At 64.5% G+C, this 50,108-nt stretch carries 54 protein-coding genes and 1 riboswitch (1 of these 55 running past the window's edge); of the genes, 34 read left to right on the top strand and 20 right to left on the bottom strand.

Annotated elements, in window-relative coordinates; genetic code table 11:
- Window positions 1-249 precede the first annotated feature (249 nt).
- The 8 genes from U1R88_RS24725 (at window position 250) to U1R88_RS24690 (ending at window position 4,531) form a co-directional block, all read left to right on the top strand.
- On the top strand, window positions 250-516 hold the full coding sequence (locus U1R88_RS24725) for a hypothetical protein (RefSeq protein WP_322433641.1): 267 nt from the start codon (window positions 250-252) through the stop codon (window positions 514-516).
- 11 nt (window positions 517-527) lie between these two features.
- A complete protein-coding gene (locus tag U1R88_RS24720; protein ID WP_425545477.1) occupies window positions 528-1,109 on the top strand; it encodes a DUF924 family protein in 582 nt (193 codons plus the stop codon).
- A 244-nt stretch (window positions 1,110-1,353) separates the two neighbouring features.
- Complete coding sequence (locus U1R88_RS24715; RefSeq protein WP_068294661.1) at window positions 1,354-2,112, top strand: heme ABC transporter permease; 759 nt, start codon at window positions 1,354-1,356, stop codon at window positions 2,110-2,112.
- Window position 2,113: 1 nt separating this feature from the next.
- A complete protein-coding gene (gene ccmD, locus U1R88_RS24710; RefSeq protein ID WP_322433639.1) occupies window positions 2,114-2,317 on the top strand; it encodes a heme exporter protein CcmD in 204 nt (67 codons plus the stop codon).
- Complete coding sequence (locus tag U1R88_RS24705; protein WP_322433638.1) at window positions 2,314-2,907, top strand: DsbE family thiol:disulfide interchange protein; 594 nt, start codon at window positions 2,314-2,316, stop codon at window positions 2,905-2,907. Before ccmD ends, U1R88_RS24705 begins: the two co-directional genes overlap by 4 nt.
- 37 nt (window positions 2,908-2,944) lie before the next feature.
- A complete protein-coding gene (locus U1R88_RS24700; RefSeq protein WP_322433637.1) occupies window positions 2,945-3,448 on the top strand; it encodes an RNA pyrophosphohydrolase in 504 nt (167 codons plus the stop codon).
- On the top strand, window positions 3,448-3,945 hold the full coding sequence (locus U1R88_RS24695) for an RNA pyrophosphohydrolase (RefSeq protein ID WP_322433636.1): 498 nt from the start codon (window positions 3,448-3,450) through the stop codon (window positions 3,943-3,945). Before U1R88_RS24700 ends, U1R88_RS24695 begins: the two co-directional genes overlap by 1 nt.
- Window positions 3,946-4,120: 175 nt before the next feature.
- Window positions 4,121-4,531 (top strand): acyl-CoA thioesterase, encoded by a 411-nt coding sequence (locus U1R88_RS24690; RefSeq protein WP_322433635.1) that lies wholly within the window; start codon window positions 4,121-4,123, stop codon window positions 4,529-4,531.
- Between the two features lie 107 nt (window positions 4,532-4,638).
- On the opposite strand, the gene yddG is transcribed toward U1R88_RS24690, so the two are convergent.
- Together yddG and U1R88_RS24680 are read right to left on the bottom strand one after the other, a co-directional pair.
- Window positions 4,639-5,529, bottom strand: a complete 891-nt coding sequence (yddG, locus tag U1R88_RS24685) for an aromatic amino acid exporter YddG (RefSeq protein WP_322433634.1) — start codon at window positions 5,527-5,529, stop codon at window positions 4,639-4,641.
- A gap of 206 nt (window positions 5,530-5,735) precedes the next feature.
- Entirely contained in the window at window positions 5,736-6,170 is a 435-nt protein-coding gene (locus tag U1R88_RS24680; protein WP_322433633.1) for a group III truncated hemoglobin, read from the bottom strand.
- Window positions 6,171-6,311: 141 nt separating this feature from the next.
- On the opposite strand from U1R88_RS24680, the gene U1R88_RS24675 reads away from it, so the two are divergent.
- The 3 genes from U1R88_RS24675 (at window position 6,312) to U1R88_RS24665 (ending at window position 10,439) form a co-directional block, all read left to right on the top strand.
- Window positions 6,312-7,622 carry a S41 family peptidase gene (locus U1R88_RS24675; RefSeq protein WP_425545476.1) on the top strand — a complete coding sequence of 437 codons (1,311 nt, stop codon included), beginning with the start codon at window positions 6,312-6,314 and terminating at the stop codon, window positions 7,620-7,622.
- A gap of 246 nt (window positions 7,623-7,868) precedes the next feature.
- Complete coding sequence (locus tag U1R88_RS24670; protein WP_322433631.1) at window positions 7,869-9,533, top strand: GSCFA domain-containing protein; 1,665 nt, start codon at window positions 7,869-7,871, stop codon at window positions 9,531-9,533.
- 30 nt (window positions 9,534-9,563) lie between these two features.
- Window positions 9,564-10,439, top strand: a complete 876-nt coding sequence (locus U1R88_RS24665) for a phytanoyl-CoA dioxygenase family protein (protein ID WP_322433630.1) — start codon at window positions 9,564-9,566, stop codon at window positions 10,437-10,439.
- A 264-nt stretch (window positions 10,440-10,703) separates the two neighbouring features.
- Here U1R88_RS24665 and U1R88_RS24660 read toward each other — a convergent pair whose 3' ends face one another.
- Complete coding sequence (locus U1R88_RS24660; protein ID WP_068294685.1) at window positions 10,704-11,054, bottom strand: GFA family protein; 351 nt, start codon at window positions 11,052-11,054, stop codon at window positions 10,704-10,706.
- 208 nt (window positions 11,055-11,262) lie between these two features.
- On the opposite strand from U1R88_RS24660, the gene U1R88_RS24655 reads away from it, so the two are divergent.
- Window positions 11,263-12,582 (top strand): LLM class flavin-dependent oxidoreductase, encoded by a 1,320-nt coding sequence (locus tag U1R88_RS24655; RefSeq protein ID WP_322433629.1) that lies wholly within the window; start codon window positions 11,263-11,265, stop codon window positions 12,580-12,582.
- Between the two features lie 163 nt (window positions 12,583-12,745).
- On the opposite strand, the gene U1R88_RS24650 is transcribed toward U1R88_RS24655, so the two are convergent.
- From U1R88_RS24650 to U1R88_RS24620, 7 genes are all read right to left on the bottom strand, one after another.
- Window positions 12,746-13,573, bottom strand: a complete 828-nt coding sequence (locus U1R88_RS24650) for an aldo/keto reductase (protein ID WP_322433628.1) — start codon at window positions 13,571-13,573, stop codon at window positions 12,746-12,748.
- Between the two features lie 152 nt (window positions 13,574-13,725).
- Window positions 13,726-14,706, bottom strand: coding sequence for an aldo/keto reductase (locus U1R88_RS24645; RefSeq protein ID WP_322433627.1), 981 nt, complete (start codon window positions 14,704-14,706; stop codon window positions 13,726-13,728).
- Window positions 14,707-15,051: 345 nt separating this feature from the next.
- On the bottom strand, window positions 15,052-16,017 hold the full coding sequence (locus tag U1R88_RS24640; protein WP_322433626.1) for an ROK family protein: 966 nt from the start codon (window positions 16,015-16,017) through the stop codon (window positions 15,052-15,054).
- A 3-nt stretch (window positions 16,018-16,020) separates the two neighbouring features.
- Window positions 16,021-16,725, bottom strand: coding sequence for a ribulose-phosphate 3-epimerase (locus U1R88_RS24635; protein WP_322433625.1), 705 nt, complete (start codon window positions 16,723-16,725; stop codon window positions 16,021-16,023).
- Complete coding sequence (locus tag U1R88_RS24630; protein WP_322433624.1) at window positions 16,722-17,528, bottom strand: alpha/beta fold hydrolase; 807 nt, start codon at window positions 17,526-17,528, stop codon at window positions 16,722-16,724. Before U1R88_RS24630 ends, U1R88_RS24635 begins: the two co-directional genes overlap by 4 nt.
- Window positions 17,529-17,622: 94 nt before the next feature.
- Window positions 17,623-18,456 (bottom strand): sugar phosphate isomerase/epimerase family protein, encoded by an 834-nt coding sequence (locus U1R88_RS24625; RefSeq protein WP_322433623.1) that lies wholly within the window; start codon window positions 18,454-18,456, stop codon window positions 17,623-17,625.
- Window positions 18,456-19,532, bottom strand: coding sequence for a Gfo/Idh/MocA family protein (locus tag U1R88_RS24620; RefSeq protein WP_322433622.1), 1,077 nt, complete (start codon window positions 19,530-19,532; stop codon window positions 18,456-18,458). Before U1R88_RS24620 ends, U1R88_RS24625 begins: the two co-directional genes overlap by 1 nt.
- A 358-nt stretch (window positions 19,533-19,890) precedes the next feature.
- Between U1R88_RS24620 and U1R88_RS24615 the strand changes: the two genes are divergently transcribed.
- Window positions 19,891-21,063: an ROK family transcriptional regulator gene (locus U1R88_RS24615; RefSeq protein WP_322433621.1), complete on the top strand. Its 1,173-nt coding sequence runs from the start codon at window positions 19,891-19,893 to the stop codon at window positions 21,061-21,063.
- 33 nt (window positions 21,064-21,096) lie between these two features.
- Here U1R88_RS24615 and crcB read toward each other — a convergent pair whose 3' ends face one another.
- The 3 genes from crcB to U1R88_RS24600 form a co-directional block, all read right to left on the bottom strand.
- A complete protein-coding gene (crcB, locus tag U1R88_RS24610) occupies window positions 21,097-21,534 on the bottom strand; it encodes a fluoride efflux transporter CrcB (RefSeq protein WP_322433620.1) in 438 nt (145 codons plus the stop codon).
- 395 nt (window positions 21,535-21,929) lie between these two features.
- Window positions 21,930-21,989: riboswitch (Fluoride riboswitch) on the bottom strand.
- 29 nt (window positions 21,990-22,018) lie between these two features.
- Window positions 22,019-23,608, bottom strand: a complete 1,590-nt coding sequence (locus tag U1R88_RS24605; protein WP_322433619.1) for an ABC-F family ATP-binding cassette domain-containing protein — start codon at window positions 23,606-23,608, stop codon at window positions 22,019-22,021.
- Between the two features lie 93 nt (window positions 23,609-23,701).
- Window positions 23,702-24,625, bottom strand: a complete 924-nt coding sequence (locus U1R88_RS24600) for a LysR family transcriptional regulator (protein WP_322433618.1) — start codon at window positions 24,623-24,625, stop codon at window positions 23,702-23,704.
- A gap of 124 nt (window positions 24,626-24,749) precedes the next feature.
- Here U1R88_RS24600 and U1R88_RS24595 point away from each other — a divergent pair, with 124 nt between their 5' ends.
- Together U1R88_RS24595 and U1R88_RS24590 are read left to right on the top strand one after the other, a co-directional pair.
- The gene (locus tag U1R88_RS24595; RefSeq protein ID WP_322433617.1) at window positions 24,750-25,361 is read left to right on the top strand and encodes a glutathione S-transferase family protein; all 612 of its coding nucleotides are present in this window, start codon (window positions 24,750-24,752) and stop codon (window positions 25,359-25,361) included.
- A gap of 135 nt (window positions 25,362-25,496) precedes the next feature.
- On the top strand, window positions 25,497-26,504 hold the full coding sequence (locus U1R88_RS24590; protein WP_322433616.1) for a pyridoxamine 5'-phosphate oxidase family protein: 1,008 nt from the start codon (window positions 25,497-25,499) through the stop codon (window positions 26,502-26,504).
- Here U1R88_RS24590 and U1R88_RS24585 read toward each other — a convergent pair.
- Window positions 26,491-27,558 (bottom strand): YeiH family protein, encoded by a 1,068-nt coding sequence (locus U1R88_RS24585; RefSeq protein ID WP_322433615.1) that lies wholly within the window; start codon window positions 27,556-27,558, stop codon window positions 26,491-26,493. The two genes, U1R88_RS24590 and U1R88_RS24585, sit on opposite strands and share 14 nt — an antisense overlap.
- A gap of 100 nt (window positions 27,559-27,658) precedes the next feature.
- Here U1R88_RS24585 and U1R88_RS24580 point away from each other — a divergent pair, with 100 nt between their 5' ends.
- Window positions 27,659-28,546, top strand: a complete 888-nt coding sequence (locus U1R88_RS24580) for a LysR family transcriptional regulator (RefSeq protein ID WP_322433614.1) — start codon at window positions 27,659-27,661, stop codon at window positions 28,544-28,546.
- A gap of 9 nt (window positions 28,547-28,555) precedes the next feature.
- On the opposite strand, the gene U1R88_RS24575 is transcribed toward U1R88_RS24580, so the two are convergent.
- Window positions 28,556-29,434, bottom strand: coding sequence for a DMT family transporter (locus U1R88_RS24575; protein WP_322433613.1), 879 nt, complete (start codon window positions 29,432-29,434; stop codon window positions 28,556-28,558).
- 114 nt (window positions 29,435-29,548) lie between these two features.
- Here U1R88_RS24575 and U1R88_RS24570 point away from each other — a divergent pair, with 114 nt between their 5' ends.
- Complete coding sequence (locus U1R88_RS24570; RefSeq protein WP_322433612.1) at window positions 29,549-30,433, top strand: LysR substrate-binding domain-containing protein; 885 nt, start codon at window positions 29,549-29,551, stop codon at window positions 30,431-30,433.
- Window positions 30,434-30,545: 112 nt separating this feature from the next.
- A complete protein-coding gene (locus U1R88_RS24565; protein ID WP_322433611.1) occupies window positions 30,546-30,971 on the top strand; it encodes a cupin domain-containing protein in 426 nt (141 codons plus the stop codon).
- Window positions 30,972-30,977: 6 nt separating this feature from the next.
- On the opposite strand, the gene U1R88_RS24560 is transcribed toward U1R88_RS24565, so the two are convergent.
- Window positions 30,978-31,847, bottom strand: a complete 870-nt coding sequence (locus U1R88_RS24560) for a LysR family transcriptional regulator (RefSeq protein WP_322433610.1) — start codon at window positions 31,845-31,847, stop codon at window positions 30,978-30,980.
- 169 nt (window positions 31,848-32,016) lie between these two features.
- Between U1R88_RS24560 and U1R88_RS24555 the strand changes: the two genes are divergently transcribed.
- The 8 genes from U1R88_RS24555 to U1R88_RS24520 all read left to right on the top strand — a co-directional run bounded on the left by U1R88_RS24555 (window position 32,017) and on the right by U1R88_RS24520 (window position 39,005).
- Complete coding sequence (locus U1R88_RS24555; RefSeq protein ID WP_322433609.1) at window positions 32,017-32,748, top strand: transglycosylase domain-containing protein; 732 nt, start codon at window positions 32,017-32,019, stop codon at window positions 32,746-32,748.
- A 262-nt stretch (window positions 32,749-33,010) separates the two neighbouring features.
- A complete protein-coding gene (rpmF, locus tag U1R88_RS24550; protein ID WP_068294749.1) occupies window positions 33,011-33,196 on the top strand; it encodes a 50S ribosomal protein L32 in 186 nt (61 codons plus the stop codon).
- A 446-nt stretch (window positions 33,197-33,642) separates the two neighbouring features.
- Complete coding sequence (locus U1R88_RS24545) at window positions 33,643-34,203, top strand: F0F1 ATP synthase subunit delta (RefSeq protein ID WP_322433608.1); 561 nt, start codon at window positions 33,643-33,645, stop codon at window positions 34,201-34,203.
- Entirely contained in the window at window positions 34,203-35,729 is a 1,527-nt protein-coding gene (gene atpA / locus U1R88_RS24540; protein WP_322433607.1) for a F0F1 ATP synthase subunit alpha, read from the top strand. The genes U1R88_RS24545 and atpA overlap by 1 nt, the downstream gene beginning before the upstream one ends.
- Window positions 35,730-35,758: 29 nt before the next feature.
- Window positions 35,759-36,634 carry a F0F1 ATP synthase subunit gamma gene (locus U1R88_RS24535; protein ID WP_322433606.1) on the top strand — a complete coding sequence of 292 codons (876 nt, stop codon included), beginning with the start codon at window positions 35,759-35,761 and terminating at the stop codon, window positions 36,632-36,634.
- A 39-nt stretch (window positions 36,635-36,673) separates the two neighbouring features.
- Window positions 36,674-37,078: an organic hydroperoxide resistance protein gene (locus tag U1R88_RS24530; RefSeq protein WP_068294760.1), complete on the top strand. Its 405-nt coding sequence runs from the start codon at window positions 36,674-36,676 to the stop codon at window positions 37,076-37,078.
- Window positions 37,079-37,115: 37 nt separating this feature from the next.
- The gene (gene atpD, locus U1R88_RS24525) at window positions 37,116-38,546 is read left to right on the top strand and encodes a F0F1 ATP synthase subunit beta (protein WP_068294763.1); all 1,431 of its coding nucleotides are present in this window, start codon (window positions 37,116-37,118) and stop codon (window positions 38,544-38,546) included.
- Window positions 38,547-38,603: 57 nt separating this feature from the next.
- A complete protein-coding gene (locus tag U1R88_RS24520) occupies window positions 38,604-39,005 on the top strand; it encodes a F0F1 ATP synthase subunit epsilon (RefSeq protein ID WP_311934623.1) in 402 nt (133 codons plus the stop codon).
- A 131-nt stretch (window positions 39,006-39,136) separates the two neighbouring features.
- Here the strand turns inward: U1R88_RS24520 and U1R88_RS24515 are convergent, their stop codons facing one another.
- On the bottom strand, window positions 39,137-39,349 hold the full coding sequence (locus U1R88_RS24515) for a hypothetical protein (protein ID WP_322433605.1): 213 nt from the start codon (window positions 39,347-39,349) through the stop codon (window positions 39,137-39,139).
- Window positions 39,350-39,642: 293 nt separating this feature from the next.
- Here U1R88_RS24515 and betI point away from each other — a divergent pair, with 293 nt between their 5' ends.
- The 4 genes from betI (at window position 39,643) to U1R88_RS24495 (ending at window position 44,958) form a co-directional block, all read left to right on the top strand.
- On the top strand, window positions 39,643-40,275 hold the full coding sequence (betI, locus tag U1R88_RS24510; protein WP_322433604.1) for a choline-binding transcriptional repressor BetI: 633 nt from the start codon (window positions 39,643-39,645) through the stop codon (window positions 40,273-40,275).
- Window positions 40,276-40,426: 151 nt separating this feature from the next.
- Window positions 40,427-41,890 (top strand): betaine-aldehyde dehydrogenase, encoded by a 1,464-nt coding sequence (gene betB / locus U1R88_RS24505; RefSeq protein WP_322433603.1) that lies wholly within the window; start codon window positions 40,427-40,429, stop codon window positions 41,888-41,890.
- Window positions 41,891-42,010: 120 nt separating this feature from the next.
- Window positions 42,011-43,669, top strand: a complete 1,659-nt coding sequence (gene betA / locus U1R88_RS24500) for a choline dehydrogenase (RefSeq protein ID WP_322433602.1) — start codon at window positions 42,011-42,013, stop codon at window positions 43,667-43,669.
- A 113-nt stretch (window positions 43,670-43,782) separates the two neighbouring features.
- A complete protein-coding gene (locus tag U1R88_RS24495) occupies window positions 43,783-44,958 on the top strand; it encodes a TIGR02281 family clan AA aspartic protease (protein WP_322433601.1) in 1,176 nt (391 codons plus the stop codon).
- Window positions 44,959-45,145: 187 nt separating this feature from the next.
- Here U1R88_RS24495 and U1R88_RS24490 read toward each other — a convergent pair whose 3' ends face one another.
- Window positions 45,146-46,168 (bottom strand): Tim44 domain-containing protein, encoded by a 1,023-nt coding sequence (locus U1R88_RS24490; protein ID WP_322433600.1) that lies wholly within the window; start codon window positions 46,166-46,168, stop codon window positions 45,146-45,148.
- Between the two features lie 426 nt (window positions 46,169-46,594).
- Here U1R88_RS24490 and obgE point away from each other — a divergent pair, with 426 nt between their 5' ends.
- Together obgE and U1R88_RS24480 are read left to right on the top strand one after the other, a co-directional pair.
- On the top strand, window positions 46,595-47,644 hold the full coding sequence (gene obgE / locus U1R88_RS24485) for a GTPase ObgE (RefSeq protein ID WP_322433599.1): 1,050 nt from the start codon (window positions 46,595-46,597) through the stop codon (window positions 47,642-47,644).
- Between the two features lie 69 nt (window positions 47,645-47,713).
- On the top strand, window positions 47,714-48,196 hold the full coding sequence (locus tag U1R88_RS24480; protein WP_068294783.1) for a hypothetical protein: 483 nt from the start codon (window positions 47,714-47,716) through the stop codon (window positions 48,194-48,196).
- 69 nt (window positions 48,197-48,265) lie between these two features.
- Here the strand turns inward: U1R88_RS24480 and U1R88_RS24475 are convergent, their stop codons facing one another.
- Entirely contained in the window at window positions 48,266-48,727 is a 462-nt protein-coding gene (locus tag U1R88_RS24475; RefSeq protein WP_068294786.1) for an Hsp20 family protein, read from the bottom strand.
- A gap of 209 nt (window positions 48,728-48,936) precedes the next feature.
- Between U1R88_RS24475 and U1R88_RS24470 the strand changes: the two genes are divergently transcribed.
- Window positions 48,937-49,194 carry a DUF1272 domain-containing protein gene (locus tag U1R88_RS24470; protein WP_322433598.1) on the top strand — a complete coding sequence of 86 codons (258 nt, stop codon included), beginning with the start codon at window positions 48,937-48,939 and terminating at the stop codon, window positions 49,192-49,194.
- A gap of 99 nt (window positions 49,195-49,293) precedes the next feature.
- Window positions 49,294-49,908 carry an urease accessory protein UreE gene (locus tag U1R88_RS24465; RefSeq protein WP_322433597.1) on the top strand — a complete coding sequence of 205 codons (615 nt, stop codon included), beginning with the start codon at window positions 49,294-49,296 and terminating at the stop codon, window positions 49,906-49,908.
- A gap of 93 nt (window positions 49,909-50,001) precedes the next feature.
- Here U1R88_RS24465 and U1R88_RS24460 read toward each other — a convergent pair whose 3' ends face one another.
- On the bottom strand, window positions 50,002-50,108 hold the final stretch of the coding sequence (locus tag U1R88_RS24460; RefSeq protein WP_322433596.1) for a GCG_CRPN prefix-to-repeats domain-containing protein. Its footprint extends 202 nt past the window's final position; 107 of the gene's 309 nt are visible here — the last part of the coding sequence; the start codon falls outside the window, past its right edge; the stop codon is at window positions 50,002-50,004.

The raw sequence follows: 50,108 nt of genomic DNA, 5'->3' as shown, positions 1-50,108 counted from the left end.
TATCCGCTTCCTCGTCTCCGACGGCTGGTGGATGACCGGACAGACCATCCTGGTGAATGGCGGCTACACCACCAAGTGAGACGAAGCCAGCGGCGGGTCGGTGGCCCGCTGCTGCCGGGTTCGATGCCTTCGGCAGCACAAGGCCATGCTGATCGGCAACCCCGACGGGCTTCTCGATGTCTTTTCGCCCATGCGGGCAAGGATATCGCCAAGAATCCGAGCGTATTTTCATGAGATGGAGAGCCGTACATGCATATGGCGATGGTGATCGGCGGTGGCCTTGTTCTGCTCGGCCTGTTCTGCCTCTTCGGTAGGCTCTGGGGCGGCTCGATGCCCGATCTCGCCCTTGCCGCCAAGGCGTTCATTCCGGTCTGGCTGATCGTCTCGCTCGTCAACATGTGGGTCGGCGTCACGAAGGCGGGATATTCGGTGCGGGACGAATTGCCGATTCTCGTCATCGTCTTCCTCGTGCCGGCGTTGGTCGCCGGCCTGGCGATCTGGCGCCTGGCTCGCTGAGCACCGGCGCAATGAAACGTCCCGGCATTTTGCGGTCGCTGCATCGGAGCGGCAATGATCCACGGGGACCGGAGGGCGTGGTGGCCTTCTGGCGGGCCTCAGCAGGCCAATGGTTCGCCAAGGATCCCGCCTTCGACACAGATTTTCGCAGGCGCTTTCTCGATCTTCACATGGCGGTCGCGGCGCGTCGGCACGATGATTGGGGGACGACGGCGCAAGGATCTCTGGCCCTGCTGATCCTGACCGACCAGTTTCCCCGCAACGCCTTTCGCGGCACCGGGCATATGTATGCGACCGATCCCCTCGCCCGCCACTATGCCCGCGCTGCGCTCGATGCTGGCCATATGGAGCAGGTCGAGCCCGCGTTGAGGCTGTTTTTCTGCCTGCCCTTCGCCCATTCGGAAGCGCTCACCGACCAGGACCTGTCGGTGGTGCTCAATGCCAGGCTCGGTCGATCCTGGCTCGATCATGCCGAGGGACATCGGGACATCATCCACCGCTTCGGCCGGTTTCCGCATCGAAACGCCATCCTTGCCCGCACCACGACGGCAGAGGAAGCTGCCTTCCTCGAAGACGGAGGCTTCCGGGGTTGAGGGGGGCAACGCGGCCGGGGATTGGTCGGTTGCCGAGTTGCATCGAATTTCGTCACGGATTGGGGGAAGTCCTTCGGGCTAGAGCAAAGCGTTCAGGTGTGAACGCTAATTTACTCTAACTCTTTGGTTCGACGCGTCTTTGCGATTTGAAATGATTCGTTCAAACCGCAAAACGCTTTGGCTCTCGGATATTTGTGTTCCCTTCGTCATTGTTTCGCCGCCGCTGCGAAGCTAAAACAGACGCATGTGGAAATACGCCAATCCCACCCTGTTCATGGGCCTTGCCGGCCGCCTCCTGCCTTGGCTGGCAGGGGTAACGGTGCTGTTGTTCGCCGCCGGCCTCTATGGCGCCGCCTTCGCGCCGGACGATTACCAGCAGGGCGCCACCGTGAAGATCATGTATATCCACGTGCCCTGCGCCTGGCTTGCCATGGCCGGTTGGGGTGCGATGTCGCTTTCGGCGCTCGGCGTGCTGGTCTGGCGCCATCCTCTGGCCGAAGTGGCGATGAAGGCGGCCATGCCGATCGGCGCCGCCTTCACCTTGCTGTGCCTGATCACCGGTTCGCTCTGGGGCCAGCCGATGTGGGGCACCTGGTGGGTCTGGGATGCACGCCTGACTTCCGTGCTGGTGCTGTTCCTGATGTATCTGGCACTGATGGCGCTGTGGCACGCCATCGAGGATCCGGGCAAGGCGGCGCGGATCTCGGCCGTGCTGGTGCTGGTCGGGGCCGTCAACATTCCCATCATCAAATTCTCGGTCGAGTGGTGGAACACCCTGCATCAGGGCGCCTCGGTGTTCCGCATCGGCGGCTCCACCATCTATTCCTGGAACATGCTCTGGCCGCTGCTCGACATGGCGCTGGCCTTCACCCTGCTGTTCGTCACGCTGCATCTGGCGGCGATGCGCAACGAAATCCTGCGCCGCCGCATCCGCACCATGCGCCTGATGGCCGCGGCCGGCGTCACCCCGGCCATGACCGCTTCGCTGCCGGTGGAGGCCTGAGATGATAGTGCTCGGCATGGATCTCGGGCCACACTGGGCCTTCATCGTTTGGGCCTACGGCCTGGCGGCGGCGGTGATCGCAGCGCTGATCACTTGGGTGGTGCTGGATCACAAGGCCCAGCACCGAACCTTAGCTGAATTGGAAGCCCAGGGCCTGCGCCGCCGTTCGCGCCGGGACGCCAGGCCGGACGGACAATTGCCATGAGCGACAGCCAGACCCTGCCGCCGGCACCGCGCCGCCGCGCGCTGGTGTTCCTGCCCCTGATCGTGTTCGCGGCGCTTGCCGGCTTGTTCTTCTACCAGCTTCGCTCCGGCGGCGACCCCTCGGCGCTGCCCTCCACCCTGATCGGCAAGCCGGTGCCGCAGATGAGCCTGCCGCCGCTCGCCGAGCTCGCGCGGGACGGCAAGGCGCTCCCCGGCCTTGCCACCGCCGATCTCAAATCGGGCGGCGTCAGCGTGGTCAACATCTTCGCCTCCTGGTGCGGCCCCTGCCGGGACGAGCATCCGGTGCTGATGAAGCTGGCCGGCCTCGGCAAGGGGCGCCTGGTCGCGATCAACTACAAGGATGATCCTGACAATGCCCGCCGCTATCTCGGCACCTTCGGCAACCCCTATGAAGCGGTAGGCGTCGATGTGAACGGCCGCTCCGCCATCGATTGGGGCGTCTATGGCGTGCCGGAGACCTTCGTGGTCAATGGCAAGGGTGAGATCGTCGACAAGATCGTCGGCCCGTTGAGCGAGGACAGCCTGAAGACCAGGCTGCTGCCCGCGATCGAAGCCGCCTCCAAATCCTGACCTGCGATTTCCAGATCTGCGACATTCGGGCCCCGCAATGACCGACCGCTCCACGCTTCCCTACCGCCCCTGTGCCGGCGCGGCGCTGTTCAACGCGCAAGGCAAGGTCTTCGTCGGCCGCCGCAAGTCGCGCGCCGGCAGTGCGCCCGGCAGCTTCGAATGGCAGATGCCGCAGGGCGGTATCGACGAGGGCGAGGACCCCCGCGAGGCGGCGATCCGCGAACTTCATGAGGAGACCAATGTGCGCTCGATCGCCTTTCTGGCCGAGGCGCCGGACTGGTATTCCTACGATTTGCCGGCCGAGGCGGTCGGCGGCGGCTGGACGGCGCGCTATCGCGGCCAGACCCAGAAATGGTTCGCCTTCCGCTTCACCGGTCCGGATAGCGAGATCGACGTGCTCCGGCCGGCCGGCGGCAAGCACAAGGCCGAGTTCGAGGACTGGCGTTGGGAAGACCTTGCCGCTTTGCCCGGCCTGATCGTGCCGTTCAAGCGCGGCGTTTATGCCGAGGTGGTGGCGGCCTTCCGGCATCTGGTGGCGTAATGGATGCGACGAAACCCTATCGGCCGAATGTCGGTATCGCCCTGTTCAATGCCGAGGGGCTGGTGTTCGCGGGCCGGGCCGAGACCTCCGGGCCGGAGCTGATCGTGCCGGGCTTCGAATGGCAATGCCCACAAGGCGGCATCGACGAGGGCGAGGACATCGTCGCGGCCGCCAAGCGCGAGCTCTGGGAGGAGACCAATGTCCGCAGCGCCTCCGTGCTGGCGGTGACGGAGGAATGGTGGCCCTATGACTTCCCGCCCTATGATGGGGCGCCGCACAAATTGTCGCCATTTCGCGGCCAGAAGCAACGCTGGGCGGCCTTGCGCTTCGAGGGGCAGGACAGCGAGATCGACGTCGTCAACCTGCCGACGGGCGAGCCGCAGGAATTCTTCGGATGGCGCTGGGAAAGGCTGGCGCGGCTGCCCGACCTGGTGACGCCGCACAAGCGCCCGGTCTATCTGCTGATGGCGCAGGCCTTTGCTGGATTCGGAGCCTGACGGGCCGGGAACTTTTCGCGGACCCACCTGTTCAGCGTAGATCCATTGGATGGATTGGCGCCGTGCCATGCTTGTGCCAAGCTATGCTGCTTCAATGGCACTTGGGCTGTATCGGGGGCTGCATTTCGGAGGTGGCGTCCCCATATGCCGATTTTGGCGCGGAGGCGCGGAAGCGATGTTTCGGAACGTCATGCCCTATGATTATACCGTCGGTATCGATCGCTCGGATATCGACTTCATGGGCCATGTCAACAATGCCAGCTACCTGAAATGGGTGCAGGCGGCGATCATTAGCCATTGGGAGCGCCTGGCGCCCGCCGAGGCGCTGAAGAAGCATGCCTGGGTGGCGCTCCGCCACGAGATCACCTATCGCAAGCCGGCCTTCCTCGAGGACGACGTGATCGCCACCGTCATTCTCGAGAAGGTGCATGGCGCCAAGGCCTTCTACGGCATCATCATCAAGCGCGGCGAGGAAGTGCTCGCCGAGGTGAAGTCGAGCTGGTGCTGCCTGGACGTGGCCACCAAGCGGCCGAAACGGCTTTCGGGCGCCATCATCGAGCGTTTCCTCGGCAGGCCGGCGAGCTAGAGCGTTTTGCGATTAGACGGAATCATCTCGAATCGCAAAGACGCGTCGAACCAAAGAGCGAGAGCAAAGCAGCGTTTCCGTCTAAACGTGCTTTGCTCTAGAGAACCTCAGGCCTCCACCACCGGCTTGCGTGGGGGAAAGAGTTGGTCGCGCGAGGCGATGAGCGCCCCGCCGACGATGAGCAGCACGGCGAGCGCCAGGGCCAGGCTCGGCGAAGCGATACCGACGGCGACCAGGATCAGCGTCGACAGCACCGGCGTGGCATAGGAAGCGACGCCGAGCAGGCGAATGTCGCCATGCTTGACCCCGCGATCCCAGGCATAGAAGGCCAAGCCCACCGGCCCGAGGCCAAGCCCGACAATGGCGAGCCATTCCTTGGCATCGGGCCACACCGTGGTCTCGAACAGGCCGTGGCAGATCAGCGCCAGTACGCAGGTCACCCCGCAAAAGCCCACCACCGCATCCGTCGGTACCGCCTTGAAACGGCGCGACAGCACCGAATAGCCCGACCAGATGAAGGCGCAGGCGAGTGCCAGCGCGTAGCCCGGCGCATTGGCCGTCTCGAAGCCCGACACTCCCTTTGCGAGGGCGAGCGCCAGCACGCCGGCGAAGCCGAGCAGGGCGCCGGCGACATGATACCAGCGCAGTCGCTCGCCGGGCAGCATGGCGGAGAACAGCACGATCAGGAGCGGCCAGAGATAGGCGATGAGGCTGGCCTCCGCCGGCGGTGCCCGCTTGAGCGCCTCGAAATAGACGGCGTGATAGCCGAACAGGCCGCCGACACCGAGTGCCCAGACCGGCCAGGGCTGGCGCAGGGCCGCCGTGGCGCCGGGCCGGAAGGGCCAGGAGGCCGCGCCCATCAGTGTCGCTACCGCAAAGGTCAGCCCGAGCAGTTCGAAGGACGGGATGCGGTAAGTCAGCGCGGTGGTCAGGGCCAGGACGGACCAGAGCAGGATGGCGATCAGGCCGATCAGGGTGGCGAGCAGTTTGGCGGGCATGGACGGTTCTTTCGGTTGCGCCTGCTATGCCGCAAATTCGGGAGAGGCGCCATCCGGGATTTTTGAGCGACGTGCCAGCCATGTTCGTTGGAGGCTATTCTGATGCCGTCATTGCGAGCGGAGCGAAGCAATCCAGTCCGGGCCGAGGAGCGCTCACGATATCTGGATTACTTCGCTCCGCTCGTAATGACAGTCAGCGAGGTTATTTAAGCCGGCAGCCTTCTTGCCTGGTGCCGGGGGGGCCGGATCTCGCCGCGCTGGGTGCCGATCGACATCTCGAAACTGTCGGCGATGCGGCGGGCGCGGCCGATGAACAGCAGGGCGGCATCGCGGGGCAGCACGTCGAGGCTGGTGCGCTCGAACAGATCGAGCCAGCGGTCGAAATGCTGGCCTTCCAGCGGCAGCATCAGATGGGGGCGGAGCGGGCGGCCGTCATAGCGGCCGCTGCGCAGGATGACCGATGACCAGAAGGCGCAGAGCTTGGCCAGATGGTCATCCCAATCGGCGATCTTTGCATTGAAGATCGGCCCGATCAGATCATCCTGTCGCACCCGGCCATAGAAGGCGTGGACCAGGCGCTCGATCATCGCCTCGCTGACCGCGGTGCCGTTCGGCTCGCTCATATTGATGCTGGCTGCCATGGCCGTCTCTATGCCGGAAAAGACAGGCCGGTACCAATGCGCTGGTGTCGCATCAGCTATTTTTTGGCGGTGGTACTGACATTCGAACCGCGCATCACCATGTAATCGAAAATCATTGGAAGAGTGGAGGCCGCCAGGCGCATGCGTCCACTTGCGATAGCTGTTCTTCTTCTTGGCTTGATTGCAGTTCCGGTCAGGGCTCAACAACAGCCGAACCCTGAAAACCCGGACAACGATACTCGCGAGCAACTTTACGAGCTCGGTCGTTTCATTGCGATTTATCAGCGGGTGCTCGCCACCTATGTCGACAAGCCCGCACCGGACGTACTGATCCAGGGCGCCATCGGCGGCATGCTGTCGAAGCTCGATCCCCATTCACGCTATGTCGATCCCAAGGCCATGTCCGACATGCAGCAGGAGCTTGCCGGCAAGCGCGTCGGGCTTGGCCTCGAAGTCGAGGTGCTGGGCGGCCTTGTCAAGGTGGAACATGTCCTGGACGCCACGCCAGCTGCCATGGCGGGACTGAAGGCAGGGGACATCATCCTCAAGCTGGACGGCGATGCCGTGCGGGGGCTGAGCCCGGCGGCGATGTTGCAGCGCATGGAGGGGCCGGTGGGCAGTTCCGCCATCCTGACCATCCGGCGGCGTGGCAATGCCGTGCCGCTGTCCTATACGCTCACGCGCGAGATCATCAGGGCCGAAAGCGTGCTCTTCGAAGTGATGGGCGAGGATGTCGGCTATATCCGCATCCGGGAATTCAACGAGCAGACGCCCGATAGCCTGAGGCGGATCGCCGAACGCCTGCCGACAGTCTTCCGGCCCGGTGCCTTGAAGGGCATCATTCTCGACTTGCGCAACAATCCCGGTGGTTTGCTCGATCCGGCGATCATGGTGTCGGCAGCTTTCATCGGCAAAGGGGTGCTGCTGTCGATCCGCGGGCGCGAGCCTGACCAATCGAAGGTCTATATCGCCCACGGCGAGGACATCACCGGCGGCGTGCCGCTGGTGGTGCTGATCAATGGCGGTACCGCCTCGGCGGCGGAGATCGTCGCCGGTGCCTTGCAGGACTTCAAGCGTGCCACCATCCTGGGCACGCGCTCCTTCGGCAAGGGCTCGATCCAGACGGTTACCCGCCTGCCTGACGACAGTGCCCTGGTGCTGACCACGGCACGCTACTACACTCCGCTCGGCCGCTCGATCCAGGCACAGGGCATCGAGCCGGACATCGCCGTGCGGCAGCAGGATCCGACCGGTGCCGGCCTCGGCCACGCCACGCCCGGCGAAGCAGGCCTGACGGGCCATCTCAAGGGAACGGGCGCCAGGGACGAGAGCGGCTCATCCTTCTACGTGCCGGCAGACCCTACCGACGACCTCCAGCTTCACATTGCCCTCGACATGTTGCGTAGTACGGAACGCGAGCGCAGTGAATTGTGGCGGCCGCCCGGGAACTGAGCGGCGACGATCCAGTGAAACAATGCGCTGTCTGGTTTCGGACCGGGAGCGCGTTTTGCAATCCTCGACTGCGCTCCAGGGGCGTTATGCACCGGTGGCGTGCGGGGCAGCGGCGGGAAGCTCGGGGGCGCAGCCACAAAATCGTCACAAAGCTGTCTCTTGACGCCGAGCAACATTCTATGGACTCATAGAAGTCATCGAGTCAGGAGAACATAGCTCAGTTCGAACAAAATCATCAGAGGTCCTGTGCCGCTATACAAATCGTCTGCTGTAGATGCAATCAAGCTTCGTAAGGCGAATGAATACAGCTTCTGGGGGTCGAGAAATGCTGCTAATCGAGTTGAGCCGATTGCCAGTCCGCATTTTGATTTTGAGTTAGATCTGGAGCCGGGTGACAAGATCTTCACTGTTGGATCGTGTTTCGCACGCAATGTGGAAGGTCGGCTTGCCACCGCGGGTTATCGCCTGCCGATGCGGGACTTGATGGACGATCGCAGCTTCGCGGGCGTGCATCCGCGGGCGCTCAACAATTTCAGTACGCCGTCCATCTGGAACGAATTGGGCTGGGCTACCGGGGAATTGCAGTTCGATGCCGATCAGGCCATCGTCGAATATGGCTCCGGCAAATGGCTCGATCTGCACGTCACCCACAATGTGCAGCCCGCACCGCGAGAGACGGTACTGCGCCGACGCTCGGCCATCAGCAAGGCCTATGGCAGCTTCAAAGATTGCAAGCTGATCATCGTCACGCTCGGCCTGGTCGAAGTCTGGTACGACAATGTGGCTGGCACCTATCTCAACAGCCTGCCGCCGCCGCCGCTGGTCCGTCGCCACCCGGAACGTTTCGAGCTTCATGTGCTCTCGCATGACGAGACGCTGGACTATTGCGACCGCGCCATCGGCCTGCTGCGCAAATATGGGCGGAGCGACGCGGTCATCCTGATGAGCGTGTCGCCAGTCGCGCTCGGGATCACGCATCGTCCCGAGGACGTGATGGTCGCAAACTGCTACAGCAAATCCGTCCTGCGTACGGTCACCGAGGAGATGGTCGCGCGCTATGACAATGTGCACTACTTCCCCAGCTATGAATCCGTTCTCCAAAGCGACCGGCAAATCGCCTGGATGAATGATTTTACCCATGTCACCGAAACGCTGATCGCCCACAATGTCGACCGCCTGGTCCGTCATTTCGAGCGAAGCGGTACGGACGGCGGCAGTCTCGAGGGCGTCCGGGCCAATATCGAGGCGGGCGGGGCATCGGCGGCTCACCTGCATGCCGTTGACGTCCGCAAGGGCGATCCGACCTCGGCGGCGCGTTTCTTCTCCGAATTCGGCGAGTGGTCGGAGAAGTCGCCGACCTTCGCGACCGAGCATATCGAATGGCTGGTCGAGCAGAAGCAGGCCGCCAAGGCGTTGGAGGTCGTATCGCGGACGGATGCCCGTTCCGAGCGGATCAAGATGGCGAAGGCCCGTGCCCTGCTGATGCTCAAGCGTAACCGGGAAGCGCTGGACATCCTCTACGATCCGAAGTTGGAGGAAGCGCGGTCAAGCCGCTACTGGTCGCTTCGGGTCGAAGCGGAAGGAAACAATGGCGATATCGCCGCGCTGGAGACCACGCTCAGTGGCTGGTCGCGCGCCCTGCCCAAACACGCCTCGCAGGCGCGGATCCATGTGGCGCGCGCCTTGTTGGCGCAATCGTCGGTTGGGCGCGCGCTGGAACTGCTCGAGCTTGCACTGGTCGACAATCCCAAATCGGCGCTTGGCCATATCCTTTCCGCCGAGGCGTATCTCCTGCGTGGCGACCTTGCCGCCGCCAGGCAGAGCTTCGCCCAGGCGGAGCCGGCAACGCCCAGCGAAAATCGTCGCTACAACAAACTGAAGGACAGGATCGGCGAACTGGTCGGTGCGTAATTGATTTGAAGCAGGAGCTTGCGGGCGCCTATGCTAAGCGAAGTTCAGAAAAACTCATTCGTCGACAAGGGCTATTGCACCGTCCAGATAGACCTCGACGCCAAATGGACGAACTGGGCGATCAATCTGACCTGGAGCCAGATCGACAGCCATTTCGATCGTGACGATCCCAAGACCTGGATCGGCGAGATCGAGGACGATTGCCGGTCCGCCACGCTCGCCAAACGCCGCGGCCGGCTGAAGTTCAAGGATAATGTGTTCCGGCATCCCGAACTGATCCGGATGATGTACGGCAACGGTCCGGTGATGTCGGCCGTGCGCAGCCTGATCGGCGATCGCTGCGTCGGTCGCCATGCGACGCGCGGCCTCTATCCGATCTTTCCGACCCCGCAATCGAGTGACACGATCAAGGGCGGGATGGATGCGCATCCCTTCCAGGTGAATGCCGTGCTCTATCTCGACGACGTTGCAGAGGATGGCGGCGCCTTCAGCGTCTGGGAAGGGAGCCACTACATCATGGCGAAGGCGTTTGCCGGCCGCGCATCCTACAAATTGCTCGATAATGTCGAAGCCTTGCGCCTGGAAGCGGAGGCCCGTTGCCGTCATGTGATGCTGCCCGGGGCGCGCGGCACGCTGGTGCTGTGGCACCATCGGCTCTTGCACACGCCGACGACGAACCGGACCGACAAGATTCGTTATGCCTTGCTCGCGGACTACTACCGTGACGACTGGCTCGACCAGGCCGACGAGCCCCACACGGACGATTTCTGGGAAGGGTGGCCGCTGTCTGCGTCGCCATCGTCGAGGCCCGCTTACGAGCCTGAAGAGCCTGGCTTGACCATTTCGCCGCGAAACACAAGGACGCGCCGAAACAAGGAACTGGCGCAATCAGGCGCTTCGGCCTGAAGGCGGGGCGCGCTCTCGCATGAGGGTGCCGCCTGCCGCTGCATGAGGGCGATGCGCCGGCGCTAGAGCGTTTTGCGATTTGGTGGAATCACCAAGAATCGCAAAGACGCGTCCCACCAAAGAGTGAGAGCAACGCAGCGCTTCCGTCTAAACGCGCTTTGCTCTAGAGCAAAGTGCGGTTTCTCGGAATCGCACTTTTTCTCTATCTCCTTGTTTTGACGCGTTTTCTAATCGAAAAGACCATCAACTCTTCCGGAAAACGCTCTAAGTGCTCGCGCCGTCGAATTTGTGAATCTCGAGCGCATCGAGGTCGATGGCTGGCACGCAGCGCAGATTGATCGCCACCATGGCGGCCCCGTCGGGCCGCTTTGCTTTGGCAAAGGCCTGAGTGCCGCAGGTCTCGCAGAACTGGTGTTCGATGCGGTGCTTGTTGAACTGGTAGGTCTTGAGTCTGGCCGGGTCGGCGGAGATCGTCACCGCCTCGGCCGGCAGGAAGGCCAGGAGCGAGCCCTTGCGGCGGCAATAGGAGCAATTGCAGCTCACTGCGCTGGTCGGCGCGTCGGCCTCGGCCGTAAAGGAAACCGCGCCGCAATGACAACTGCCTTCGAAGCTCATGTCTCGTCCTCCCGGGATGGTTGTATGCAGGGCGACAAATATAGTCCGGAGCGAGGGATTCGGGGATCCTGTACCGGCGCCGGGAAGAGGACTTGCTTTTGTTTGTGCAGGGCCTTGGCAGACGTCAAAACCATACACACTCTATATTCTGAGTGATTTGCTCGACCGGGCCTCGCGGACCCGGCCTGCCCTTTCATGGGAGATCTTCATGGCCCGCCAATTGCGGCTCGGCGCCTTCATGCGTCCGGCGAGCATTCATACCGGAGCCTGGCGCTATCCGGGCGCCTGGCCCGACGCCAATTTCAACTTCGCCCATCTCAAGCGCCTGGCCCAGCGCCTCGAAAGCGCCCGCTTCGACGCCTTCTTCATGGCCGATCATCTCGCCGTGCTCAACATGCCGGTGGAAGCGCTCAAGCGTAGCCATACGGTGACGTCGTTCGAGCCCTTCACCCTGCTGTCGGCCCTGTCGGCCGTCACCGAGCATATCGGCCTGGTCGCCACCGCCTCCACCACCTTCGATGCCCCCTACCATGTCGCCCGCCGCTTTGCCTCGCTCGATCATCTCAGCGGCGGCCGGGCGGGTTGGAACATCGTGACCACGTCCAATCCCGATGCGGCCCTGAATTTCGGCCTGGACGATCATATGGGGCACGACGAGCGCTACCGCCGCGCGCGGGAGTTCTATGACGTGGTCACCGGCCTGTGGGACAGCTGGGCTGACGACGCCTTCACTCGCGACGTCGAAAGCGGCCTCTATTTCGACCCGGACAAGCTGCATGTGCTCGGCCACAAAAGCGAGTACCTCTCCGTGCGCGGGCCGCTGAACATCGCCCGCCCGGTGCAGGGCTGGCCGGTGATCGTGCAGGCGGGTTCTTCCGAGCCGGGCCGGCAGCTCGCGGCCGAGACGGCGGAGGCGGTATTCACCGCCCCGCCCAATCTGGCGGAAGGGCGCCGCTTCTATGCCGACGTCAAGGGCAGGATGGCCAGGCTCGGCCGCGAAAGGGATCATATGAAGATCCTGCCGGCTGCCTTCGTGGTGGTCGGCGACAGCGTGGAGGAGGCCAGGGCCAAGCGCGCCAGGCTCGACAGCCTGGTGCATTACGACAGCGCCATCGCCTCGCTCTCCATCGCGCTCGGCCATGATGTCTCGGGTCTGGATCCCGACAGCCGGCTGCCGGCCATTCCCGAGACCAATGCCAGCAAGAGCGGCCGCGAACGGGTGCTACAACTGGCCGAAAGCGAGGGCCTCACCGTGCGCCAGCTGGCCCAGCGCCTCGGCGGCTATGCCGGCCTTGCCTTTGTGGGCACGCCCGCCAGCATCGCCGATGACATGGCGGAATGGCTCGAAAGCGAGGGCTCGGACGGCTTCAACGTGATGTTCCCCTATCTGCCCGGCGGCCTCGACGATTTCGTCGACAGGGTCGTGCCGGTGCTGCAGGAGCGTGGTCTGTTCCGGCGGGAGTATGAGGGGCGGACGCTGCGCGAGAATCTCGGCTTGCCGCGGCCGCAGAACCGGTTCTTCAAATAGGAGAAAATTTTCTGCAGAATTGGGGCGGTTGGAGTGTCAGCCTCCTGGCTGACATCTTGGAAACGCAGCCCTTGCTGGCAAGCAGAATGTCAGCCAGGAGGCTGACACTCCGCATATCCTGCGCTCTTTCATGCAAACGTAATTGTCGTCCTAAACTCGGCCTTCATACCATTGCGAAGCTGTCGGGATCCGGGCCGATCTTGCCCTTGGGGTCGTCGAGCTTCTCGATGGCGGCGATGTCCTCCGGCGCCAGCTTGAAATCGAAGACCTGGAAGTTCTCGACGATACGGGCCGGCGTCACCGATTTGGGGATGACGACATTGCCGATGTCGAGATGCCAGCGCAGGATCACCTGGGCAGAGCTCTTGCCGTATTTCTTGCCGATGGCCGTCAGCGCGGGATCGCTGAGCAGCGTGCCCTGGCCGAGCGGGCTCCAGGCCTCGGTCGCGATGCCCTCCTTGGCGTGGTAGGCGCGCAGGGCCTTCTGCTGGAAGCGTGGATGCAGCTCGACCTGGTTGATCGCCGGCACCACACCGGTTTCGGCCTTCAAGCGTTCGAGATGGGCGATCTGGAAGTTGGAGACGCCGATGGAGGCGACGAGCCCCTCCTCGCGCAGCTTGATCAGGGCCTTCCAGCTTTCGACATAGAGATCGCGTGAAGGCACCGGCCAATGGATGAGATAGAGATCGATCGTCTCCAGGCGCAGTTTTTTCAGGCTGGCCTCGAAGGCCCGCAGGGCCGTGTCATAGCCCTGGTCGCCGTTCCACAGCTTGGTGGTGACGAAGATGTCCTTGACGGGGACGCTGGAAGCGGCGAGCGCGTCGCCCACGCCGGCTTCGTTGCCATAGATGGCGGCGGTATCGATCGAGCGATAGCCCGCCTCGATCGCCGCCGTCACCGCGGCGCTCGCGCCCTCGTTGGGCACCTGCCAGACGCCGAAGCCGAGTTGCGGAATTTCCTTGCCGTCATTGAAGCGAATGGTCGGACTCATGGGATTCTTTCCTGAGGTCGTCGAAGGGAAGGGAGGGATGAAAACAAAGTGGCGGTCCGATTTCAGGGGAGGCGGATCGCCGGAAGAAGGATGCAGCCGCTGGGGCACGATCCTTCATCTAAGGTCTGGTCAGCGAAGCGCAACCATCGGTCTCACTGAAAGCCGGCGATCGCATGCGGGACATAGGGGGCTTCGAGCGCTGCGATCTCTTCACCTGTCAATCCGAGATCGAGTGCTGCGACGGCGTCACTCAGATGATGCGGCTTGGAGGCTCCGACGATCGGCGCCGTTACATCGCCTTTCTGCGCCACCCAGGCGAGGGCCACCTGCGCCCGCGGCACGCCGCGCGCCTTGGCGATGGCGGCCACGGCCTCGATGACCCTGCGGTCGGCATCCTGCGTGGCGTCATAGAGCGCCGTGCCGACATTGTCGCTCTGCTGGCGCTCACTGCTCTCGCTCCAGTCGCGCGTCAGCCGGCCGCGGGCGAGCGGGCTCCAGGGCAGGACGGCGATGCCCTGGTCGTGGCAGAGCGGCAGCATCTCGCGCTCCTCTTCCCGGTAGAGCAGGTTGAGGTGATCCTGCATGCTGACGAATTCGGTCCAGCCATGAAGGCGGGAGGTGTAGAGCGCCTTGGTGAACTGCCAGGCATGCATGGAGGAGGCGCCGATATAGCGGGCCTTGCCGGCCTTCACCACGTCATGCAGGGCCTCCAGCGTCTCCTCGATCGGCGTCGACGCGTCCCAGCGATGGATCTGGTAGAGGTCGACATAGTCGGTGCCGAGACGCCGGAGGCTGTTGTCGATCTCGGCCAGGATGGCGCGGCGCGACAAGCCCTCGCCATTGGGGCCGGGACGGGTGCGAAAGAAGATCTTGGTCGCCAGCACGATCTCCTCGCGCCGCGAAAACTCCTTGATGGCCCGGCCGACGATTTCCTCGGAGGTCCCGTCCGAATAGGTATTGGCGGTATCGAGGAAATTGATGCCGGCTTCGATGGCCCGGCGGATCAGGGGGCGGCTCTGTTCCTCGGGCAGGGTCCAGGCATGGTTGCCACGATCGGGATCGCCATAGGTCATGCAGCCAAGGCACAGGCGTGACACTTCGAGCCCCGTCGAGCCGAGCTTGACGTAATCCATGGATGAAAACTCCTCGCTGAAAATCTATTTCGAGCGCGGCGCCATCCGAAGGGCCACGCGAACCGACCAATCCCGCTGCTCGATGGATTGGATCGATTGTGAAACGGCCGAGTGTCGAAGTCCAGCTTCAAAGCAGGGCAGAATGACCCGCCGACGTTCGCGCTGTACCCGGCCCGGATGAGCTGGGCTTGGGCATTGAACCAGACGTTGCGGGCATTGAAGGGAAACGCCGTTTCCCGACCAGCGGTATGGCTCCTTCGATGGTCGACATCGATATGGCCGCTGGCGAAGAGCTCGAAGCTGCCGATCGCCTGCAGCAAGGGCTCCGGCACCCCGATCAGAGGATCAACGGGCTCGCTCGCCGAACATCACCAAGGCCGCGGCGCCGACCAAGCCGGCATTGTCGCCGAGGGCGGCTTTCACCACCGGCACGTCGCGGAAGGAGGGCAAAGCGGTGGTGCGGATGGTCCTGTGGATCGTCTCTGCCATCAGGTCGAAGCCATGCGAGACGCCACCCCCCATCACCACTTTCTCGGGGCTATAGAGATGGATGAGGCTGATAAAACCCTCGCCGAGCAAATTGGCTTCCTCGTCGAGGAGCGCGAGCGCCGTCGCATCACCGCCGCGGGCGGCTTCGACGACGTCCCCGGCGGTCGGCGCCACCAGGCGCGCAAGACTGCTGCCGGGATGAGCGAGCGCGGCTTCGCGTGCGCGCCGGTCCAGCGCGGTGCCGGCCGCATAGGCTTCGAAGCAGCCGACGGCGCCGCAGCTGCAGCGCGGTTCGTCTCCAGCTGGGCGGAGATTCTGCGCCAGGCGGAAATGGCCGACATGGGCGGTCATGCCGCGCCTGCCATGCAGGAGCCGGCCATCGCTGACCACACCGCCGCCGATGCCGGTGGAGACGGTGACATAGAGGAGATGGTCGAGCCCGCGGCCGGCGCCGAAGCGCCATTCGCCGTAGCAGGCGGCAATAGCGTCGCCTTCCACCACCACCGGCCGACCGAGGGCGGCGGAGAGCTCGTCGCGCAGGGGAAAGTCTTCCCAGCCCGGCAGGGTCGGGACATGGATAAAGGTGCCGGTGTGGCTGTCGAGCGGGCCGGGCGCGCAGACGCCGATACCGGAGAGCGAACCGAGGCTCTCGTCGTCGGTCACCTCATCGATGAGGCGGCGGAATTGCGCCATCACGGCTTTCGGGCCGCCGGCCACATCGGTGCGGGCGGCGGCGCGCTTGAGTACGGCGCCGGTATCATCAACGAGGGCGGCGCGCACCTGCGTGCCGCCGAGATCGATGCCGATGGCGCGCCGATGCATGGGTCAGGGCTCCCGCTGCAGGCCATGGACCCAGGCGATGCGGGCGGCCAGATCCGGCGCACCGAAGGCCAGAGACCCCATCACGATGGTCTCGGCGCCGGCGAGACGCAGATTGGGCACGGTGTGCTCGCGATTGCCGCCATCGGAGGCAAGGATGACGCGATGCCCGGCCTTCCCGGCGATCAGCTTGCGGGCTTCGCGCAGGCGCGCCAGGGCTGTCTCGTCGAGGCCGACGCCCTTGATGCCGATCAGGGTGCCGAGCAGGGTCAGCATATCCAGCCGGTCGAGGAAGGGCTCCGCCGCCGCCACGGGCGTGTGGAGCTGCAGCACCATGCCGGTGGCAAGGCCGTGCTCGCGGATGCGAGCCAGCGCCGCGTCGGCATTGGCGTTCTCGGCATGGATGCTGATCAGGTCGGCACCGGCTTCGGCGAACTGCTCGATCTGGTCGAGGAGGATGTCGTCCGTCGTCATCAGATGGACGTGGATCGGCTTGGCGGTGACCTTGCGCACGGCTGCCGTCAGGTCCGGGAAATAGAGCAGGGCCGGCGAGAAATGGCCGTCGGCGACATCGACATGGAAGATATCGACATGGGACTCGACCCGGGCGATGTCGTCGGCGAGGCGGCCGAGATCGGCGGACCAGAGCGAAAATTCGGCGAGGAGGCGGTCGGCGGGCAGGGCCTCGAGCCAACCGGGAGCGGGTTTCATGCTGAAATCTCCGAGAGAAATTGCGCCAGAGCGGCGCGGAAATCCTGGACGTAGCGCGGTTTGTCCAGCGCCTTGGGGGTGATGCGGGCAAGCCGGGCGCCGGGAATGAGCGCGGTGAGCGCTTCGGCGTGGCCGAGCGGGTGGATGGCATCGAGCTCAGTACCGATGACGAGCGTCGGGATCGTCAGGGCGGTAATGTCGGCGCGGGAGACGCCGGGTCCATCCGCCGAAATGCGGGCGAGCAAGGCCGCGGTGACGGCCTGGGGCTCCCGTGTGAAGAAGCCGCGTAGCGAGGCGAGATTGTCCGGGGCGCCGGCGGCAAGATCGCGCGCCGTATCGGAGGCCTCGAACAGTGCCCTTGCTTGCGCGGGCTCGTGGCTGGCGAGCAGCGCGCCGACCTGAGCATTGGGTGCCATATTGGCCGGGCCCGCCTCGGCAATCCAGGCCGGACGGGCGAGCACCAGCGCACGCACCCGGTCCGGCCTGGTGACGGCGAGGCGCAGGGCGATCGCCGCGCCCATCGAAATGCCGCCGAGGACGACCGGGCCAAGCGCCAGGCTGTCGAGCCAGTGCGCCAGGTCGTCGGTGAAGGTTGCGATCGAGAGAAGCCGGGTGTCGCCGGCGTCCGAGCCGCCATGGCCGCGGCATTCGAGCGTAAGGCAGCGCGCCGGCAGCTCGAAGGGAAAGATTTCGGCCGGCTGGGCAGCATCCCCGCACAGGCCATGCTGGAGGACCACGGGCATGCCGCTGCCGCGGTCATGCACCGCGAGGCTGAGGTTGTCGCGCTGGAAGGTCGCGTTCATCGGCTCAAATGCTCCAGGCCGTCGGAAGGAGCCACGACTCTCCTTCTCCCGCAAGGGGAGAAGGGAGTGGTTCTGCGGGGTTCAGCGCCCCTCATCACGCGATCACCTCCGCCAGCTTCCGGCCGAGAAACGCGGCAACCTCTGCCGCCTCCCCGGCGGCGAGGCCATGAGTGACCAGGGGGCCGTCGAAGCCGATGCGGGCGAGGCCGGCGAGATAATGGTCGTAGTCGAGCACGCCCTTGCCGGCCGTGGTGAAGCCGCCGGCGGCGTCCCTGTCCTTGGCGTGGGCCATGACGATGCGGTCGGCCAGGAGGTCGATGGCTTCCGAGACCAGGCGCTGCTGCTCGGCGAGGGAGGCAACCTCGAAGAGATTGGCCGGGTCGAGGATGATCTTCAGCCGGGGGCTCGCCATCTCGTCGATGATGGCGCGGGCCTTGGCGGCCGAATCGATGACATTGGCCAGTTCCGGCTCGATGCCGAGATCGACATCGTGCCGCTCGGCGATATCGAGCGCCGTTTCCAGACTGGCGGCGAGATCGCGCCAGGCCTCCGGCGTGGCGTTGTCGGGATGGCCGCGCCACTGGTCGTCCGGATCGCGCGTGCCGGTACATAGCGTGAGCAGGCGCGTTCCCATGCCGCGGGCCGCCCCGGCGATGATTTCAAGGCTGTCGTGGCCGCGCCAGCGCTGGGCCGGATCGGGATGGATCATGTTGTAGGTGGCGGAGACGGCTGCGACATCGAGCTTCTGACCGAGAGCAGCAGCATGGACCGCCTCGGCGACGCCGTCCGGAATGGCCGGGGGCATGGGGGGCAGGCCCGAGCAGGCCATATTGTATTGCACGGCGCCGTAGCCCGCCGCGCGGGCGGCGGCCATCACCGTTCCCGGCGTGTCGCCGGGGAAGGTCTTGGCAAAGATGCCGAGCCGCATCACAGCTCTCCCTTGACGTCGGCGAGCCGCACGGCACGGCCCTCGCGAACGGATTGGGCGATGGCGATCATCGCCCTGACAGAGGCGACGCCGTCCTCGATGTCGGCACCGCGCATCGGCGCGCCCTTGAGGATGACGTCGGCGAAGCCCTCCAGCTGCCGGCGGTAGAAATGGCCGTCCGCACCGAGCACGCGGGTGGTGGCGCCGTCCTTCTCGCGGAAGATGTCGACGTCGCTGCTCTTGTAGTACCAGGGGTTATAGGTCTTGCCGAGCACGCTGCCATGCTCGCCATAGATCTGGAAGCCCTCGTGCCAATCCATGCGCACGGCTACGGTGAGGTCGAGATGGCCGAGCGTGCCATTGGCGAAGGCGATGTCGACGAACCAGCAGCGTGCGCCGAAGCGCTCGGAAAAGCGCGCCTCGACCTCGACGATCTCGCCGCCGAAATAGCGCGCGGTGTCGACGAGATGGCTGCCATGGGCAAGCATGTAATAGCGCTGGAGGTCGGCCTTGGGATCGCCGGCTGGCTTGCGGGCCTGCTTGCTGGTGACCATTAGGGGCTGGACGGCATCCGTCATTGGGTAGCGATGGGTCGAATCGCAATACCAGGCCTTGAGGGCGAGCATCTCGCCCATTTCCGTGTCGATGAAGGCCTTGGCCGCTTCCAGCCCGGCATCGAAGCGCTTCATATGGCCGACCTGCAACACCTTGCCGCTAGCAGCCACGGCGGTGCGCAAGGTTTCCACTTCCTCGACGCCGACGCCGACAGGCTTTTCGCTGAGCACATGCTTGCCCGCTTCCAGCGCGGCGATCGAGGCCGGCACGTGGAAGGCGTCCGAGGTCGCCACGATCACCGCATCGAGTTCGGGATCTGCCAGCATGGCGCCATAGTCCGAAAAGGTCTTCTCGGGCTGGTGGGTCCAGGCCATGCGCTCCAGCAGGTCGGGTGCGACGTCGCAGATGGCGTAGAGGTCGGCATTGCGCGCCTTGGTGCAGCTCTCGAAATGAGCGGCCTGCGCGATCGGGCCGCAGCCCAGCACGCCGACCTTGAGGCGGCGCTCTTCCTTCTTCGGCATCAGGGCTTCCTGTGTTTTCTATAATTTATTTATTATCTAAACAAATATGAAGTGCAAGGCTTTTGCTCCTTTCGGTACCCCAGGTCGCATATGATGGGACAAAATTGCCTCGAAGCGCAAAGGCGCTTGCAAACAAGGCCATGGGAGTCTCTGGAGAATAGGTGAAGCGAATTGGCTCAACCTTTGTCATTGCCGGGCTTGACCCGGCAATCCAGCCTGCCCTTCGAGACATCGAAGCACGGGCTGCTGGATGCCCGGGTCAAGCCCAGGCATGACAAGGGTGGCTAAGGCCTCTTCGTGATTCGTGATGGTACCACCAAATCGCGAAGCGCCGTCGAGATTCGGGTAGAGTGAGATCATGGCTGACCAGACCTTCGCGCGTTATGTGAACGAGCGGCGTATTCTCACCCAGTTGCGCCTGCAAGGGGCGATGCCCCGGGCCGAACTCGCCCGGCGTCTCGGCCTGACCCCCGCCACCATCACCAACCTGGTCGAGAATCTCACGGCCAGCTCTCTCCTGGTCGAGCGGCGCACCTCTCGCGAGGACAATGCGCGCCGGGATGTCGGCCGGCCCGGTGTCGACATCACCCTCAATCCGAGCGGCGGCTACTTTCTCGGGGCCGAGATCGGCGTCGGCGTGGTGCGTTTTGCCCTGATCGACCTGGCGCTCGGGGTGGTCGACAGCCGCACGGCCCGCCTGGCTCATCCGGTTGGCCCGGAGGCGGCGGTCGATGCCATCGCGACCTATGCCCGCGGCCTGGCGCAGCCCTTGCGCTCGATCGGCATCACCGTGCCTGGCCTGGTGCGCTCGGACGGCTATGTCGTGCACCTGCCCATGCTGGGCTGGAAGGATCTCAACCTGAAGGCCCTGGCGGAGCAGGCGCTCAGCGCGCCTGTCTTTGTCGAGAACAACGCCCATGCCGCCGCCTTTGGCGAGGTTTATACCCAGCCCGGGCTGCAGGCAGACGCCATCGTCTATCTCAAGCTCGGGGCCGGCTGCGGCGGGGCGGCCATCGTCAACGGGCGCCTCGTCCGCGGCGCGGGCGGCACGGGCAACGAGTTCGGCCATATCCGCATCCGCGAGAGGGGCCCGCGCTGCTCCTGCGGGCAGGAGGGCTGCCTGGAGACCTTCGTCAACATTGCCGCACTCGATCGCTTCTATCGGCCGGGGCAGGGCTTCGGCGTCGATTCTCTTTCCGCCTTGCCGGCGATGGTGGCGGCCGCCGCCCATGCCGGGGATCGCAACGCCGGCGCGGCCATCGACGAACTCGCGGACCATCTCATCATCGGGCTGACATCGCTGACCAACATCTTCAACCCCAGCACGATCGTGCTCGGCGGCGCCATGCGCCCGGTGCTCGCCGCCCGGCTCGACAGGCTGTCGCAGGCGGTCGGCGCCGGCATCGTACCGGGGATGACCAGGCCACAGATCCGCTTGTCGACCCTGGGCGAGATGGAATGCGCCATCGGTGCCGCCACCATCGCCCATCATCAGGATTTCGACGTCTCCAACATCGAGATCGGCGGCTGATGCCAGGTGCGGCACCTGGCTGGGGATCCGAAGTCAGGATGCTTCCTCGTCGACCTGCACCTGTGCCACCTGCTGCGTGCCGTTGATCGCCGTCGCGCCATAGAAGCCGAGCGCCGAGGCGGCGACGCAGAGCACCACGGACACACCGACATTGATCAGGGCGCGCAGGGGCATGTTCATGTGCAGGAGTTCGAAGGTCTGCAGGCTGAAGGACGAGAAGGTGGTGAAACCGCCGCAGATGCCGACCATGAAGAACAGCCGCCACAGATCCGGCAGGGGCGCCCGGCCATTGGCGATGGTCAGCGCGCCGAAGAAGGTGATGGCGAAGGAGCCGGCGATGTTGATGAGGATGGTCGCCCAGGGCAGATTTTCACTATAGGGCGCCATCCACAAGCCGATCCAATAACGTCCCACGGAGCCGATGGCGCCGCCGATGGCGATCATGATGGTGTTGGCGAGCACGGGTGACATGGATGCTCCGAAAATTCGGTGAGAGAGATGAAGGTTTCGGCGGCAAGAGGCTGGTCCGATGAGGATAGCCGGGGCTTAGGCCCAATGCGGATCACCTAGCAAGGAAACACTACAAGGGTAGTGCAAACGCGAAGGCGCTCGAGTGAACGGCATTAGCTTTGGGCCACCGCCAATCTGAAATCCCGGCAATGCCTGATTCATGGCGGAATCAGCCCCAGACGCCAGGCGATGGCAAGTCCGATCAGGCCGAGAAGGGCCAGTATGAGCCAGATACGAAGCAGGAGAAAGGATATCGGCCGTCCCGGTCGCGAAGGGTGCATGGCATACCTCCAGAGAGATTGCAGCGGCACTTCGACGAAAGCGGGAGACGGGGACAACCTCCTACCGGCGCGAAGCACCTGGTAGGAGTCATCAGCCTTGCGGCGGTTTGGGGGGACTCCATCCCCTATCGATGCCCCACAATACGGCCCGGGTCCCGGTGGGGTCAAGCCGTTGGCGGCAACTCCAGCCTGTGCGAGATGCCGATGGCATCAAGGAAGCTCTCGTCGTGGCTGACCACCAGCAGGGCGCCATCATAGGCACGCAAGCCTGCTTCCACCGCCTCGATCGCATCGATGTCGAGATGATTGGTCGGCTCGTCCAGGATCAGCAATTGCGGCGGCCGCTCTCCGCCCAGGACGCAGGCGAGGCCGGCCCGCAGCATCTGCCCGCCGCTGAGGCTGCCGGCCTTCTGGAGAGCCGCGTCTGCCCGGAACATGAAACGGGCCAGCGCGGAACGGCAGGCATTCTCGTCCGATTGCGGATTGAGCCGCTTGAAATTGTCGCGGATCGTCTCCTGCGGGTCGAGCAGACTTACCTTCTGGTCGAGCAGGGCAAAACCGGGAAGGACCTGCACCTGGCCTGCCTGTGGCCGGAGGCGGCCGGTAATCAGGTCGAGCAATGTCGTCTTGCCGCTGCCGTTCGGCCCGACGACGGCGACGCGCTCCGGCCCGGCGAGCGTGAAGGAGAGGCCGTTCAGGATTGGCTGTCCCGTCTCGTAGCCGAACTGCAGCGCATCGAGGCGCAGGACAATCCTGTCGGGGGGCAGGCCCGTGGGCGCGAGCCTCACCGACAAGGGTTGCAGGATCTCGAGGCGCTCGCGCGCCTTGGAGAGGGCCTCTGTCGCCTGCGACTGCTGGCGTTCGGCCAGGCGAGCGCCGGCACCTCCGCTCTTTTCGCTGCGCTCCTTCTTGGCGTCGAGGAGCAGCAGGGGCGCATCGCCCTTGGCCCGGGCCTTGCGGCCCGCACTGTCCTTGCGCGCCTTGCGTTCCGCCGCGATCTGGGCTTTTCGCTCGGCTTCGTCGAGCCGCTTCTCGGCCTCGCCCAAATCGTGGCGGGCGGCCGCCAGTTCCAGGGCCTTGCGCGCCCGGTACCGGCTCCAATTGCCGCCATAGACGCAGGCGCCGAGCGAGTTCAGTTCCACGATGGCGTCCATGGCCTCCAGCAGTTCGCGGTCGTGGCTGACCACCAGCGCCCCGCCGCGCCAGCCGGCGATGAGATCGATGACGGCTTTTCGGCCGTTCCGGTCGAGATTGTTGGTTGGCTCGTCCAGCAGCAGGAAGTCCGGCTCGGCGAAGACCAGCGCCTCCAGGCCGATGCGGGTGCGCTGTCCGCCCGACAACGTCGTCAGGACGGTGCCGGGTTCGATGGGAAGGCCGAGTCGGGCGAAGGCCGCCGCGAGGCGGGTTTCCAGTGTCCAGTCGGCCATGGCGAGTTCTTCGGCGCTGGCCTGGCCCGATTCTGCTCGGGCGAGCAAGGCCAGGCCATCGGTCACGCCGAACAGATCGGCGACGGTCTCGTCCGGCCCGACCTGGACGGCCTGGCGCAGGCGTCCCAGGCTGCCATGGACGATAACACCACCGGAACGGGGCTGGAGATCCCCTGCTATCAGTTTGAGCAAAGTCGTCTTGCCGACGCCGTTGCGGCCGACGAGGCCGGACCGTTCGGAGCCGAAGCTCAGGTCGAGCCCGGAGAACAGCGCATGGCCGTCAGGCGTGGACCAGGAGAGATTGGAGAGCGTGATCGAAGCAGGCATGAGAATGGTTTATCCCTGACACAAGGCAAAGCGGCGTTGCGTTCAGGTTCAGATCCATTGCTTCACACTCACTGAATTGGCGATACCTCCTATCTAGGAGGATGGTCGGGCTCGTGCAAGATCTCCGAAGATCGGGTTCGCCCGCAGCCGCTCGACGGCGAAATCGACGAAGGAGCGCACCTTGGCGGAGGGCGCGCGGCCGCCGGCGTGGACGATATGAACAGGCACCGGTTCTTCCTCGAACTCGGTCAGCACGGTGCGGAGTGTGCCTTCGCGCAGGGCCGTGTCGACCTGATAGGCGAAGACACGCACCAACCCCCAGCCTGAGATGGCGGCTGAGATCCCCGATTCGTTGAGATTGCACATCAGCCTTGGCTGGATGCCGACATTGATCTTCTCGTCGCGGCCGAAGCGCCATTCCAGCCGCGGCCAGGCGCCGATCCTGGCGATGACGCTGTGACCGGCAAGCGCGGCGGGGCTGCGCGGCTCGCCATGCTCGGCGAGATAGGCGGGCGAGGCGCAGATCACCCGCCGCATGCTGCCGACGCGGATCGCCGTCAGCTCCGAATCCGGCAAATGGCTGATGCGGATGGCAACGTCCATGCCCTCCTCTACCAGATTGGTGATGCGGTCGAGAAACAGGGTCTGCGCGCTGACGACCGGATGCCGGCCGAGATAGTCCATCACCACTGGCAGGATATGGAGCTGGCCGAACATCACGGGCGCTGTGACGATCAGCGTGCCCGTCGGGGTGGTGTAGGAACCGGCGGCGGCGGCTTCGGCATCGGCGAGATCGGCCAGGATGCGCTGGCAGTCATGCAGGTAGCGCTCCCCGGTCTCCGTGAGCTTGAGCGAACGGGTGGTGCGGACCAGCAATTGCGCACCGATGGTCTCCTCGAGGAAGGCGATGGCCCGCGTGACGGCGGGTGGGCTCATGAACAGGCGCCGGGCGGCCTCGGCGAAGCCGCCGCTCTCGGCCACCTTCACGAACACCCGCATGGCCTGCCAGCGATCCATGACGCCTCCAATTTCCGATTGTTTCGATATCTGGAATGATGCCTTCCAATCAATCGATATTCTCTATCCACATCGAAATGATCAAGGTGCTCCGATAGCGCCGGTATCGGCGAGGAGGTCAGCTATGAAGCTCTATCACTATCCCCTGTCGGGACACTCCCATCGTGCCCACTTGTTTCTGTCGCTGGTGGGCGTGCCACATGAACTGGTCGGCGTCGACCTGAAGGCCGGCGAGCACAAGACGCCGGATTTCCTCAAGCTCAACACGCTGGGGCAGGTACCGGTCCTCGACGATGGCGGCGTGATCGTGTCGGATTCGCTCGCCATCATCGTCTATGTCGCCCGCAAGCTCGGGCTGGAGAACTGGCTGCCGACCGATCCGGCTGCTGCAGCGGCCGTTCAGCGCTGGTTTTCGGTCGCAGCGGGGCAGCTCCGCATGGGCCCCGCCGCGGCGCGCCTGATCACGGTGTTCGGGGCCAAATACGATGTCGAACAAACATTGGCGGCGGCGCACGCCATCCTTAAACTGATCGATGAGGAATTGATCGGACACGATTGGATCGTTCTCGATCGACCGACCGCGGCTGATGTGGCGCTCTACAGCTACATCGCTTCGGCCCCGGAGGGGAATGTCGATCTGACGCCCTATCCGCAGATCGGCGCCTGGCTGCGGCGGGTCGAGGCTTTGCCAGGCTTCGTGCCGTTCCAGAAGACCGCAATCGGGCTGGCGGCCTGATCGTCCCCGGGACGGCCAGCATCCTGCCAGCTCTTTTTCTTCGGAGCATGGTGTGTCCTGGAGCCAGCAGGATGCTGGCGATCCCAGGGGCATCTCGGCTCGATTTCATTTTATTGCTTCCGGAAGGCAAATGTCATGGATGGCAATGTGCCTGTCGCCACGGATTCGCCGTGGCATGAGGGTGAGCTCGCCCTGCAGCGCCGGGCCGGTGCTGCCGAGCGCATGGATATGGTCGGGCGGCGGGTGTTGCGCGACCATCTGATCGAGCAGCATCGCGACTTCTACCCGCTGCTTCCCTTCATCGTCGTCGGTGCAGCCGATCATGCCGGAAAGATGTGGGCGACGATCCTGGCCGGCCTGCCAGGATTCCTCCATTCTCCCGAGCCCCACACGCTGCATGTCGCGGCTGGAGCGGATCCCGCCGACCCCTTGGCCTCAGGCCTGGAGGACGGCGCCGCGATCGGCCTGCTCGGCATCGAACTGCATACGAGGCGGCGCAACCGGCTCAATGGCACGGTACGGCGCACGGGGGCCGATGCCTTCGACGTCGAGGTTGGCGAGAGCTTCGGCAATTGCCCGCGCTATATCCGCCTGCGCGACTTCGGCTTCGCACGCGATCCGGCCGCGACTTCCACGCTGCCGGTCCGGCGCTTCGATCGCATAGAAGGACCCGCGGCGGTGCTGATCGCCGGCGCCGAGACGCTCTTCATCGCCTCTTCGGTGACGCGCGCGGACGGCCGCCGCCAGGTCGACGTCTCTCATCGCGGCGGCAGGCCGGGCTTCGTGGCGGTGCAGGACGACGGCAGCCTGCTGATACCGGATTTTGCCGGCAATCTCTTCTTCAACACGCTGGGCAATATCCTGGCCGATCCGCGCTGCGGCTTCACCTTCGTCGATTTCGAGACGGGAGACCTGCTCCAGCTCTCGGGGGACGGCGAGGTGATCCTGGAGGGGCCGGAGATCGCCGCCTTCGAGGGCGCCGAGCAATTGCTGCGGTTTCGGCCGAAGCAGGTTCTATTGAGGCCGGGCGCCCTGCCGCTGCGCTGGCACTCGCCCGCGGACGGTGTCTCGCCCCATTCCCTGGCGACGGGGAATTGGGAGGAGGCGCGTGCCTTGCTGGAAACGGTCTTCAGGCAACCTTGAGCAGGACGATCAGCGCGTAGCTGATCACGCCAAGGGCGAGCAAAGACAGAATCACCGTCGAGGTCACCCGCGGCCCGGCCTTGGCGACGGCACGGATGTCGACGGTGAGGCCGAGCGCAGCCATCGAGATGATGGTGAGCGTATTGGCTGCCGAGGCGATCGGCTGGAGCGAGGCTTGCGGCAGGAGGCCGAAGGAGCGCAACGCCATCATCACCAGGAAGCCGATGATGAACCAGGGCACGATCTGGCTGAGGCGGGGGTGTGCCTGGGTGGGCGTACCTGCCGCCGAGGCATCCGCCTTGCGCCGGATATCGCTGACGAGGGCCAGGACCACGATGACAGGGCCGAGCATCAGCACGCGGGCGAGCTTAACGAGGGTGCCGATCTGCACGCTGAGGGCGGCGACGGGCGCGGTGGCGGCGAGAACCTGCGGCACGGCATAGACGGTCAGTCCGGCGAGGACGCCATATTGGCCCGGGGTGAGGTCGAGCGCGGGCACCAGCAGCGGCAGCCCGATCACGGCGACCACGCCGAGGACGGCAGTAAAGGCGATCGAAGCGGCGACGTCCTTGCCGTTGGCACCGATCACCGGCGCCGTCGCCGCGATGGCCGAGTTGCCGCAGATCGAATTGCCGCAGGCGACCAGCAGGGCCATGTTGTGCGGCAGGCCGAAGGCGCGGCCGATGCCGAAGCTCAGCATGATCGACACCATCACCACGCCGGCAATGCCCGCCATCAGGCCGAACCCGGCATCGGCGATGGCGGCAGCGCTGACGGAGGCGCCGAGCAGGACGACCGCCACCTCGAGCAGGGTCTTGGCGCCGAAGGTGATGCCGCGATCGAAGCGGGCATGCGGCTGGGCGAAGGTGCGGATCAGGGCGCCGATCAGGATGGCGAGGACGAGAGCCTCCAGCCAGGCCTTGCCGAACAACGTGGTCTCGATGAGCTCGGCGGCCATGGCGAGGGCGGTGACGATGATGCACAGGCCTGCACCGGGAAGAATCCCGCGAAGTCCCGTCATATCGCTCAACCGGCTGCCGAGTTTGCTGCTCATGATCCACCTGCAATTTACAGGTTTCTTCTGCCTTATTGACTCTGTTCAATCCATTTCAAAATAGTGTAGAAATCATTCGATCCAATCGAATGGTTTTGTGATGACCTTGGAGCAGCTCAGAATTTTCGTGGCGGTGGCCGAGCGTGAACACCTGACACAGGCTGCGGCCGTGCTTCATTTGACCCCGTCGGCCGTCAGTTCGGCCATCCGCGTGCTGGAGGATCGTTATGGCGCGGCTTTGTTCCATCGCGTCGGCCGCCGCATCGAGATGACGCCGGGCGGGCGGGAATTCCTGCCGACGGCGCGGGCGACGCTCGCTTCGGCCAAGGCGGCGGAACTGGCTCTGTCCGAACTCGGCAGCGGGGCGCGGGGCTCGCTGGTGGTGCATGCCAGCCAGACCATTGCGAGCTATTGGGTAGCGCCCTTCCTGGCGCGCTATCACGACGTCCATCCGCATGTCGATCTCAGGCTGGAGATCGGCAATACCCTCAGCGTCACCCAGGCCGTGCTGGAAGGGGCGGCCGAGATCGGCTTCATCGAGGGCGCCATCGACGAGCCGGCCCTGTCGGTGCAGACGGTGGCGCATGACCGCCTGATCGTGGTGGTGGCGCCGGGCCATCCCTGGGCCGACGGGCGCACGGTGCGGCCCTATGACATCGCCACTGCGCGCTGGATCATGCGTGAGGAAGGATCGGGCACCCGCTCCGTCTTCGAGGAGGCGTTGCGGGGACGGGACGTCGATCCGGCCGCCCTCGAGATCGCCCTGGTGCTGCCGTCCAACGAGGCCGTGCGTTCTGCGGTGCGCTCGGGGCCTTTTGCGACCGTGATGTCAGAATTGGTGGCGGCGCCCGATTTGCAGGCGGGGAGGCTGGTGCGAATCGCCTTCGACATGCCGCCCCGCGCCTTCCGCATGCTGCGCCACCGCGAGCGTTACCGCACCAAAGCCTCTCAGATGCTGGAGATGGTGATCACCCAGACCGGCGGGTGAGATCGTCTCTCAGCCGCCGCTGGTCGCGGGGAGCCGGGTCAGCCAATAGCCGCCGGCGAGGATGGTGAGGCAGCCGAGCCCGGCCTTGAGGTCGGGAACCTCGCCGAAGGCGAGGAGGCCGAGCAGGGCGGCGAACACGATCCAGCTATAGCCGATGGGCCCGGCCACGGCGATGTCGGCGAGCCGATAGCCCCTGATATTGCAATATTGGGCGAGGATCGCCACCGGCCCGAGCATCAGGCAGGCCAGGATCGGGCCGGGACCGACGCTCTTCCAGCTCAGCCAGGCCGGCACCAGCATCAGGAGGAAGCTGAACAGGTTGACATGGGCCAGCATGGAAAGCGGCGTGTCGCCCTTGGTCAGCCGTTTCACATAGATGATCTCGAATGCCATCAGCACGGCGCCGAGCAGCGCCATCGCCGCGGGGATGGTGACGTCGCCGAACGGCGTGGTGGCCGAGTGCTGGCCGATCACCACCGCGAGCGCCCCGAGGCCGCAGGTGAGGCCGGCCAGCCAATGGCGCCAGCCCACGGTCTCACCCAGCATGACCACGGCAAGCGCCACCACGAAGATGCCTTCGAGCAAGCCGATGGCGCTGGCGGCGGCAACCGGCATATGGGCGGCGGCATAGATGGCCGACAGGCCGCCGAAACAGCCGAAGCAGGCGCGCAGGAAATGCTGGCCCGGCCGCGGACTGCGCAGGCTAACGAGCGAATGTCCGCCAGCCTTGGCCACGACGAGCAGGGTGACGAAGCCGCTGGCATAGCGCAGCAGCAGGATCTGAGGGATCGCGAGCAAGGGGCCGGCAAAACGGCCCGAGGCGAAGATCAGGGTGAACAAAGCGGTGCCGATCAGGAGCCAGAGGGCACCCTTGGCGTTGGCACTCATGCCAGGCGCCCCGGCCAGCGGCGTTGATTTTGCTGCAATCGTCATGCTTGATGAGGTCACAGATTTCATCCCTGCAAACAAACGCGTTCTTTGATTGCTGCATGAGGAAAATCGATGCAGGCGCCTCGTCGTCTTCCGTCCCTCAACGCCGTGCGCGTCTTCGAAGCGGCGGCTCGCCTCGGCAGCCTGAAGGCGGCGGGCGAGGAACTGGGCGTGACGGCCAGCGCCGTCAGCCACCAGGTGCGCCATCTGGAGGAAGGGCTCGGCGTACGCCTGCTCGCCCGCTCCAACAATGCCATCGAGCTGACGGCGGAGGGCGCCCGTTTTGCGGCGGCGACCGCACCGGCGCTCGACATCATCGCCGCGGCAGCCTCGGCGTTGCAGCGCGACGCCAACGAGGTTCTCGTGCGCGCCTCGGTGTCGCTGGCCTTGCGCTGGCTGATTCCGCGCCTCGGACGCTTCCGCCAGGCTCATCCTTCCATCCGTGTCCGCCTGGAGACACCGGTCTCGGCCATGGCTGATCATGACGATATCGATCTCGTCATCGGCTATTCGCGCGCGGAAAATCCCGTCCAGGGAGGAGCAGTGCTGTTCGACGATGTCTGCATTGTGGTGGCCGCACCCGATGTGGCCGCCCGCTATCGCGATGCCGGTGCCGCCGAACTGGCTGCTTCGGGAGCCCTGATCTCGGCGACGCAGGACGACTGGGACTGGCGCCGCTGGGCAGAGGTCAATGGCGTCGAATGGCGCGAGGTGCGCATGGCCAATCGCTTCGAGATCGACGATGCGGCCTGGGAAGCGGCGAGCGCGGGCCTCGGCATGACGCTGGCTTCGCCGCGCCTGATCGAGAGGGAGTTGCGCAACGGCCTGCTGGCCGTCGTCGGCCCGCAGGACGGGCTGCTGCTCGGCAATTACTGGGTGCGCGCCCGCCCGCCCATCCGCCGGGGCGCGGAGCTCTTCCTGGCCTGGCTGCTGGAGACCGCGGCCGAGGCCGCCTGAGAAGCTGCGCCGGAAGGCAAAGTCCGCCCTTGTCGGGGAGGCGATTGGAGCGCAAGCTCATAGGGAACGACCGCTCATCTCTGTCTCGGAACTGTCGACCGGGGATCGCATCATGCCGGAAATCATCAGCATCAAGGGCCTGGAACTGCGCTTCCTGCACAGCAAGGCGGACACACGGGGCAGCCTCGATATGTTCGAGATGGTCGTTCAACCGCATGCCCGCATGCCGGTCGCGCACTATCACGAAAGCTGGGATGAAACGGTCTATGGCCTCGAAGGCGAGATGACCTTCCGAATCGGAGACGGCGAAGTTGGATTGAGTGTGGGAGAGACGCTCTTCATCCCGCGCGGCACTGTCCATGCCTTCCGCAATGACGGGCCGGTGCCGGCGACCTGCCTCGTCGTGCTGACGCCCGGCGTGCTCGGCATCGACTACTTTCGCGAAGTGGCGGCACTGCTGGCGGCCGACACGCCCGATCTCGCCCAGATGGGCGCGATCATGCGGCGATACGGCCTGGTGCCTGCTCCCCTGAACTGAAGCACGCTACTTGCCGATCGGCAGCAGCTCCAGGAAGGCCTGGCCGGCGGGACTGATGCCCTGCTTGCGAACGGAGGCATGCAGGTCGCGGCGCAGCGGCGGCGTCAGCCGGCGGACCGCGAGGCCGCTGGTGTCGTCCGGTAGGGTGAGGTCGGGCATGACGGTGAGGCCGATGCCCTCGCGCACCATGCCGAAGATGGTGGCATTGTCACGCACCAGGAACAGCACGTTCGGCTTGCTGCGGGCCGCCGCCAGCGCGTCGTCGAGCTGGCGGTTGCCGCCTCCGCCCGAAAAGATGGCGCGCTCGCCATCGATCGCCTCCAGGCCGATCGAAGCGTTCTTGGCCAGGGGATGGCCGCCGGGCAGAATCAGCACGAAATCGTCGTTGGCGACGATGGTATTGTCGAGTTCGGGATGGGGTTCTCCGCTGATGCCGATATCGACGGCGTCGGCAAGCACCCAATCGTTCACTTCCTCGTCGGTGCCCAGATGCAGGGTGATGCCGGCTTGCGGATAGAGCGCCCGGAACGGCTTGAGCCAGCCCGGCAGCAGTTTGGCTGCCGCGCTCTGCACCGAGCCAATGCGCAGCGTCGTACCGGAAAGCTTGTCGCTGGCCTTGGTGACGGCGGCCAGGCGCTGGGCTCCCGCCAGCAGGGCCTGCGCCTCGACCAGGGCGGCTTCGCCGAGATCGGTGAGCTTCACACCGACACGCGTGCGGGTCAGCAGCTTGGCGCCGAGGGCATCCTCCAGCCCGGCGATCGCCTGGCTCACGGCCGATTGGGTGAGGTGGATGCGCTGGGCGGCGGCGGTGAAACCGCCGGTTTCGGCCGCGGCGACGAAACAGCGCAGCTGGGTGAAGGTGATATTAGGATGCATGATCGATGGAGCCTGGCGAAGCAGTTCTCCTAATATGAGGGTTGCCAGCCTTCTTGCCTAGCGCAGGCGCCGGTTGCATGCGTCGTTGTCACCCTTTCTTACGAGCCGGATGCGCGGGCTGGCGCTTTGCGCTATGACGAAGCGTGAAACGAGGGATCGGGCAGGGGTGATGGCTGACGCGGCAGCGCCCGAAGACAGGCCGAAACTTGGGGTTGCAATGGCCGTCAGGAGAAGCTCGCGCACGCTATGGCGGCGCCTCGTCATGGTTGCGATCGGGCTCGCTGCCCTGCCGGTGGTGCTCACCATCGTCTATACGGTGGTGCCGCCGATATCGCTGCCCATGCTGGGGCGCTATCTCACCGGCCAGGCCGTCGACAGGCGCTGGACGCCGATCGAGAATATCGCGCCGGTCGCCCGCTTTTCGGTGATGGCCTCCGAGGACGGCCAGTTCTGCCGCCATTGGGGCGTCGATTTCGGTGCGATCGCCGATGTCCTGGAGCGCGGCGGTGAAAAGGGCCCTTCGCGTGGCGCCTCCACCATCGCCATGCAGACCGTGAAGAACCTCTATCTATGGCCGCTGCCGACCTTTGCCCGCAAGCCGCTCGAGGTACCGCTGGCAGTGTGGACCGATCTGGTCTGGTCGAAGAAGCGCGTGCTGGAGGTCTATCTCAACGTGGCCGAATGGGGCGATGGCATCTACGGCATCGAAGCCGCTGCCCAGCATTATTTCAAGAAGCCGGCCTCCAGGCTCAATGCCCGCGAGGCGGCTCAACTCGCCGTGGTGCTGCCCAATCCGATCCGGCGCAGTGCCGGCTCGCCGACGCGGCGCCTGCGCAACCTGGCCGGCTTGATCGTCAATCGTGCCCGCAACTCGTCCGGCTATTTCGACTGTGTGAGATAGGCTATGGAGATTCGGGGGAGGGGGAATGCCACGCCTGGGACCGCGGACGTCTCGTCCGCTCTTCCTTCCGGCATGCACTATGCTTCCAAGAGGCGGACGAGACGTCCGCGGTCCCAGGCGCGGCGTTTCCCGCGCGAAAGAATCTCGCTCCAGCCTCTTTCTTCCTGAGTTCTCTTCCTGTATAGGCTGCGCCTTCAATCGATTTTGTCATCGGCCTGTCGTGACTGTCACGGCATCCGCACGCCACGAAGAAGATACCCCAATGGCTGTTCCGAAGCGAAAAACCTCCCGCATGAAGCGCGGCTTCCGCCGTTCCGCTGATGCCCTCAAGGCCCCGACCTATGTCGAGGACAAGGATTCGGGCGAGCTGCGCCGTCCGCACCATGTCGATCTGAAGACCGGCATGTATCGCGGCCGCCAGATCCTGACCCAGAAGTCCGACGCCTGAGAGCCGGCGCGGTTCTCCGCGCGGCATCTCGTCCGGGCCGGCTGATTGCCGGCCCTTTTGTTTGTCTTGAGTACGGGCGCCGGGGCGGGGCCCGGAACTTTTCTTGCACTGAAACACGGGACGTAACGCGCAAGCGTGTGGCCGAATCCGACCTCCGATCCGGGATGGCGGAAGGCGTCCTCGCCGCTCTCATTCGAGAACCGTGACAAACGGGGCGGGTTCTGCCGGTGGATTGAGGTTTTTTCGCCGCGTTTTCGGTGTTTCCCTCATGTTGCGTCGGCCAAGCCTGTGTGTTAGGTGAGCGCTCGTGTTGCGGGGGCGGGACCTTGTCCTTCCTGCAACCATGAGGAAATTCAACATATCCGCCAAGGGGTTGGGCGGTCGGGTGCGGGGAAACCCGGCTGGACTGCTGTTCTCCCGAAGTGGTTTCAGCAGAGAGACACGCGGTGGCAGGGGAAGAACCGATCGTATCCGGCATGGCCAGCCGCTATGCCAATGCCTTGTTCGAGCTCGCCAGTGAGCAGAACGCCATCGATTCCGTTGCTGCCGATCTCGGCCGTTTCAATGGCCTCGTCGAGGAAAGCGCCGATCTCAAGCGCCTCGTCCGCAGCCCCGTCTTTTCCTCCGAAGAGCAGACCAAAGCCGTGACGGCCGTGCTCGAGCGCGCCGGTATCGGTGGTATTGCCGCCAATTTCATCAAGCTTGCCGCCCATAACCGCCGCCTCTTCGCGGTTGGCGACATGATCTCCGCCTTCACCGCGCTGGTCGCCAAGGCACGCGGACAGGCGAGCGCCGAAGTCACGGCGGCCCAGCCGCTTTCCGACGACAATCTCAATGTCCTCAAGGACTCGCTCAAGAGCGCGACCGGCAAGGATGTTACCCTCAACGTCAAGGTCGACCCGAGCCTGATCGGCGGTCTGATCGTCAAGATCGGCAGCCGTATGATCGACGCCTCGCTCAAGACCAAACTCCAATCGATCAAGATCGCCATGAAAGAGGTCGGCTGATGGACATCCGCGCCGCAGAAATTTCCGCCATTCTGAAGGACCAGATCAAGAATTTCGGCCAGGAAGCCGAAGTCTCCGAAGTCGGTCAGGTTCTCTCCGTCGGTGACGGTATTGCCCGCGTCTATGGCCTCGACAACGTCCAGGCCGGTGAAATGGTCGAGTTCCCCGGCGGCGTGCGTGGCATGGCGCTGAACCTCGAAACCGACAATGTCGGTATCGTGCTGTTCGGTTCCGACCGCGAGATCAAGGAAGGCGACACCGTCAAGCGCACCCGCGCCATCGTGGACGTGCCCGTCGGCAAGGGCCTGCTCGGCCGCGTCGTCGACGCCCTCGGCAACCCGATCGACGGCAAGGGCCCGATCCAGGCCGACACCCGCGCCCGCGTGGACGTCAAGGCTCCCGGCATCATCCCGCGCAAGTCGGTGAACGAGCCGATGGCGACGGGCCTGAAGGCCATCGACGCCCTGATCCCGATCGGCCGCGGCCAGCGCGAGCTGATCATCGGCGACCGCCAGACCGGCAAGACCGCCGTGGCGCTCGACACCATCCTCAACCAGAAGCCGCTCAACCAGGGCGACGACGAGACCAAGAAGCTCTATTGCGTCTACGTCGCCGTCGGCCAGAAGCGCTCCACCGTCGCCCAGTTCGTGAAGGTGCTGGAAGAGAACGGTGCGCTCGACTACTCGATCATCGTCGCCGCGACCGCCTCCGACCCGGCCCCGATGCAGTTCCTGGCGCCCTTCGCCGGCTGCGCCATGGGCGAATATTTCCGCGACAACGGCATGCATGCCGTGATCATCTATGACGACCTTTCCAAGCAGGCCGTCGCCTATCGCCAGATGTCGCTGCTGCTGCGCCGTCCCCCGGGCCGCGAAGCCTATCCGGGCGACGTGTTCTATCTCCACTCCCGCCTGCTCGAGCGCGCCGCCAAGATGGGCAAGGACGCCGGTTTGGGATCGCTGACCGCCCTGCCGGTCATCGAAACCCAGGCGAACGACGTGTCGGCCTACATTCCGACCAACGTGATCTCGATCACCGACGGCCAGATCTTCCTCGAGACCGACCTGTTCTACCAGGGCATCCGCCCTGCCGTGAACGTGGGTCTGTCGGTGTCGCGCGTCGGCTCCTCGGCCCAGACCAAGGCGATGAAGAAGGTTGCCGGCAAGATCAAGGGCGAGCTCGCCCAGTATCGCGAAATGGCCGCCTTCGCCCAGTTCGGTTCCGACCTCGACGCCACCACCCAGCGCCTGCTCGCCCGCGGCGCCCGCCTGACCGAGCTCCTGAAGCAGGGCCAGTTCTCGCCGCTGAAGATGGAAGAGCAGGTCGTGGTGATCTATGCCGGCGTCAACGGCTATCTCGACAAGATCGAGGTCAGCAAGGTGAAGCCCTTCGAAACCGGCCTGCTCGCCAAGCTGCGCGCCGAGGGCTCGATCCTCGAGGCGATCCGTTCCTCCGGCGACCTCAGCGACGACGTTGCCGCCAAGCTCAAGGACCAGGTCGAGGCGTTCGCCAAGACCTTCGCCTGATCCGCAAGCACTGATAGGAAGGCGAAGCGATGGCATCGCTTAAGGACCTTAGAAACCGCATTGCCTCGGTGAAGGCGACGCAGAAGATCACCAAGGCCATGCAGATGGTCGCGGCCGCCAAGTTGCGCCGCGCCCAGACGGCGGCCGAGGCGGCGCGTCCCTATGCCGAGCGCATCGACGCCGTGCTGGCCAATCTGGCCGGCTCGATCGCCGATCCGCGCCAGGCCCCGCCGCTGCTGGCGGGCAATGGCAAGGATCAGACCCATCTCCTGGTGGTCTGCACCGGCGAGCGCGGCCTGTGCGGTGCCTTCAACACCTCGATCGCCCGTCTCGCTCGCGAACAGGCGACGGCGCTGCTCGGCCAGGGCAAGACGGTCAAGATCCTCTGCGTCGGCCGCAAGGGCTTTGACGTGCTCAAGCGCCAGTTCGAGAAGCACATCATCGAGCTGGTCGACTTCCGCTCCGTTCGCCAGCTCGGCTTCGAGCATGCCGACCAGGTCGGTGCCAAGATCCGCAAGCTCTATGCCGAGGGCGCCTTCGACGTCTGCACGCTCTATTATTCGACCTTCAAGTCGGTGATTTCTCAGATTCCGACCGCCAAGCGCCTGATCCCGGCCGAAGTACCGGCTGTCCAGGAAGGTGCGCAGAAGGTCGCCTATGACTATGAGCCGGACGAAGGCGCCATCCTCGCCGATCTCCTGCCGCGCAACATCTCGGTGCAGGTGCTGCGTGCGCTGCTCGAGAACAACGCCTCCTTCTACGGGGCGCAGATGAGCGCCATGGACAACGCCACCCGCAATGCCGGCGAGATGATCAAGAAGCAGACGATCACCTACAACCGCACGCGCCAGGCGATGATCACCAAGGAACTGATCGAAATCATCTCGGGTGCGGAAGCACTCTGAGGCGGTAACGATCGGTAAACGGGAACAAGGAGATTCGTGATGTCTTATACGACTTCTGCCTCGACCAAGGGTGGCCGTGAAGGCCGCGCGATTCTCGACAATGGCGGGCTGGCGCTCGCCATGGCGTTCCCCAAGGAGCTGGGCGGCAATGGCGAAGGCCACAACCCCGAGCAGCTCTTCGCATTGGGCTATTCGGCCTGCTACGGCCAGGCGATCGTGGCCCTCGGCCGCAAGCATGGCATCGACGGCAACACCGCCAAGATCACCTGCCAGGTCACCCTCAGCAAGGACGATGTCAGCTTCGCCCTCGCGGTGGAGCTGAAGGTGCATGTTCCCGGTGCCGATCCCGCCGCCGTCAAGGCGCTGGTCGAAGACGCCCACCAGATCTGCCCCTATTCCCGCGCGACCCGTAACAACGTCCCGGTTACGTTGACCGTCGTCTGACCCGTTTCAAGTATAGAAGAGACTTTTGGAGAACCCCATGGCCAACAAGACCGGACGCGTTGTGCAGGTCATCGGCGCCGTCGTCGACGTCCAGTTCGACGAGCATCTGCCCGAGATTCTGAACGCGCTTGAGACCACCAACAACGGCCAGCGCCTCGTGCTGGAAGTCGCCCAGCATCTGGGCGAGTCCACCGTGCGCTGCATCGCCATGGACGTGTCCGAAGGTCTGGTCCGCGGCCAGGAAGTCACCGACACCGGCACCCCGATCGCGGTGCCCGTCGGCAATGCCACGCTCGGCCGCATCATGAACGTGATCGGCGAGCCGATCGACGAGGCCGGCCCGGTCAATGGCGACGGCGTTCGCCCGATCCACGCTGCGGCGCCCACCTTCGCCGAGCAGTCGACCGAAGCCCAGATCCTGGTCACCGGCATCAAGGTCGTCGACCTCCTTGCTCCCTACGCCAAGGGCGGCAAGATCGGCCTGTTCGGCGGCGCCGGCGTCGGCAAGACCGTGCTCATTCAGGAACTGATCAACAACATCGCCAAGACCCATGGCGGCTTCTCGGTGTTCGCCGGCGTCGGCGAGCGCACCCGCGAAGGCAACGACCTCTATCACGAGTTCATCGAAGCCGGCGTGAACGACGATCCGCACAACCCCAAGGGCATCCAGTCCAAGTGCGCCCTGGTGTTCGGCCAGATGAACGAACCGCCGGGCGCCCGTGCCCGCGTCGCCCTGACCGGCCTGACCGTCGCCGAGAACTTCCGCGACCAGGGCCAGGACGTGCTGTTCTTCGTCGACAACATCTTCCGCTTCACCCAGGCGGGTTCTGAAGTGTCGGCGCTTCTCGGCCGTATTCCTTCGGCCGTGGGCTACCAGCCGACGCTCGCCACCGACATGGGCGCGCTGCAGGAGCGCATCACCACCACGACCAAGGGCTCGATCACCTCGGTGCAGGCCATCTACGTGCCGGCCGACGACTTGACCGACCCGGCGCCCGCCACCTCCTTCGCCCATCTTGACGCCACGACCGTGCTGTCGCGTTCGATCGCTGAAAAGGGCATCTATCCGGCGGTCGACCCGCTTGACTCCACCTCGCGCATGCTCTCCCCGGCCGTGGTTGGCGAGGAGCATTACGCGGTGGCCCGTTCGGTGCAGCAGATCCTGCAGCGCTACAAGTCTCTCCAGGACATCATCGCCATTCTCGGCATGGACGAACTGTCCGAAGAGGACAAGCTGACCGTGGCCCGCGCCCGCAAGGTCGAGCGCTTCCTGTCGCAGCCCTTCGACGTCGCCAAGGTCTTCACCGGCTCGGACGGCGTGCAGGTTCCGATCGAGGACACCGTCAAGGGCTTCAAGGGCATCGTGGAAGGCCAGTACGATTACCTGCCGGAAGCCGCCTTCTACATGGTCGGCACCATCGAGCAGGCCGTCGAGAAGGGCAAGCGCCTCGCCGCCGAGGCTGCGTAACACCGCTAACGGGGGCGCCGCCAGGCGCCTCCCTTCTGGAAATCAAGGACCGCATCGATGGCCAGCTTCCAATTCGAACTCGTCACGCCTGAGAAGCTGCTGTTCTCCGGCCCTGTCGAATCCGTCGTCGTGCCGGGCAGCGAAGGCGATTTCGAGGTGCTGTCCCAGCACGCTCCGGTGATGTCGACCATCCGGCCCGGCATCATCGTGGTCAAGGAAACCGCCGGCGGCTCGTCCCGTCACCTGTTCGTGCGGGGTGGCTTCGCGGACGTCAATCCGCAGGGCCTCACCATCCTGGCCGAGCAGGCCGTTCCGATCGAGGAAATGACCCCCGACAAGCTGAGCCAGGAAATCGCGGCCGCCGAGGCTGCGGTCCAGGCCGCCGTTGACGATGCCGCCAAGGCCCTGGCCGATCTCAAGCTCGGCCAGATCAAGGAATTGCAGAAGGCCCTGAGCTGAGTTCGCTCATCCTTTCGTTCTGAAAAGCGCGCTTCGGCGCGCTTTTTGTTTTTGCGAGGCGGAAAGCCACGATCGCAGCAAAGCGAAGATCGCACCATGCCCGGCATGGTGCGACGACATTCGCGCTTCGCTCAGCCGTTCAGCTGGATCGTGGTCAGCAGGGCCTTGGCGACTTCAGTCGTGACGCGGCGCTTGTAGCGCTCGTGGACCACCTGCCCGTTATGGAAGACCTTGTGCTCGACATAGACCATATGGCCATCCCAGCGCAGGACATTATCCGTTTCCGTCGTCTCGATGACATTAAGCCCTGGTACGAGTTGGCCTTCGGTCGACTTGTCGCGCATCCGGTTGTTCCTCCCGTCTGATTCCTGGGGCAAAGCGCGCTCATGACTGAGCGCTTATGTGCTCCAGCTCCTTGTTTTCAGGCCAATCCACCGGATTGGCTAGAGCGCCTTGGCGATTTTTGGTGATTCCGCAAATCGCGAACGCTTGGGCTCGTCGCACGCCAGCATGCCGCCTTCGCAGGAAAATGGAAAGGGGATCGACGCCGGTCTCCAGTTCCGATCGCCGCCAAGAATCGGCGTCGGCATGGCGATCGGCTCTTGACTGATTGAACGTTCAAAATATTGTATTGGCCATGGCCGCTCAGCTCACCTCGTCCAATCAACGTCCGATCCGTCTGCGTCGCGTCGACGCCGGCGATGTGCGGCGTCGCCAGCTGATCGAGGCGACCATCGAGGCGATCGGCGAAGTCGGCTTCAATGCCACGACGATTGCTGAGATTGCCCGGCGTGCCGACGTCTCCACCGGCCTGGTCTCCTTCTATTTCGGGGACAAGGACGGGCTCCTGGAAGCGACCCTGCGTCATCTCGCCCGGCAGTTGTCGCGGGGGGCCGCAGCCCGCCTGCGCGACGCCACCACGCCGCGGGCCCGTGTCCAGGCGGTGATCGAGACCATGCTCGGCGTCAGCCAGTTCGAACGGCGCATCGGCACGGTCTGGCTGGCTTTCTGGGGACAGGTGCCGCATTCGCCGCGCTTTGCCCGGGTACAGCGAGCCTATCATCGCCGCATCGCGGGCAATCTCGCCCATGCGCTGCTGCCGGTTCTGCGGCCGGAGCCGGCGCGGGCGCTGGCCGAGACCATCGCCGCGATGATCGACGGGCTTTGGCTGCGCGCCACCCTTGCCAATGATCCGGATGGCCGCATGGCCAGGAGCGTGGCGACCGGCTTCGTCGACAGCCAGTTCATGCTGCTCGGCCTCAGTCGTTGAAATCTTGCGTTGAAGCCCGGCGCTGACATCTGGCGCTGGGGCCTTTGCCGGACACCAGGGCACCGGCTCGCATTTGGAAGTTGAGTTCTTATCGAAAAACGGAAAACGGCCCCGATAAAGCGGCGGCCCTTCCAGGCGGGGAGTTTGAAGAATGCGCTACGGCGTTGTGAAGAACCATATCGGCGGCGCCTTCGTCGACGCCACCTCGGGCGAGACCTTCGCCTCGATCGATCCGGCCACCGGCGAGACCATCGCCGAGGTCGAGCAGGCCGGTGAAGCAGACATCGAGCGGGCGATCGAGGCGGCCAAGGCCGGCTTCAAGGTGTGGTCGCGCATGACGGGCGCCGAGCGCGGCCGCATCCTCAAGCGCACGGCGGATATCCTGCGCGAGAAGAATGCGGCACTGGCCGAGATCGAGACCCGCGATACCGGCAAGCCGATCCAGGAAACCATCGCCGTCGACGTGCTGTCGGGTGCGGACTGCCTGGAATATTTCGCCGGCATCGCCGCCACCCTCACCGGCGAGCATGTCGATCTCGGCCCGTCTGCCTTTGGCTACACCCGCCGCGAGCCGCTCGGCGTCGTCGCCGGCATCGGTGCCTGGAACTACCCGATCCAGATCGCTTGCTGGAAATCCGCCCCGGCGCTCGCCTGCGGCAATGCCATGATCTTCAAGCCCTCCGAGGTGACGCCCTTGACCGCGCCCTACCTCGCCGAGGCCTTCAAGGAAGCCGGTCTGCCGGATGGCGTCTTCAACGTGGTGCAGGGCGATGCCCGTGTCGGCAAGGCGCTGGTCGCCCATCCCGCCATCAAGAAGATTTCGCTGACGGGCGAGGCCGGCACAGGCCGTATCATCATGGCCAACGCCGCCAAGACGCTGAAGCACGTCACGCTCGAACTCGGCGGCAAGTCGCCCCTGATCGTGTTCGAGGACGCCAAGCTCGACAATGCCGTCTCCGGCGCCCTGCTCGGCAATTTCTATTCGGCCGGCGAGGTCTGCTCGAACGGCACGCGCGTTTTCGTGCACAAATCGGTGAAGGACGCCTTCCTCGCCAAACTCAAGGCTCGCGTGGAGAAGATGGTGATCGGCGATCCCCTCGATCCCAGCACCCATGTCGGCGCGCTCGTCAGCCAGGAGCATCTGGAAAAGGTGATGTCCTATGTCGAGAAGGGCAAGGCAGAAGGGGCGAAGCTGCTCACCGGAGGCCATCGCGTCACCACCGGTGCGCTCGCCAAGGGGGCCTTCGTCGCCCCCACCATCTTCGACGGTTGCCAGGACGACATGGCCATCGTGCGCGAGGAGATCTTCGGCCCGGTAATGACCGTGCTGAGCTTCGACGACGAGGAAGAGGTGGTCGCCCGCGCCAATGACACCGAATATGGCCTGGCGGCCGGCGTGTTCACCAACGACCTTTCCCGCGGTCATCGCGTCATCGCCAATCTCGAGGCCGGCACCTGCTGGATCAACCAGTACAACGTCACGCCGATCGAGCTGCCCTTCGGCGGGGTGAAGCTCTCCGGCCTCGGACGCGAGAATTCGCGCGCGGCGGTGGAGCACTACACCCAGATCAAGAGCGTCTACGTCGCCCTGGGCGACATCGACGCGCCGTACTGAGCTCTGGGAACGCGGACGTCACAGCGACATGCCGGCATGTCCCGGCGTCCGTACCTGGAAACGCGACGATTGCAGGATGGGACGAGCGGACGAGACGTCCGCGCACCCCGGGATTGAACCATGACTGAGACATTCGACTATGTGATCGTGGGCGCCGGCTCGGCAGGCTGCGTGATGGCCAGCCGCCTGACGGAGGATGGTACGAATCGCGTCAAGCTGCTGGAATTCGGTGGCAGTGACGGCTCGGTGTTCATCCAGATGCCGAGCGCGCTCTCCATCCCGATGAACTCGCCGCGCTATGACTGGCGCTACCATGCCGAGCCGGAACCGGCTCTGGGGGGACGCAGCCTGCACACGCCGCGCGGCAAGGTGCTGGGCGGTTCGTCCTCGATCAACGGCATGGTCTATATCCGCGGCAATGCCCTGGACTATGATGCCTGGCAGGAAGCGGGCGCGCGCGGGTGGAACTATGCCGGCGTGCTGCCCTATTTCCGCCGGGCGGAAGGACGCGAGGAGGGCGGCGACGAATATCGCGGCGCTGACGGTCCGCTCAAGACCTCCTATGGCAAGCTCGCCAACCCGCTCTACCAGGCCTTCATCGATGCAGCCGTCGAAGCCGGCTATCCCGCTACCGGTGATGTGAACGGCTATCAGCAGGAGGGTTTCGGCCGCATGGACATGACGGTCCATAAGGGTCGGCGTTGGTCCACCGCGAATGCCTATCTCAAGCCGGCGATGAAACGGGCCAATCTCTCGGCGGAGACGCATGCGCTGGCAAGCCGCATCCTGTTCGAGGGCAGAAAGGCGGTCGGCGTCGAATATTGGCAGGGCTCCGTGCTCAAGCGCGTGATGGCGCGGCGTGAGGTGATCCTGGCCGCCGGGCCGATCAACGATCCCCAGCTTCTGAAGGTTTCGGGCGTGGGTCCGCAGGCCGAACTCAGGGGCCAGGGCATCGACGTCGTGCATGACCTGCCGGGTGTCGGCGAGAATCTGCAGGACCATCTCGAATTCTATTTCCAGATGGCGAGCACGCAGCCGATCACCCTCTACTCCGTCACCAATCCGATCGCCAAGGGCATGGTCGGCGTGCAATGGCTGCTGCGCAAGGACGGCCTCGGCGCCACCAACCATTTCGAGAGCTGTGGCTTCATCCGTTCGCGCGCCGGCATTCCCTATCCCGACATCCAGTATCATTTCCTGCCGATGGCGGTGAGCTACAACGGCAATTCGCTTGCCTCCGAGCATGGTTTCCAGGCCCATGTCGGGCCGATGCGCTCCAAGAGCCGCGGCCATATCCACCTGAAATCGCGCGACGTGCGCGAGGCGCCGCTGATTCGCTTCAACTATATGAGCCATCCCGACGACTGGACGGAGATGCGAGCCTGCGTCCGGCTGACCCGCGAGATCTTCCAGCAGAAGGCCTTCGAGCCCTATCGCGGCCGCGAGATCTCGCCCGGTGCCGACGTCACCTCGGACGAGGCGATCGACGCCTTCATCGCCCAGCATGTCGAGAGCGCCTTCCACCCCTCCGGTACCTGCAAGATGGGTGATCCGGCCGACCCGATGACGGTGGTGGATTTCGAGACCCGGGTGGTGGGCCTGGAGAATCTGCGCATCGCCGATTCCTCGATCATCCCTCTGATCACCAACGGCAACCTCAACGCGCCCTCGATCATGATCGGCGAGAAGGCATCCGACCACATCCTCGGCAAGCCGCTGCTGCCGCCCTCCAATGCACCGGTCTATCAGGCAAAGGATTGGGAGACGAAGCAGCGATAGTTGCTGGATCAAGGTCGACGAATATTATTTGCTAAGGCCACAGTGGAGCTAGTTGCAAAAGTTTTTGAGACGCGACACAAATCCTATACTCACCTCTCGCGTCCTCGACTGTCATGCAGCTTGACCAGAATGACCGCATTGGCGGTCCCTTGCGTAAACAATGGGCCCTCGGGCCCATTGTCGGCCTGATCACGAGCATTCTTTTGGTTTGTGGGGGCCTTTATTTCTACCGCGATATCGAAGGCCTTTTGAATTACGGCAAGCAAACGGCTGCAAATTCGTTCAACGGAGACCGCAATACCGATTTCGGCCCTGTCTATCGGCATCTTGCTATCGCACCTCTTGAGGCCAACATCGCCTATCAGAGCGATGTGCAAGTCGCCCTGAAGCGATTGCGTGCGGAAGATTGCGACAGGAATGGTATTTTCCAGCTTTCACGCGCTCTTGAACAAGCCGGTAAGATACGCATTGCGGCTCAAGCACTTGAAGGTTTTGCCGCAGCCTGCAGGAACACCGACGGCGAACTCTACCGGGCTGCCGATCTCTATTTCGCGCTTGGCGACTACGACAAGGCTGCCGCGCTTGGCGATCAATTGATCAAGGCCAGCCCCTATAACGGGCAGATCCAATATCTACGCGGGCAGGCCTCAAATGCGAAAGAGCAATGGGCCGAGGCACTGCCTTTCTATATCAACGCCATCGAGTTGCTCGGCAGCCCCAAAGACATCAATGCCACGGTCTTCACACAGCTGGCTAACATCTATGATCATCTTGGCCGTACGTGCGATGCGATCACAGCGATTCAGACCTGGGTACTGGCTGACCCGGCAAGTCGCGATGGTCCGCAAACCAGGAAGATGGTCAATGACTTCTCCAAGAAAGGGAAATGCGACAGCGACACGGCCAGGGGCGTGGAGCATGTTCCCAAGTCTTCGGACGGCGTTATGCTGGTCAAAGCTCAGGTCAATGATATCGGGGGAACATTCATCGTCGATACCGGGGCGACTTTTGTCAGCCTCACCCGCGATTTTGCTAAACGAGCTAAGGTCGATATTAGCGGGGCTAATGCTGTGTCCCTCCAGACCGCCAATGGCCAAATCACCGCGGATTTGGGTATTGCGAGCAGCGTGAAACTTGGCCATGCCCAGGCCAAGAAAGTCGCCCTCGTCGTGCAGGAACCCTCGCTGGGCAAAGGCGTGGACGGCCTGTTGGGAATGTCGTTCCTGGCACGCTTCAACGTGACCGTTACGGATAAAGAGCTTCAGCTGAAGGCGATGAACGCACCATAGTGATCATCGAAGCCGTGTCGGAGATCTCAAATATCGATGACGGGTTGCCTGCAGATACCGCCGGCAGCTTTCGAGAGGCAGCGGTCTGGTTCTAAGGCGTCGTACGGATTGCCGCTATATGCATGGCAGGTCGGTGCCTAAGGCACCGGAATAGCGAGCGCCTAGCTCAGGCGCTCGCTTTTGCCGCTCAGGCTTCCTGGATCGCCGAGAGCTTCCAGTCTTCGCCGCGGCGGCGCACGAAGGTCCAGATCTCCGTCGTTTCGCTCGGCTCGTCCTTGCCTTCGACGATCGCGCCCGTGGTGCGGTCCCTGAGGACGTCGACCGACTGGTAGCGGAAGGCGGCGCTGGCATAGTCATCATCGCCCTCCCGCCAGGCTTCGGCAATGTCGGCCTGGAGCAGGCGTGTGTCGCGCACATCGTTGCGGACGCCGCGCTTGGCGTTGTCGGCCAGCTCCTCGGAGAAGTAGGATACGATTTCCGGCGTCGTCAGGCGGCGCAGGGCGGCGTGATCCTCCTTGGCGAAGGCATCCTGGACCTCGGTCAGCCGGTGCTCGAAGGTGTCGAGATCGGCCTGCGTGGTCTCCAAGGCCTCGCCACGGGCAGGGCTGGCGGCCGCCGGGGATGACAGGCCGAAGAAACCGGTGCGGCCGCTCGTGGTCGGCTGCGCGTCGCGGTTGAAGCCCTGATTGCCCAGGCCCTGATTGCCCAAGCCCTGGTTGCCAAAGTCGAAGCCGCGCGACATTTGCGGCCCGCCTGCCGTTGCGGTCGAGGGCGTGCGGCGCGAACGCCACCAGGAGATCGCGAAGAAGGCGATCACGGCGATCAGGGCCGCCTGCAGCAGGAAGCCGAGCATGCCGGCGAGGCCACCGAAGCCATAGCCCAGCAGCGCGCCGATCAGGCCGCCGACCAAAAGGCCGCGCATCAGGCCGCCGGCGCCGCCGAACAGGCCGGGCCGCTGCTGCGCGGCGCCTTGCGCCAGCGGCGAAGCGGGCTGGGTCGCGCTCGGGCCGGGATTGGGCGTCATCGAACGCTGTACCGGCGCGGCCTGGTCCGGCGCGGTACGAGTGGCCGGCACGGAATCATAGGTACGCGCCCCGCGGCTGCCGATGCTGCCGCCGCGGCGGGCTTCGGACAGATCCACCGCCGCCAGCGTAAACGCCAGGGAGAGGGCGGTGACCAGGGAAAAGAGACGAGTCTTGCTGAAGCGCATATTGGCAACCTATCTTGCTGTTGCCCGCTTCGATGTCTGCGAACGGGCCCTTTTTCAGCGGTCCGACATCACGTGCGCATCAAGCGCGACGTCAGAGGGGCCCGGCCCGCAGGTGGAATGTGGGGACATGGCCACATGGTTGCAAGTGTATTTCCTGTAATCATTGCCGCCGGCGTCCCGGCGACGCGGAAAAGCCAGGGTTGCCGGAGACGATCGGAAACGGGCCGATGGCCCGCGGCGCGGCCGGCCAGCGGCAAATATGAAATCCCTCGCTTTTTTCCCGCAAAGGCACTATGTCAGCCCCATCAGCGTGACAGCATCGACAGTGTGAGCGTGGGCCGTTCGGCTTGCGCGACGGGAGAATTGGCCGAGAGACCTCGTTTCGGATCTGGCTTGACCATCTTCCATTGGAAATAGAGCCGAGCCATGAAGTTTCTCGATCAAGCCAAGATCTATGTCAAAGCCGGTGACGGCGGCGCGGGAGCCGTATCCTTCCGGCGCGAAAAATTCATCGAGTTCGGCGGACCCGACGGCGGTGATGGCGGGCGGGGCGGCTCGGTCGTGGCCGAATGCGTCGACGGCCTCAATACGCTGATCGACTATCGCTACCAGCAGCATTTCAAGGCACGCGTCGGCACCCATGGTATGGGGCGCAATCGCACCGGCGCCAATTCAGCCGACGTGGTGCTGAAGGTGCCGGTCGGCACCCAGGTCTATGAGGAGGACGGCGAAACCATGATCGCCGACTTCACCGAGGTCGGCCAGCGCGCCTTGATCTGCAAGGGTGGCAATGGCGGCTTCGGCAACGCCTATTTCAAGACCTCGACCAACCAGGCGCCGCGCCGGGCCAATCCCGGCCTGCCTGGTGAGGAGAAGACGATCTGGCTGCGCCTGAAGCTGATCGCCGATGCCGGCCTCGTCGGCCTGCCCAATGCCGGCAAGTCGACCTTCCTGGCTACGGTGACCGCCGCCAAGCCCAAGATCGCCGACTATCCCTTCACCACCCTCTATCCCGGTCTCGGCGTCGTTCGGGTGGACGGGCGCGAATTTGTGCTCGCCGACATTCCCGGCCTGATCGAGGGCGCGCATGAGGGGCATGGCCTCGGCGATCGCTTCCTTGGCCATGTCGAGCGCTGCCGCGTGCTGCTGCATCTGGTCGATGGCACCTGCGAGCATGCCGGCAAGGCCTACAAGGTCATTCGCAACGAGCTCGCCGCCTATGGCGGTGATCTGGCCACCAAGCCGGAGATCGTGGCGCTGTCGAAGACCGATTCGCTCTCACCCGAACTGCTCAAGGAACAGGTGGCGCGGCTGAAGCGGGCCGCGAAGAAGACACCGATCGTGCTGTCGTCCATCTCCGGCGCCGGCGTGCAGGAGGCCTTGCGCGAGCTTTTCGAGGTGATCGGTGCGGCCAAGGCCGCCGACGCCATCATCGAAAAGCCGGTTTTGGAAAAGAACAATACCTGGCAGCCCTGAACCGGATCGCCGTGAACTTTTCAGCCCTGGTCAGTGTTGAGATATCGGATGGCGGCAGGAGTTGAAGCAATGGCCTTAAGCAAGACGACAGCGCTGTCGCGCCTGTTGGCCGGGGCCTTCCTGGCGCTTGCGACCCTGGTCGTGGCCGTGCCCGCGCTTGCCGATACGCTGACGCCGAAGGCTGCGATCCGAGTGATGACGCAGGCCGGCTATTCCGGCATCGGCGGCGTGACCCATGACCTCAATTTCTATTACGCAGCTGCCGTCGACGCCAAGCGTCGGCGCGTGCGCGTGACCGTCGACGACCAGAGCGGCAAGATCGTCGCCGTGGTGCCGCTGCGAGGCAGCGGTGCGGCACTGCCGGCATCGCAGGCCCTGAGGCCGATGCCTCCGCTGCAGAAGACTGAAATCAAGCCGGTGCCCCGCATCGTCCCGCTCACCGTGCCGCCCCCGGCGCTGCGAACGCCCGGACGCTACGCCTACCCGCTCAATTCGAGGGGGCAGCTGACGCCGGGTTGGTGCCGCTACCGCCAGATCGCGCCGGGGTGCTGAGGAAGCCCCCAACGCAAAAGGCGCCCCGGTTTCCCGGAGCGCCCTGACTTTCCGTTCTATCCTGTTGGCTTAGGCGGCCTTGGCTTCGACCTGCCGGGGAGCCGAACCATTGATCGGGATCAGCCGGGGCTTCTTGGCCTCCGGGATCTCGCGGACAAGATCGACATGGAGCAGGCCGTTCTCGAGGCTGGCACCCGTCACCTGGACGTAATCGGCGAGCTGGAAGCGGCGCTCGAAAGCGCGGGCGGCGATACCCTGATGCAGGATCTCACCCTTGCCGGCTTCCTTGCTCTCGGACTTCTCGCCGCGAATGGTGAGGGAATTTTCCTTCACTTCGATGGCGATGTCGCTCTCGGCGAAGCCGGCGACGGCAACCGAGATACGATAGGTGTTATCCGAGGTGCGCTCGATATTGTAGGGCGGGTAGGTGGTGGCCGAAGCATCGATGCCGGCAACCTGATCGAGCGCCGAGAACAGGCGGTCGAAACCAACGGTGGAACGGTAAAGGGGCGAAAAATCAAACTGACGCATGGCTATCCTCCTTTGAAGCGACAAGCCGTTGAAATGCTCCGCCATCTGGCCGGAGCTGACATGTGCAGCCCATCCGGGCCTGCACAAACCATGATTTGGTGCGGGTTCCGGCGGTTTCAAGGGGGAGGGGTTCGATTCTTGACTGGGCTTGTCTTGTCCGTCCGATCGCGCAAGATGACGTCGTTCCAGGCCGTTCTCCAGGGTGAGCCATGCTGAAACTCCGCCCCAATTGCGAATGCTGCGACAAGGACCTGCCTCCTGAAGCGCGGGAAGCGATGATCTGTACCTTCGAATGCACCTTCTGCGCCGGTTGCGCCGCGGATGTCTTCGCCGGTACCTGTCCCAATTGTGGCGGCGACCTCGTGCGCAGGCCGGTTCGTCCTGTCGTCCTGCTGGCCAAATATCCCCCTTCGACCGAGCGTGTGCTGCGCGACGGCGACTGTCTTGCCAAGCGCGATGCGGCCTGAGCCGTGGACGTCGTTCGCCTGCCTCGCGATGATTTCGCCCCTGCACATCGGCGCGAAGCAGTCTATATGAGGCAGTGAACATCCCTGCAGGAAACACCCATGCTTCACGCCCATTCCTTCGTGCCGGCCCGCGAGGTCGAAGCCAAGTCCATTGCCGACAGCGTCGTGCTGACCTTCGAGGATCGCTGCCAGCGCCAGGGCGTGGTGCAGACGGTGGGCGGCCTCGACATCTTGTTGGATCTTGCCGAGGCGCCGGCCCTCGCCCATGGCGATGCCTATCGGCTGGAGGATGGCCGGTTGATCGAGATCGTGGCGGAGGCGGAGCCGCTGCTCGAGATCAAGGGCCGCGATCCCCTGCACCTGATGCGCCTGGCCTGGCATCTCGGCGACCGCCATCGCGAAACCGAGATCGGGACGAAATGGCTGCGCATTCGCCAGGATGCCGAGATTGCCGAGGTCCTCAAAGGGCTCGGCGCCAAGGTCGTGGCGATCGAAGGGCCGTTCCAGCCGGAGGGCGGAGATCACAGCCACGACGCACAAGGGCATGATCATGGCCATCATCACGGCCATGACCACAAGCATGACCATCATCACCATGATCACGGGCATAAGCACGGTCACGATCATGGCCACCATCACCACGATCATGGCGAGGCTTGCGGCTGTGGGCACGACCATGAACATGGGCATCACGGCAAGCACGGCCACGACTGAGCGGCACACTGCCGGGAAGCGACGACAGGATTTGCCGCACCGGATCCGATCTCGAATCCGGTGCTTTGAGGGATCAGCTCGTCGCTGCTGGACCTACCAGCGATGCCAGGCGTGCCTGTAATAGGGGCGATGCCATCCCCCGCCCCAGCCATAATAGTAGACGGGGCGGCTCCAGCCATAGCTGCCATAGCTGCCATAGC

It is taken from the genome of Labrys sedimenti, assembly GCF_034424805.1.
Classification (GTDB): Bacteria; Pseudomonadota; Alphaproteobacteria; order Rhizobiales; family Labraceae; genus Labrys; species Labrys sedimenti.
This window is presented reverse-complemented; position numbering and strand designations above follow the sequence as displayed.

Bases quoted from the DNA above. Each gene is read 5' to 3' on its own strand.
- U1R88_RS24690 (WP_322433635.1), top strand. From the start codon at position 4,121: ATGTTTCGGAACGTCATGCCCTATGATTATACCGTCGGTATCGATCGC.
- betB (WP_322433603.1), top strand. From the start codon at position 40,427: ATGCGCTACGGCGTTGTGAAGAACCATATCGGCGGCGCCTTCGTCGAC.
- U1R88_RS24530 (WP_068294760.1), top strand. From the start codon at position 36,674: ATGTCTTATACGACTTCTGCCTCGACCAAGGGTGGCCGTGAAGGCCGC.
- atpD (WP_068294763.1), top strand. From the start codon at position 37,116: ATGGCCAACAAGACCGGACGCGTTGTGCAGGTCATCGGCGCCGTCGTC.
- U1R88_RS24680 (WP_322433633.1), bottom strand. From the start codon at position 6,170: ATGGCAGCCAGCATCAATATGAGCGAGCCGAACGGCACCGCGGTCAGC.
- U1R88_RS24630 (WP_322433624.1), bottom strand. From the start codon at position 17,528: ATGAACGCGACCTTCCAGCGCGACAACCTCAGCCTCGCGGTGCATGAC.
- U1R88_RS24650 (WP_322433628.1), bottom strand. From the start codon at position 13,573: ATGAGTCCGACCATTCGCTTCAATGACGGCAAGGAAATTCCGCAACTC.
- obgE (WP_322433599.1), top strand. From the start codon at position 46,595: ATGAAGTTTCTCGATCAAGCCAAGATCTATGTCAAAGCCGGTGACGGC.
- U1R88_RS24715 (WP_068294661.1), top strand. From the start codon at position 1,354: ATGTGGAAATACGCCAATCCCACCCTGTTCATGGGCCTTGCCGGCCGC.
- crcB (WP_322433620.1), bottom strand. From the start codon at position 21,534: ATGTCACCCGTGCTCGCCAACACCATCATGATCGCCATCGGCGGCGCC.
- U1R88_RS24560 (WP_322433610.1), bottom strand. From the start codon at position 31,847: ATGCATCCTAATATCACCTTCACCCAGCTGCGCTGTTTCGTCGCCGCG.
- U1R88_RS24570 (WP_322433612.1), top strand. From the start codon at position 29,549: ATGCAGGCGCCTCGTCGTCTTCCGTCCCTCAACGCCGTGCGCGTCTTC.
- U1R88_RS24465 (WP_322433597.1), top strand. From the start codon at position 49,294: ATGCTTCACGCCCATTCCTTCGTGCCGGCCCGCGAGGTCGAAGCCAAG.
- atpA (WP_322433607.1), top strand. From the start codon at position 34,203: ATGGACATCCGCGCCGCAGAAATTTCCGCCATTCTGAAGGACCAGATC.
- rpmF (WP_068294749.1), top strand. From the start codon at position 33,011: ATGGCTGTTCCGAAGCGAAAAACCTCCCGCATGAAGCGCGGCTTCCGC.
- U1R88_RS24495 (WP_322433601.1), top strand. From the start codon at position 43,783: ATGCAGCTTGACCAGAATGACCGCATTGGCGGTCCCTTGCGTAAACAA.
- U1R88_RS24695 (WP_322433636.1), top strand. From the start codon at position 3,448: ATGGATGCGACGAAACCCTATCGGCCGAATGTCGGTATCGCCCTGTTC.
- U1R88_RS24585 (WP_322433615.1), bottom strand. From the start codon at position 27,558: ATGAGCAGCAAACTCGGCAGCCGGTTGAGCGATATGACGGGACTTCGC.
- U1R88_RS24620 (WP_322433622.1), bottom strand. From the start codon at position 19,532: ATGCCGAAGAAGGAAGAGCGCCGCCTCAAGGTCGGCGTGCTGGGCTGC.
- U1R88_RS24565 (WP_322433611.1), top strand. From the start codon at position 30,546: ATGCCGGAAATCATCAGCATCAAGGGCCTGGAACTGCGCTTCCTGCAC.
- U1R88_RS24590 (WP_322433616.1), top strand. From the start codon at position 25,497: ATGGATGGCAATGTGCCTGTCGCCACGGATTCGCCGTGGCATGAGGGT.
- U1R88_RS24580 (WP_322433614.1), top strand. From the start codon at position 27,659: ATGACCTTGGAGCAGCTCAGAATTTTCGTGGCGGTGGCCGAGCGTGAA.
- U1R88_RS24490 (WP_322433600.1), bottom strand. From the start codon at position 46,168: ATGCGCTTCAGCAAGACTCGTCTCTTTTCCCTGGTCACCGCCCTCTCC.
- U1R88_RS24520 (WP_311934623.1), top strand. From the start codon at position 38,604: ATGGCCAGCTTCCAATTCGAACTCGTCACGCCTGAGAAGCTGCTGTTC.
- U1R88_RS24660 (WP_068294685.1), bottom strand. From the start codon at position 11,054: ATGAGCTTCGAAGGCAGTTGTCATTGCGGCGCGGTTTCCTTTACGGCC.
- U1R88_RS24475 (WP_068294786.1), bottom strand. From the start codon at position 48,727: ATGCGTCAGTTTGATTTTTCGCCCCTTTACCGTTCCACCGTTGGTTTC.
- U1R88_RS24640 (WP_322433626.1), bottom strand. From the start codon at position 16,017: ATGCATCGGCGCGCCATCGGCATCGATCTCGGCGGCACGCAGGTGCGC.
- U1R88_RS24720 (WP_425545477.1), top strand. From the start codon at position 528: ATGAAACGTCCCGGCATTTTGCGGTCGCTGCATCGGAGCGGCAATGAT.
- U1R88_RS24705 (WP_322433638.1), top strand. From the start codon at position 2,314: ATGAGCGACAGCCAGACCCTGCCGCCGGCACCGCGCCGCCGCGCGCTG.
- yddG (WP_322433634.1), bottom strand. From the start codon at position 5,529: ATGCCCGCCAAACTGCTCGCCACCCTGATCGGCCTGATCGCCATCCTG.
- U1R88_RS24515 (WP_322433605.1), bottom strand. From the start codon at position 39,349: ATGCGCGACAAGTCGACCGAAGGCCAACTCGTACCAGGGCTTAATGTC.
- U1R88_RS24605 (WP_322433619.1), bottom strand. From the start codon at position 23,608: ATGCCTGCTTCGATCACGCTCTCCAATCTCTCCTGGTCCACGCCTGAC.
- U1R88_RS24725 (WP_322433641.1), top strand. From the start codon at position 250: ATGCATATGGCGATGGTGATCGGCGGTGGCCTTGTTCTGCTCGGCCTG.
- U1R88_RS24600 (WP_322433618.1), bottom strand. From the start codon at position 24,625: ATGGATCGCTGGCAGGCCATGCGGGTGTTCGTGAAGGTGGCCGAGAGC.
- betA (WP_322433602.1), top strand. From the start codon at position 42,011: ATGACTGAGACATTCGACTATGTGATCGTGGGCGCCGGCTCGGCAGGC.
- U1R88_RS24480 (WP_068294783.1), top strand. From the start codon at position 47,714: ATGGCCTTAAGCAAGACGACAGCGCTGTCGCGCCTGTTGGCCGGGGCC.
- U1R88_RS24555 (WP_322433609.1), top strand. From the start codon at position 32,017: ATGGCTGACGCGGCAGCGCCCGAAGACAGGCCGAAACTTGGGGTTGCA.
- betI (WP_322433604.1), top strand. From the start codon at position 39,643: ATGGCCGCTCAGCTCACCTCGTCCAATCAACGTCCGATCCGTCTGCGT.
- U1R88_RS24675 (WP_425545476.1), top strand. From the start codon at position 6,312: ATGCGTCCACTTGCGATAGCTGTTCTTCTTCTTGGCTTGATTGCAGTT.
- U1R88_RS24665 (WP_322433630.1), top strand. From the start codon at position 9,564: ATGCTAAGCGAAGTTCAGAAAAACTCATTCGTCGACAAGGGCTATTGC.
- U1R88_RS24635 (WP_322433625.1), bottom strand. From the start codon at position 16,725: ATGAAACCCGCTCCCGGTTGGCTCGAGGCCCTGCCCGCCGACCGCCTC.
- U1R88_RS24575 (WP_322433613.1), bottom strand. From the start codon at position 29,434: ATGAGTGCCAACGCCAAGGGTGCCCTCTGGCTCCTGATCGGCACCGCT.
- U1R88_RS24470 (WP_322433598.1), top strand. From the start codon at position 48,937: ATGCTGAAACTCCGCCCCAATTGCGAATGCTGCGACAAGGACCTGCCT.
- U1R88_RS24645 (WP_322433627.1), bottom strand. From the start codon at position 14,706: ATGGATTACGTCAAGCTCGGCTCGACGGGGCTCGAAGTGTCACGCCTG.
- U1R88_RS24655 (WP_322433629.1), top strand. From the start codon at position 11,263: ATGGCCCGCCAATTGCGGCTCGGCGCCTTCATGCGTCCGGCGAGCATT.
- U1R88_RS24615 (WP_322433621.1), top strand. From the start codon at position 19,891: ATGGCTGACCAGACCTTCGCGCGTTATGTGAACGAGCGGCGTATTCTC.
- U1R88_RS24625 (WP_322433623.1), bottom strand. From the start codon at position 18,456: ATGCGGCTCGGCATCTTTGCCAAGACCTTCCCCGGCGACACGCCGGGA.
- U1R88_RS24700 (WP_322433637.1), top strand. From the start codon at position 2,945: ATGACCGACCGCTCCACGCTTCCCTACCGCCCCTGTGCCGGCGCGGCG.
- U1R88_RS24595 (WP_322433617.1), top strand. From the start codon at position 24,750: ATGAAGCTCTATCACTATCCCCTGTCGGGACACTCCCATCGTGCCCAC.
- ccmD (WP_322433639.1), top strand. From the start codon at position 2,114: ATGATAGTGCTCGGCATGGATCTCGGGCCACACTGGGCCTTCATCGTT.
- U1R88_RS24535 (WP_322433606.1), top strand. From the start codon at position 35,759: ATGGCATCGCTTAAGGACCTTAGAAACCGCATTGCCTCGGTGAAGGCG.